The organism is Bacillus spongiae (assembly GCF_037120725.1).
Classification (GTDB): Bacteria; Bacillota; Bacilli; order Bacillales; family Bacillaceae_K; genus Bacillus_CI; species Bacillus_CI spongiae.
Genome location: NZ_JBBAXC010000014.1, coordinates 1 through 57,671, shown reverse-complemented (window position 1 = coordinate 57,671; position 57,671 = coordinate 1). Strand labels below are relative to the sequence as shown.

57 protein-coding genes and 1 rRNA gene (1 of these 58 running past the window's edge) are annotated in these 57,671 nt (G+C 36.7%); 45 read left to right on the top strand and 13 right to left on the bottom strand.

Translation table 11 applies throughout. The features are described from left to right. The 12 genes from WAK64_RS16145 to WAK64_RS16090 all read left to right on the top strand — a co-directional run. On the top strand, positions 1–225 hold the 3' portion of the coding sequence (locus tag WAK64_RS16145; RefSeq protein WP_336588026.1) for a sensor histidine kinase. It extends 1,239 nt beyond the left edge of the window; only the last 225 of its 1,464 coding nucleotides appear in the window; its start codon lies off the left edge, out of view; the stop codon is at positions 223–225. Continuing rightward, positions 206–1,744: a response regulator gene (locus WAK64_RS16140; RefSeq protein ID WP_336588025.1), complete on the top strand. Its 1,539-nt coding sequence runs from the start codon at positions 206–208 to the stop codon at positions 1,742–1,744. Before WAK64_RS16145 ends, WAK64_RS16140 begins: the two co-directional genes overlap by 20 nt. Positions 1,745–1,779: 35 nt before the next feature. Further along, positions 1,780–2,853 (top strand): D-xylose ABC transporter substrate-binding protein, encoded by a 1,074-nt coding sequence (gene xylF / locus WAK64_RS16135; protein ID WP_336588024.1) that lies wholly within the window; start codon positions 1,780–1,782, stop codon positions 2,851–2,853. 240 nt (positions 2,854–3,093) lie between these two features. Continuing rightward, a complete protein-coding gene (locus WAK64_RS16130) occupies positions 3,094–4,200 on the top strand; it encodes a sugar ABC transporter substrate-binding protein (protein WP_336588023.1) in 1,107 nt (368 codons plus the stop codon). Between the two features lie 97 nt (positions 4,201–4,297). After that, the gene (locus tag WAK64_RS16125) at positions 4,298–5,818 is read left to right on the top strand and encodes a sugar ABC transporter ATP-binding protein (protein WP_336588022.1); all 1,521 of its coding nucleotides are present in this window, start codon (positions 4,298–4,300) and stop codon (positions 5,816–5,818) included. A gap of 69 nt (positions 5,819–5,887) precedes the next feature. After that, the gene (locus WAK64_RS16120) at positions 5,888–7,006 is read left to right on the top strand and encodes a sugar ABC transporter permease (RefSeq protein WP_419465962.1); all 1,119 of its coding nucleotides are present in this window, start codon (positions 5,888–5,890) and stop codon (positions 7,004–7,006) included. Positions 7,007–7,579: 573 nt separating this feature from the next. Continuing rightward, the gene (locus WAK64_RS16115) at positions 7,580–8,068 is read left to right on the top strand and encodes a hypothetical protein (RefSeq protein ID WP_336588020.1); all 489 of its coding nucleotides are present in this window, start codon (positions 7,580–7,582) and stop codon (positions 8,066–8,068) included. Between the two features lie 146 nt (positions 8,069–8,214). Further along, entirely contained in the window at positions 8,215–8,622 is a 408-nt protein-coding gene (locus WAK64_RS16110) for a hypothetical protein (protein ID WP_336588019.1), read from the top strand. 369 nt (positions 8,623–8,991) lie between these two features. Further along, entirely contained in the window at positions 8,992–9,279 is a 288-nt protein-coding gene (locus WAK64_RS16105) for a hypothetical protein (protein ID WP_336588018.1), read from the top strand. 153 nt (positions 9,280–9,432) lie between these two features. Continuing rightward, a complete protein-coding gene (locus tag WAK64_RS16100) occupies positions 9,433–9,615 on the top strand; it encodes a hypothetical protein (protein WP_336588017.1) in 183 nt (60 codons plus the stop codon). Positions 9,616–9,761: 146 nt separating this feature from the next. After that, positions 9,762–10,409, top strand: a complete 648-nt coding sequence (locus WAK64_RS16095; protein WP_336588016.1) for a pentapeptide repeat-containing protein — start codon at positions 9,762–9,764, stop codon at positions 10,407–10,409. A gap of 260 nt (positions 10,410–10,669) precedes the next feature. After that, the gene (locus WAK64_RS16090; protein ID WP_336588100.1) at positions 10,670–11,785 is read left to right on the top strand and encodes a serine hydrolase domain-containing protein; all 1,116 of its coding nucleotides are present in this window, start codon (positions 10,670–10,672) and stop codon (positions 11,783–11,785) included. Between the two features lie 646 nt (positions 11,786–12,431). On the opposite strand, the gene yfkAB is transcribed toward WAK64_RS16090, so the two are convergent. After that, positions 12,432–13,550 (bottom strand): radical SAM/CxCxxxxC motif protein YfkAB, encoded by a 1,119-nt coding sequence (gene yfkAB, locus WAK64_RS16085; RefSeq protein ID WP_336588015.1) that lies wholly within the window; start codon positions 13,548–13,550, stop codon positions 12,432–12,434. Between the two features lie 113 nt (positions 13,551–13,663). Here yfkAB and WAK64_RS16080 point away from each other — a divergent pair, with 113 nt between their 5' ends. The 9 genes from WAK64_RS16080 (at position 13,664) to WAK64_RS16040 (ending at position 25,039) form a co-directional block, all read left to right on the top strand. Next, the gene (locus tag WAK64_RS16080; RefSeq protein WP_336588014.1) at positions 13,664–13,849 is read left to right on the top strand and encodes an SE1561 family protein; all 186 of its coding nucleotides are present in this window, start codon (positions 13,664–13,666) and stop codon (positions 13,847–13,849) included. Positions 13,850–14,248: 399 nt separating this feature from the next. Next, on the top strand, positions 14,249–15,790 hold the full coding sequence (locus WAK64_RS16075; RefSeq protein WP_336588013.1) for a fumarate hydratase: 1,542 nt from the start codon (positions 14,249–14,251) through the stop codon (positions 15,788–15,790). A 267-nt stretch (positions 15,791–16,057) separates the two neighbouring features. After that, positions 16,058–16,849 (top strand): delta-lactam-biosynthetic de-N-acetylase, encoded by a 792-nt coding sequence (gene pdaA / locus WAK64_RS16070; RefSeq protein ID WP_336588012.1) that lies wholly within the window; start codon positions 16,058–16,060, stop codon positions 16,847–16,849. 543 nt (positions 16,850–17,392) lie between these two features. Continuing rightward, on the top strand, positions 17,393–18,790 hold the full coding sequence (gene rlmD, locus WAK64_RS16065) for a 23S rRNA (uracil(1939)-C(5))-methyltransferase RlmD (protein ID WP_336588011.1): 1,398 nt from the start codon (positions 17,393–17,395) through the stop codon (positions 18,788–18,790). A gap of 233 nt (positions 18,791–19,023) precedes the next feature. Beyond that, a complete protein-coding gene (locus WAK64_RS16060) occupies positions 19,024–19,734 on the top strand; it encodes a hypothetical protein (RefSeq protein WP_336588010.1) in 711 nt (236 codons plus the stop codon). A 2-nt stretch (positions 19,735–19,736) separates the two neighbouring features. Continuing rightward, a complete protein-coding gene (locus WAK64_RS16055; RefSeq protein WP_336588009.1) occupies positions 19,737–20,495 on the top strand; it encodes a hypothetical protein in 759 nt (252 codons plus the stop codon). A 204-nt stretch (positions 20,496–20,699) separates the two neighbouring features. Beyond that, positions 20,700–22,580: a molecular chaperone HtpG gene (htpG, locus tag WAK64_RS16050; protein WP_336588008.1), complete on the top strand. Its 1,881-nt coding sequence runs from the start codon at positions 20,700–20,702 to the stop codon at positions 22,578–22,580. 525 nt (positions 22,581–23,105) lie between these two features. Further along, complete coding sequence (locus tag WAK64_RS16045) at positions 23,106–23,603, top strand: S4 domain-containing protein (RefSeq protein ID WP_336588007.1); 498 nt, start codon at positions 23,106–23,108, stop codon at positions 23,601–23,603. A gap of 407 nt (positions 23,604–24,010) precedes the next feature. Further along, a complete protein-coding gene (locus WAK64_RS16040; protein WP_336588006.1) occupies positions 24,011–25,039 on the top strand; it encodes a serine hydrolase domain-containing protein in 1,029 nt (342 codons plus the stop codon). Positions 25,040–25,652: 613 nt separating this feature from the next. On the opposite strand, the gene WAK64_RS16035 is transcribed toward WAK64_RS16040, so the two are convergent. From WAK64_RS16035 to WAK64_RS16025, 3 genes are all read right to left on the bottom strand, one after another. Then, positions 25,653–25,832: a YfhD family protein gene (locus WAK64_RS16035; protein WP_336588005.1), complete on the bottom strand. Its 180-nt coding sequence runs from the start codon at positions 25,830–25,832 to the stop codon at positions 25,653–25,655. An 80-nt stretch (positions 25,833–25,912) separates the two neighbouring features. Further along, positions 25,913–26,038 carry a YfhE family protein gene (locus tag WAK64_RS16030; RefSeq protein WP_336588099.1) on the bottom strand — a complete coding sequence of 42 codons (126 nt, stop codon included), beginning with the start codon at positions 26,036–26,038 and terminating at the stop codon, positions 25,913–25,915. 62 nt (positions 26,039–26,100) lie between these two features. Next, entirely contained in the window at positions 26,101–27,000 is a 900-nt protein-coding gene (locus tag WAK64_RS16025; protein ID WP_336588004.1) for a TIGR01777 family oxidoreductase, read from the bottom strand. A 95-nt stretch (positions 27,001–27,095) separates the two neighbouring features. Between WAK64_RS16025 and recX the strand changes: the two genes are divergently transcribed. Next, positions 27,096–27,896: a recombination regulator RecX gene (gene recX, locus WAK64_RS16020; protein WP_336588003.1), complete on the top strand. Its 801-nt coding sequence runs from the start codon at positions 27,096–27,098 to the stop codon at positions 27,894–27,896. Position 27,897: 1 nt separating this feature from the next. Here the strand turns inward: recX and WAK64_RS16015 are convergent, their stop codons facing one another. Next, complete coding sequence (locus WAK64_RS16015) at positions 27,898–28,566, bottom strand: SDR family NAD(P)-dependent oxidoreductase (RefSeq protein ID WP_336588002.1); 669 nt, start codon at positions 28,564–28,566, stop codon at positions 27,898–27,900. A gap of 115 nt (positions 28,567–28,681) precedes the next feature. Here WAK64_RS16015 and WAK64_RS16010 point away from each other — a divergent pair, with 115 nt between their 5' ends. Next, the gene (locus tag WAK64_RS16010) at positions 28,682–29,011 is read left to right on the top strand and encodes a YfhH family protein (RefSeq protein WP_336588001.1); all 330 of its coding nucleotides are present in this window, start codon (positions 28,682–28,684) and stop codon (positions 29,009–29,011) included. Between the two features lie 405 nt (positions 29,012–29,416). On the opposite strand, the gene WAK64_RS16005 is transcribed toward WAK64_RS16010, so the two are convergent. Together WAK64_RS16005 and WAK64_RS16000 are read right to left on the bottom strand one after the other, a co-directional pair. Then, on the bottom strand, positions 29,417–29,575 hold the full coding sequence (locus WAK64_RS16005) for a YpzG family protein (protein ID WP_336588000.1): 159 nt from the start codon (positions 29,573–29,575) through the stop codon (positions 29,417–29,419). 14 nt (positions 29,576–29,589) lie between these two features. Continuing rightward, the gene (locus tag WAK64_RS16000; protein WP_336587999.1) at positions 29,590–29,760 is read right to left on the bottom strand and encodes a small, acid-soluble spore protein K; all 171 of its coding nucleotides are present in this window, start codon (positions 29,758–29,760) and stop codon (positions 29,590–29,592) included. A gap of 135 nt (positions 29,761–29,895) precedes the next feature. Here WAK64_RS16000 and WAK64_RS15995 point away from each other — a divergent pair, with 135 nt between their 5' ends. After that, positions 29,896–30,165 (top strand): YfhJ family protein, encoded by a 270-nt coding sequence (locus tag WAK64_RS15995; protein ID WP_336587998.1) that lies wholly within the window; start codon positions 29,896–29,898, stop codon positions 30,163–30,165. A gap of 27 nt (positions 30,166–30,192) precedes the next feature. On the opposite strand, the gene WAK64_RS15990 is transcribed toward WAK64_RS15995, so the two are convergent. After that, complete coding sequence (locus tag WAK64_RS15990) at positions 30,193–31,167, bottom strand: metal-dependent hydrolase (protein WP_336587997.1); 975 nt, start codon at positions 31,165–31,167, stop codon at positions 30,193–30,195. 70 nt (positions 31,168–31,237) lie between these two features. On the opposite strand from WAK64_RS15990, the gene WAK64_RS15985 reads away from it, so the two are divergent. Further along, positions 31,238–31,543 carry a hypothetical protein gene (locus tag WAK64_RS15985; protein ID WP_336587996.1) on the top strand — a complete coding sequence of 102 codons (306 nt, stop codon included), beginning with the start codon at positions 31,238–31,240 and terminating at the stop codon, positions 31,541–31,543. A gap of 44 nt (positions 31,544–31,587) precedes the next feature. After that, the gene (gene mutY, locus WAK64_RS15980) at positions 31,588–32,691 is read left to right on the top strand and encodes an A/G-specific adenine glycosylase (RefSeq protein WP_336587995.1); all 1,104 of its coding nucleotides are present in this window, start codon (positions 31,588–31,590) and stop codon (positions 32,689–32,691) included. 198 nt (positions 32,692–32,889) lie between these two features. On the opposite strand, the gene WAK64_RS15975 is transcribed toward mutY, so the two are convergent. After that, positions 32,890–33,114, bottom strand: a complete 225-nt coding sequence (locus WAK64_RS15975) for a hypothetical protein (RefSeq protein WP_336587994.1) — start codon at positions 33,112–33,114, stop codon at positions 32,890–32,892. 131 nt (positions 33,115–33,245) lie between these two features. Here WAK64_RS15975 and fabL point away from each other — a divergent pair, with 131 nt between their 5' ends. The 10 genes from fabL (at position 33,246) to nikC (ending at position 43,208) form a co-directional block, all read left to right on the top strand. Continuing rightward, on the top strand, positions 33,246–33,992 hold the full coding sequence (gene fabL, locus WAK64_RS15970; protein WP_336587993.1) for an enoyl-[acyl-carrier-protein] reductase FabL: 747 nt from the start codon (positions 33,246–33,248) through the stop codon (positions 33,990–33,992). A gap of 81 nt (positions 33,993–34,073) precedes the next feature. Then, a complete protein-coding gene (locus WAK64_RS15965; RefSeq protein WP_336587992.1) occupies positions 34,074–34,292 on the top strand; it encodes a gamma-type small acid-soluble spore protein in 219 nt (72 codons plus the stop codon). A gap of 146 nt (positions 34,293–34,438) precedes the next feature. Next, positions 34,439–34,690 (top strand): YgaB family protein, encoded by a 252-nt coding sequence (locus WAK64_RS15960; protein ID WP_336587991.1) that lies wholly within the window; start codon positions 34,439–34,441, stop codon positions 34,688–34,690. 118 nt (positions 34,691–34,808) lie between these two features. Further along, complete coding sequence (ntdP, locus tag WAK64_RS15955; protein ID WP_336587990.1) at positions 34,809–35,339, top strand: nucleoside tri-diphosphate phosphatase; 531 nt, start codon at positions 34,809–34,811, stop codon at positions 35,337–35,339. A gap of 113 nt (positions 35,340–35,452) precedes the next feature. After that, positions 35,453–37,201, top strand: a complete 1,749-nt coding sequence (locus WAK64_RS15950; RefSeq protein WP_336587989.1) for an ABC transporter ATP-binding protein — start codon at positions 35,453–35,455, stop codon at positions 37,199–37,201. A 371-nt stretch (positions 37,202–37,572) separates the two neighbouring features. After that, entirely contained in the window at positions 37,573–38,595 is a 1,023-nt protein-coding gene (locus WAK64_RS15945) for an ABC transporter ATP-binding protein (RefSeq protein WP_336587988.1), read from the top strand. Further along, positions 38,570–39,553: an ABC transporter ATP-binding protein gene (locus WAK64_RS15940; protein WP_336587987.1), complete on the top strand. Its 984-nt coding sequence runs from the start codon at positions 38,570–38,572 to the stop codon at positions 39,551–39,553. Before WAK64_RS15945 ends, WAK64_RS15940 begins: the two co-directional genes overlap by 26 nt. A gap of 60 nt (positions 39,554–39,613) precedes the next feature. Continuing rightward, on the top strand, positions 39,614–41,194 hold the full coding sequence (locus tag WAK64_RS15935; protein ID WP_336588098.1) for an ABC transporter substrate-binding protein: 1,581 nt from the start codon (positions 39,614–39,616) through the stop codon (positions 41,192–41,194). A 101-nt stretch (positions 41,195–41,295) separates the two neighbouring features. Continuing rightward, positions 41,296–42,300, top strand: coding sequence for an ABC transporter permease (locus WAK64_RS15930; protein WP_336587986.1), 1,005 nt, complete (start codon positions 41,296–41,298; stop codon positions 42,298–42,300). A gap of 14 nt (positions 42,301–42,314) precedes the next feature. Next, positions 42,315–43,208 carry a nickel transporter permease gene (nikC, locus tag WAK64_RS15925; protein WP_336587985.1) on the top strand — a complete coding sequence of 298 codons (894 nt, stop codon included), beginning with the start codon at positions 42,315–42,317 and terminating at the stop codon, positions 43,206–43,208. Positions 43,209–43,487: 279 nt separating this feature from the next. Here the strand turns inward: nikC and WAK64_RS15920 are convergent, their stop codons facing one another. The 3 genes from WAK64_RS15920 to WAK64_RS15910 all read right to left on the bottom strand — a co-directional run bounded on the left by WAK64_RS15920 (position 43,488) and on the right by WAK64_RS15910 (position 50,886). Then, positions 43,488–44,555: an FUSC family protein gene (locus tag WAK64_RS15920; protein ID WP_336587984.1), complete on the bottom strand. Its 1,068-nt coding sequence runs from the start codon at positions 44,553–44,555 to the stop codon at positions 43,488–43,490. A gap of 310 nt (positions 44,556–44,865) precedes the next feature. Beyond that, a complete protein-coding gene (locus tag WAK64_RS15915) occupies positions 44,866–49,353 on the bottom strand; it encodes a glutamate synthase-related protein (RefSeq protein WP_336587983.1) in 4,488 nt (1,495 codons plus the stop codon). A 237-nt stretch (positions 49,354–49,590) separates the two neighbouring features. Further along, the gene (locus WAK64_RS15910; protein WP_336587982.1) at positions 49,591–50,886 is read right to left on the bottom strand and encodes a glutamate-1-semialdehyde 2,1-aminomutase; all 1,296 of its coding nucleotides are present in this window, start codon (positions 50,884–50,886) and stop codon (positions 49,591–49,593) included. Positions 50,887–51,133: 247 nt separating this feature from the next. Between WAK64_RS15910 and WAK64_RS15905 the strand changes: the two genes are divergently transcribed. The 7 genes from WAK64_RS15905 to perR all read left to right on the top strand — a co-directional run bounded on the left by WAK64_RS15905 (position 51,134) and on the right by perR (position 55,901). Continuing rightward, entirely contained in the window at positions 51,134–52,150 is a 1,017-nt protein-coding gene (locus tag WAK64_RS15905; RefSeq protein WP_336587981.1) for an ABC transporter ATP-binding protein, read from the top strand. Further along, positions 52,147–52,356 (top strand): hypothetical protein, encoded by a 210-nt coding sequence (locus WAK64_RS15900; RefSeq protein ID WP_336587980.1) that lies wholly within the window; start codon positions 52,147–52,149, stop codon positions 52,354–52,356. The genes WAK64_RS15905 and WAK64_RS15900 overlap by 4 nt, the downstream gene beginning before the upstream one ends. Next, positions 52,340–53,131, top strand: coding sequence for an ABC transporter permease (locus tag WAK64_RS15895; protein ID WP_336587979.1), 792 nt, complete (start codon positions 52,340–52,342; stop codon positions 53,129–53,131). The genes WAK64_RS15900 and WAK64_RS15895 overlap by 17 nt, the downstream gene beginning before the upstream one ends. An 8-nt stretch (positions 53,132–53,139) precedes the next feature. Further along, positions 53,140–53,925: an ABC transporter permease gene (locus tag WAK64_RS15890; protein WP_336587978.1), complete on the top strand. Its 786-nt coding sequence runs from the start codon at positions 53,140–53,142 to the stop codon at positions 53,923–53,925. Positions 53,926–54,035: 110 nt separating this feature from the next. Then, complete coding sequence (locus WAK64_RS15885; RefSeq protein ID WP_336588097.1) at positions 54,036–54,434, top strand: ion channel; 399 nt, start codon at positions 54,036–54,038, stop codon at positions 54,432–54,434. 72 nt (positions 54,435–54,506) lie between these two features. Beyond that, on the top strand, positions 54,507–54,980 hold the full coding sequence (gene bcp, locus WAK64_RS15880; protein ID WP_336587977.1) for a thioredoxin-dependent thiol peroxidase: 474 nt from the start codon (positions 54,507–54,509) through the stop codon (positions 54,978–54,980). A gap of 480 nt (positions 54,981–55,460) precedes the next feature. After that, positions 55,461–55,901, top strand: coding sequence for a peroxide-responsive transcriptional repressor PerR (gene perR / locus WAK64_RS15875; RefSeq protein ID WP_336587976.1), 441 nt, complete (start codon positions 55,461–55,463; stop codon positions 55,899–55,901). A gap of 25 nt (positions 55,902–55,926) precedes the next feature. On the opposite strand, the gene WAK64_RS15870 is transcribed toward perR, so the two are convergent. Continuing rightward, a complete protein-coding gene (locus WAK64_RS15870) occupies positions 55,927–56,271 on the bottom strand; it encodes a YgzB family protein (protein ID WP_419465959.1) in 345 nt (114 codons plus the stop codon). A gap of 153 nt (positions 56,272–56,424) precedes the next feature. On the opposite strand from WAK64_RS15870, the gene WAK64_RS15865 reads away from it, so the two are divergent. Continuing rightward, on the top strand, positions 56,425–57,291 hold the full coding sequence (locus tag WAK64_RS15865; RefSeq protein WP_336587974.1) for a nucleotidyltransferase-like protein: 867 nt from the start codon (positions 56,425–56,427) through the stop codon (positions 57,289–57,291). 302 nt (positions 57,292–57,593) lie between these two features. Continuing rightward, positions 57,594–57,671: ribosomal RNA gene (locus WAK64_RS15860) — 16S ribosomal RNA — on the top strand; the annotation flags it as partial.

Sequence of the window (57,671 nt, the reverse complement as noted above, 5' to 3'; positions counted from 1 at the left end):
ATGTCTGACGAAAAAATTCAGCAAATACTTGCTGGAAAGAGTAACGATGAAGAAGGTTATTCAACAGGAATTGGAATGAGCAATGTCGTCAACCGTTTACGGCTTTTCTATGGAAAAGGTGATGTTTTGGATGTTGAGAGTGCTATTGGAAAAGGCACGAAGGTAGTACTTAAAATTCCAATAAAAGGGAGGGGTGAGAGGGATAATGAAAGTTTTAATCGTTGATGATGAGGAAATCGAGCGCATTGGGTTAAGTACCATACTAACGAGGAACTTTCCTAATATTGAGGTAAAGCAGTCTAGAAATGCACAGGTAGCTATTGATATGATTGAAACGTTTTTGCCGGATTTAATCTTAATGGATATTAAGATGCCAGGGATGAACGGATTAGATGCAATCAAATTAATCCATTCAAAATTTCCACAAATCAAATTTATCATGATCACCGCTTATGCAAAGTTCGATTATGCACAAACGGCCTTAAAGCTGGGAGTAAAAGATTATTTACTTAAACCAAGTAAGACGAGTGAGATTATCAAGACAGTTGGTGAAGCACTGAAGCAGATTGAAGAAGAACGAGTGTTGCTTGCCACTAGTACTCAACAATATAATGTTTTGAAAAAAGCATTACCAATTGTTGAAGCAGATGTAGTGACGCAGCTGTTATTCGATCATGTACATAATAAGCAAACGGAGGAATTAATCGATCTATTTGACATGAAGATGGGCAAACGAAACTTTGTTATGAGCCTAATCCTTCCGAAAGGTTCTGAACGTTTCTACTCAACCATTAGAGAAAGGATAAGGGAATTAGAATGCGGTTATGTAGGTGCTCTCTATGGACGACAGCTACCTATTATTGTCTTCAGGGATGGTAAGAAAACGTTTCGATCCCAGGTCGTCTCACTTGCTAGAGGTATTCTTACAATCCCTAACCGAGAGGATCGTAAAGGGTGGTTTATTGGAATTGGAAATGTTTATGAATCCGTCGATCAACTACGTCAATCCTATCAAGAATCATTAATCGCGACTAAGGATACGGATCTCCATGTGAACTTTCGTTTTTATTCTGATTCACCACCAATGAGTACCGGAGTCAATGGCCGAAACTTTAAGGAATTGGAGAAGCGATTCTTTGAGCAAATTCGGAATGGACAATGGGAGGAAGTCTCTAAAAATGTGATGGCACTTATACGACGTTTGGAAACGGAAGGAAGAGATCTTTTACAATCCCAGCAACGAGTGTTAGAACTATTATGGATCGCCTCCAGGGTATTAAATGAATTAGGGGTTGAACATGAATCTCCGCTCTACTCATCCGAAGTGCTTAATTATCGACAGCTTCAATATGAAACCGATCTCTTACTTCAGCGATTATGGGATTCATATGTCAATCATTACAATCAATTAGAGGATGATACAATTCAACAAATCAAGCAGTATATCATTGAAAACTCACATCTAGCAGTTTCACTCGAAAGCATTGCAGAAAAAGTGAGCCTAAGCCCTATCTATATAAGTAAACTATTTAAAGAACAGCTCGGAGTAAACTATATTACTTTTTTAACTGAGTGCCGTATTGAAAAAGCGAAGAAGCTTATGATGGATATGGATAAAAGTTTAAAAGAAATTACGTTTGAAGTAGGCTATCAGGATCCGAATTATTTTAGTAAAGTATTTAAGAAACTTTGTGGTGTCTCCCCAACAGAATACCGTCGATCACTTATGGGAATAAACCGATGAAGAGATACGCTAACTGGAAAAGGGAAATGAATCTCATGAAACGCTTCATATCTAAAGGGATTCTGCTCCTCCTCATCATTTTAATAACGGCATGTGAGCATGATGAAGGGAAGAGAGGATTGGAAGCGGTTGTTGAGGAACAAGCTGCAACCAACGTTTTTATAAGAAATAAGGTGAAAATTGGCTTCTCTATGGATACATTGCTGGAAGAGCGGTGGATTAAGGATAGGGATCTCTTCAAACAGGAAGTGGAAGCTCTCGGTGCAGAAGTTGAAATCGTCACTTCCAACGGAGATGATGCATTGCAAATTTCACAAGCTGAAGCATTAATTAACAAAGGAATCGATCTGCTTGTCATCGTTCCTCATAACGCAGAATCGACTGCTATTATAGTCAAGAAGGCTCATTCTGCAGGCGTTAAAGTGTTATCCTATGACCGTCTTGTAAAAAATGCTGATATTGATATGTATGTATCTTACGATAATGAACAGGTGGGAAGACTTCAAGCTGAAGCCATAACCGCTTTAGTTCCAAAGGGAAAATATGTGTATATTGGAGGAGCTGAAACCGATCATAATGCTTATTTAGCAAAAAAAGGTGTATTCGAAGTGCTTCAGCCGTATATTGACAGCGGAGATATTACGATTGTATATGATCAATGGACGAAGGACTGGTTACCAGAAAATGCTTATGCCAATATGAAAGAGGCTCTACTAGCCAATCAAAATGATGTTGATGCTGTGATTGCAGCAAATGATGCAACAGCTGGGGCCAGTATTTCTGCCCTTTTTGAGCATGGGCTCACGGGTCGTGTTCCAGTTGCTGGGCAGGATGCCGACCTTGCAGCAGTCCAGCGAATTGTTAACGGTACACAAGCGATGACCGTGTATAAGCCTATCAGGTCGTTAGCAGAGGAAGCGGCCAAGCTTGCTGTTAACCTTGCGCGTGGTGAGAAGATCGATGCGGAAAGGTTTGTTCATAACGGGAAAATCGAAGTGCCGTCAGTGCTACTGTCGCCAATTGATGTGTATGTAGAAAATATAGATGAAACCATTATAGGAGACGGGTTTCATACGAAGGAAGAAATCTATAAGTCTTTTTCAAACTAGTTCTTACTATGTTGAAAACCGCCAAGGTCATTGGCGGTTTTTTATGATACATAAGTGAAAGATCAAGAAGTGAATGAATAATCAGGAAATTTTCAATCGAAATGCGTAATAAGTCCTGCTTTATATTAAAAAAGTACAGATAAAATTAAAATAGTACCAAAAGTAAACGCTTTCACAAACTGAAGTCAGTGATATATTTAAGTTGTTATTAAACTAGTAAAAAATGAAAGGGGTTACACAATGAAAAAGAAATTGAAATTTATTCCTGTTTTACTTATCGTAATGTTACTTGTTCTTAGTGGTTGTGGCAGTAATACGTCTGGTGGAGGAGGAGATGTTAGTATAGGTATCGTTCTCCCTACAAAAGATGAGCCAAGATGGGTACAAGATCAGCAACGCTTTAAAGATGCGTTAAAAGATTCCGATTATACAACTGAAATTCTATTCAGTCAAGGTTCTTCTGCTAAGGAAAAAGAAAATGTTGAAACGTTACTTAACAAAGGAATTGATGTCTTAATTATTGCTCCCCAAGATGGTGCAGCAGCGGGGGCAGCAGTTGACGCGGCAAAAGATGAAGGAGTAACGGTTATTTCTTACGATCGTCTAATTACTGATACAGATGCAGTCGACTATTATGTAACGTTCGATAGCATTGCTGTAGGTGCAGCTCAAGGGCAATATTTGATTGACAATGCAGAAGGTACGAATATCCCGCTTTATCTGTATGCAGGAGCATCTTCAGATAATAATGCCTTCTTATTCTTTGAAGGAGCATGGAATGTTCTTCAACCTAAAATTGCAGATGGAACATTTGTCATTGCCAATTCTAGTGAAGCAGAGGCTTTAAAAGATAAAGCAGAGTTAACGCGTGATGAAATGGGTAAAATTCTTGGTCAGGTAACAACAAACTGGGATGCAAATGAAGCGAAAAACAAAGCTCAAACACATTTAACAGCTGCAAAGGGAGATATGAAGGGAAATGTAGCAATACTTGCTCCTAACGATGGAACTGCTCGTTCAATCGCTGATGTATTCGCAGCTGACCCTGAGGTTTCAGGCTACACGATTACTGGTCAAGACGCAGAAATAGCTTCTATTAAATATATCGTTGATGGAAAACAATCGATGACAGTTTTTAAAGATGTTCGTACGCTTGTGAAAGATGCGATGGGAATGGCAGTAGATGTTCTTGATGAAAAAACACCTGAAACAACGGGTACGTATGACAACGGAGCCATTAAAGTCGATGCAAAACAAACGGATGTCATTGTTGTAGACGAAGATAATGTACAGAGTGAACTGATCGATTCTGGTTATTACGAAGAGGACGATATCTCTGGTCAATAATATTTAACGGTCACTAAAAAGCGTAATAGTACAGAAATAGTGATGGACACGTCTATCACTATTTCTAATTGTAACAGTTTTAGGAAGGAGGTTAATCATGAGCGAAAATATACTAGAGATGAGATGCATCACGAAGGAATTTCCCGGGGTGAAGGCGCTCAGTGATGTGAATTTTAAAGTTGGAAAGGGAGAAATTCACTGTTTGATTGGTGAAAATGGAGCAGGTAAGTCGACGCTAATGAAAGTACTTAGTGGTGTGTATCCATATGGTCAATATAATGGAGACATTATTTTTGATGGAACGATCCAGAAATTTAACAAAATAAGCGATAGTGTAGCGACAGGTATCGCTATCATTTATCAAGAACTTGCTTTATTTCCTGACCTTTCCGTCTATGAAAATATTTTTATTGGTAATGAAATTAAGAGTGGAGGCATTTTAGACTGGAATGAAACAGTTGTATCGTCTAAGACAATGCTAGAAAAAGTTAATCTGAAAGTAAATCCTGAAACATTAATTAAGGATTTAGGCGTAGGAAAGCAACAGTTAGTTGAAATTGCAAAAGCGCTCAGTAAAGAAGTACGGTTGCTAATACTAGATGAACCAACAGCCGCATTAAATGAAGATGACAGTGAAAATTTACTAAATCTATTAAGAGAACTGAAACAGCAAGGCATTACGTGTATTATGATTTCCCATAAGCTCAAGGAGGTCATCTCAATTGCTGATAAAGCGACGGTACTTAGAGATGGAAAAACCATCTGTACGTTGGATGCTTCTAAAGGGGAAATCAACGAAAATATTATCATTAAAAATATGGTAGGCCGTGAGATAGAAAATATCTATCCGAAGAGAGAAAAGTCCGATTATGGTGATAAAACACTGGAGTTGCAACATTGGTCCGCCTACGATCCGAAGTTAGGTCGCCATGTTGCTAAGGATATTAATCTCCATGTCAAGGCAGGGGAAATCATCGGGATAGCAGGATTAATGGGGTCAGGTCGTACGGAACTTGCTCTTAGTATATTTGGAAACTCCAAGAATTATAAGCTACAAGGAGATTTACTTGTTGACGGTGTACCGACATCATTTAAGCACACGAGTGATGCTATTAAAGCTGGAATTGCCTATGTAACGGAGGATCGTAAGGGAGATGGGCTTTTTCTCTTACAAGATATTAAGCAGAATATATCAGCTGCCAACCTAAAAGGAATATCATCTAATGGATTGATAAACGAAAACGAAGAAATAAAAGTTTCGGAGAGCTATAAAGATTCGTTGGGGATTAAAGCATCTTCTATTCAACAACTTGTTGGAAAGTTAAGTGGTGGAAATCAACAGAAAGTTTCTCTAGGGAAGTGGTTATTTGTAGGTCCAAAGCTACTTATACTAGATGAACCAACGCGTGGAATTGATGTTGGAGCTAAATTTGAAATTTATACTGTTATGAATGAACTTGTGAAACAAGGAATGGCAATTATTATGATTTCATCAGAGCTAGGTGAGGTACTTGGAATGAGTGATCGTATTTATGTCATGGCAGAAGGTGAAATAAAAGGCGAAACGGAAGTGGAAGCAGCAAATCAAGAAACAATTATGCAGCTTGCTACGCAATAGGGGGTTAAAACATTGAGGTTGGTTCAGGAAGCAAAAGAATTAATTAAAGATAATATTCGTGACTATGGAATGTATATTGCGTTAATCGTTATCATGATCACGTTCACAATCCTAACAGACGGATTATTCATGTCTTCTCGTAATATTAGTAATTTACTAGACTCGGCTGGGTATATTGCTGTATTAGCTGTCGGTGTCATGTTAGTTATCGTTATTCGCCACATTGATTTGTCAATTGGATTTTTAGCTGGCTTCCTCGGGGCGATAGCGGCTATTCTTCTTATGAAAGTAGGCATGCCGGTCTATTTAGTTATTCCTATTATTCTTTTTCTGGGAATACTAGCTGGTTTAGGTACAGGTGTACTAGTGGCCAAGGTAGGAATTCCTTCATTTGTTGCAACTCTAGCGGGCTGGCTTATCTATAGAGGTGCAATCCTTTTGGTTACGGAAGAAACAGGAACAATTATTGTTCAAAACGATGCTTTTAACGCTATTGGTAATGGGTATATTCCATCTTTAATGGAAGTAGGCGGGTTGCATCTCCTTTCCCTTCTTCTCGGCGGAGTGGGTATCCTACTTTACATCTATAGTGCTATTTCAAATCGTAGAAATAAGATAAGATATCAATTTGAAGTGGTTTCAAAAGAAATCTTTATCTTACAATTACTTTTCGTTTCAGCTATTATCGCGTACATTACTTGGATCTTAGCAGGGTACAACGGATTTTCTTGGACAGTTGTTATCATGCTGTTGGTTGTTCTTATCTATCATTTCTTTACTAATAAGACTGTACTTGGACGACATATTTATGCAGTTGGAAGTAACCCAGAAGCTGCACACTTAAGCGGAATTAATGTTAATAAGATTACATTTCTGGTATTCGGGTCTATGGGATTACTCTCTGCCCTGTCAGGTATTTTGTTCACTGCACGCCTTCAATCCGCGACGACAACGGCAGGTACTCTGTTTGAGCTAGATGCCATTGCAGCAGCTTACGTTGGAGGAGTCTCAGCAGCAGGTGGAGTAGGTAAAGTAACAGGAGCCATAATAGGAGCGATTGTTATGGCATCATTAACAAACGGAATGAACCTACTAGGTGTCGGAATTGCCCCTCAATACATTATCCGTGGCGGTGTTCTAGCAATAGCTGTAATCTTTGACGTTATGACAAGAAAGCAAAGAGCTTAACCTTGCCAAAAAGAGACGATGATTGGACGGTGTAAAAAAAGAAAGGGGTTATCCAATTGGATAGCCTCTTTTGAACGTGTAAAAAATGTTTATAAAACGAAAACAAAGAGGAGTAGCAATTAGTTATGTTCTTTGGAGCCATTAAACGATATAGCTTCGAAGTAAGTCTAGATAATTGAAATGCCTCCATGTGTATAGCGGCAGAATTTCTGCCGTTTTATTTATTTCTTAGTATTTTGTTTAATTATTTCGGCTTTTGCAAAGTAAAAGCTGTATTATTGTCCTTGTTGTTACTGAGCTATTACTAGAGAGTCAAAATATCGCTAAAATAATAATTAGGTGCTTTACTACTTCTGAATAATTTGTGAATTTCACTGTTTACTTGATCAGTTATAACATTCTTTTTTTATCATTTTTTTATTAAGTTGCTCGCGACTAATGAGGCACCACTTAAAAATAAACTCACTCCTTTGAAGGAATTAACTGTTTTTCATAAGAAATGATAATATATAAAACTATTTATGTTTAAAAAATTCAAATAATATAATTAGGAATAAAATAAGAGGTGAAAACATGTACAGTGAGGTCACAGCAGAAAGAATTCAAATAAAAGAAGAGTTGACAAAAGAAGAGGTAAATGAACTTGTTAATAATAAAGACTTAAAGGTAATTCAATTTTCAGAAGAAGTAGAGAAAAGCACATTTCATCTATTAAATGATATATTATTCGCCAGAAGAAGTGATGTAGTTCTACGAGTGTATGGATTTTACAGCAAAGAATGTGATTTAAGTTTTCTTTCAAAACTTCCTAATGTTACACGTTTTTATGCTGATTGTCTTCAGAATGTTAGAAATTTAGATGCCATTTTAAATTTAAAGAAACTAGTTGAATTAAACTTAGATATATTTAAATTAGATACACTGGAAATATTGTCTAAAGTTCCAGGTTCATTAGAGGTAATAATGTTAGGTCAAACTAAATCGAAAAAACCTGATTTAGCAGTTTTAGAGAGGTTTACCAATTTAAAAAAACTATATATTGAAGGGCATAAAAAAATATAGAGGTTTTAAGTAAATTAACAAAATTAGAAGATGTTACATTAAGGTCAATTACAACTAAAAATTTAGATTTTCTAGTTCCTCTAAAAAATATGTGGTCACTAGATATAAAATTAGGCGGAATTAACAATTTTTCAGCAATTAAGGGAATGAATAATATTAAGTACCTAGAATTGTGGCAAATTAGGGGATTAAGTGATATCTCGTTTATTTCTACCTTAGTAGGTCTTGAGAACCTTTTTCTTCAGTCACTGCCAAATATAGAAGTACTACCTAACTTTACAAATCTAAAAAAGTTAAGAAAAATTGCTTTAGAAAATATGAAGGGTCTAAAAGATATTTCTAGTTTAGAATATGCTCCGTCTTTAATCGAATTTTCACATTGGTCTGCAATGAATATGCAAGTAAAAGATTATATTCCTCTTTTGAAAAACCCATCTTTAAAAAGAGCCGCTGTTGGTTTTGGGAGTAATAAAAGGAATAATCAATTTGAAGAAATTGCAAAGGAATATCATATAGACAGTGAAATTCTCTGGTACAACTTTCCTTATGAATAATAAGGCTTGGAATTCTCTAAGCTCGTTACTTCATTTGTTATAAAAATGTTTATTTGAAATGAAGAAGTATGATGGATAGTGCTGAAGAATTATTGAATCAGTATATAACATTGTCAGAGGAAGTTATTAATTAATTCAGATGGTATTTCAGATATAGAGCACTATTTTGAGCATGGTGAACATTAGAGTGAATTTTTGGCTATAGCTCAAAACAAGTAATATCCTAACCACTACTCCTCTAGATTAAACGAAAATCGTAATTTGTGTTTCATATAATGATAATACAGAAATAAAGTTTGTGTTAAAACAAAAAAAATATATATTATATAATCAAGAAAGGTATAAAAAAGAATAAAGGTGGTGTTGTTTATGCCAATCCCAAAATTAAAAATGAAGAAGATATGGCTAGATGTTGATTTTTTCGAGGTTAACGTAGAGCTAATAGGGAATGATTGTAAAATAAATCTCGATATATATTTAGATAACGAATATTTAGATGAACTTCGAGAAGGCATCATTAATTTTGCTAACCAGCTAGGAAAACATGAATTTACATGGATAACAGGGCATGAAACGGAGAACACTACACACTTTCTATCTTTGAGGTTTTTCCTTGCAGAAAGCAGAGGGGTATTGTCGGGATTGAAGTTAAAGTAGACAATAAGATGAAACCACCATATAACATGCGCTCTAATTTTTACTTACTTACTGAAATAAATCAAATTGATGATTTTGCTAGATAGCTCGAAAGGTTCATAAAAGAAGAGACTGTAGAAATAGAGAGTATTATTTAAGGAGAGGCGTTTTTTCATGTTAGATTACATATCGATAAATGAAAAATCCCCAATTCTAAATCAAGTATCAAATAATTTTAAACCTGGAGCTATTCTTTTTCACCTATATCGAACAGCATTATTGATGTCTATCTTATTAGGGGTATTACTTTTCTTTAATGGCATTTTGTATAACAAAAAAGGAAGAGAAAAACAATAGAATAGACCAAGAGTTTAAAAGAATGAATACGGACTCCTTTTGTATACTAACCAAGTAACATTAAATTTATTGTGTACGAAAGGAGTTTTTGAATTAAGTAAGAGAAAAATAATATCTAATGGTTTATTGAAAGGTGACGTTGATTTATGCAAAAAAGGCTTAAAGTGGAACATCCGTATATTCCACGAGACTTAAAGCAGGCAAATTTTCAAGATATATTTTATGAAGAAGATCCATATTTAGCGAACAGTATTATTACTAATACATCCATTGAAAATGAGAAAATTGATAAATTAGTTCTGTCCAAAGTCATTTTTAAAAACATTAGTCTACTGGGTGCTTCTTTTAGAGGAATTGATATGACTGATGTTGTGTTTGAAAACTGTGATCTTTCAAATAGTGATTTTAGTGAAGGTATTATACATAGAGTCACGTTTAAAGATTGTAAATTCATAGGGTTTAATTTTTCAGGAGCCACTCTAGGGAACGTTACTTTTGAAAATTGCTTTGCTAAGATGAGTGACTTTATAGATGCACGTATGAAACAAGTTATATTTGAAAAGACGATTCTCCAAAGTGCTAACTATTCTGATTGTACATTTTGTAAGGTAAAGTTTGACCAATGTGATATTGATGATGTTAATTTCTCTCAAACCAAACTTAAAGGAATTGATATTAGTACATGTACTTTTGATCGTATTACGGTGGATATGGGAAGTTTAACAGGGTGCATAGTTTCTTCAAATCAAGCAATTAAATTTGCCACACTTCTGGGGTTAAAAGTTAAAGATTAATGTTTACGAAATAGTAGGCTCGTATAACTGATGAAGGTATGTATGAAAAATACTCATCACTATTGGGCAATTCATATCATCCCAAAAGCATAGATACATTGTAAGATCCTAACTTAGATGTAGAAACATTATTTCCAAGTATTTTTATGGTTAATTTATTTCAAAGTTATTCTCTCTATTTAAAAAAATAATTTAATGATTTAGTATGGGGTTAGTAATATTTTTCGGAAAATTCAGGAGAATAGGAAGGTAATGATGTGATGGAGAATATAAATAAAAAGGTTGAACAATTTGAAATGTATATGGATTCTATCCAAAAGGAAAAAAATTTCATTGGAACAACGGTGGCTATTACATATGGGAATGAGCTTATCTATGCTAAGGGCTTTGGAAATGCTAGGGTAGAGACGAAACAAAAACTTACGCCAAATACAATTATGAGCATTCAAAGCATCACAAAAAGTTTTGCAGCAGCATCAATTATGTATCTAGTGGAGAGAGGTCTATTAAAATTAGATAGCCCACTTGTAGATTATTTACCTTATTTTCAAACGTCTAATAAAACAGAAAGTGATAATATCACAGTACGACAGCTTCTCTCTCATACCGCTGGTCTTCCTGGAGATCTTGCTATGGCGAATCTTATCTCTCCAAATAGGAAAGAAGTATTAGGTTTTACGGAATGGCAAGAAGAAGTAGGAATTACGGATGAAGAAATAGAACAAATAAACTCTCTCGAAGATATCACTAGACATTTTAAACACGTCGACCTAGCCTACGTGCCTGGTGACCGATGGATGTACTGTACAGATGCATATGCCATTGTTGGTGATTTATTTGAAAAAGTGAGTGGAGAAACTTGGAGTGAACATATACAACAAAATTTATTTAACAATTTAGAAATGACTAGGTCCACACTAGATCCAGAAATAGCTAAAGGAGACTTGGATAGTAGTCGCTATTACATAGAGAACGAACAAACAGCGTTCCCAACAAATCCTATTGCTGCCCCTATAGGGTTTATCTACTCTTCAGCCATTGATATGGCAAAATATTTAGCTGCAAGTATGGGAGAGAAAGAAGGTTCTTTTTTAAGCATCGATAGTTTAAAAGAAATGCAAAAACCTTTTCCGAATGTTGAAGTAACACTTCCATTTAACGACGTTACTGATAATGGATATGGACTAGGATGGGGTTCATGTCAATATAAAGGGCTTACTTTAATTGAACATGGAGGAGGCTATACAGGAGTTAGGACTTGGGTTTCGATGGTTCCTAATGAAAAAGTGGGAATCGTGGTATTATCCAATTATCAAGAATCTAACGCAAGAGAAATCGCGATGAGAGGGATCGATATATTTTTAGATTTATTATAATGTGAAATATAAGTGTGGAATAATCAATGGTAGAAAGTATTACCAAATTTTTCGTAAAAAATCATATATACCATTATGTTAGAAGAAGCCATTTTGATCACTTTTTTCAAAATGGCTTCTTTCTATTTAGGCCTACAGGACGTAGGTCATGAAGGTGTTGTGACAGGGCGTCGCGAATCTAGCCTTCGTTCCTTAATGTCCTCAAGTTTATACGTGGCTATACGGGCTGTTACGCTTAGGCCTACAGGAAGTAGGTCATGAAGGCGTTGTGACAGGACGTCACGCACTTAGCCTTCGTTCCTTAATGATGTCTAGCTCCACAGCCCAACGACTAGTAAACTTGTCCTCTCCTCCTTACGATAAGTCAACATCGATTCGCTTGCGCTTATCGTGTTTCCTATATCTCATATGGAGAGGAGCAAGTTTATACGTCGCTGAACGGGCTGTTCCGCTTAGGCCTACAGGACGTCACGCACTTAGCCTTCGTTCCTTAATGATGTCTAGCTCCACAGCCCAACGACTAGTAAACTTGTTCTCTCCTCCTTACGATAAGTCAACATCGATTCGCTTGCGCTTATCGTGTTTCCTATATCTCATACGGAGCGCCTCAAGTTTATACGTCGCTGAACGGGCTGTTCCGCTTTTCTTATATCATCGTTCTTTTTTTGGTGAAGTCTTCGTTTGGATAGTACATGTTTTTTACGAGGACGTTCGGACCTAGACATTTTACGCTTGGGCAATGGCAGTTTAATTCTTTCGCTAGCTTTGTTTCCATCCATTTATTGTATACGTCAGGGAAGGAATCTTGCTTAATGTTTCCGAGAGGTGGCGTGTCACCAAAGTCGGTTACAATAATATCTCCTGTAAAGATGTTGACATTCAGTCGAGATCTTCCGTCTGGGTCATTACGGACGGTTACGTTTTTACTTTGATATAGGCGTTTCAATAATGTTTGATCTGCCTCATTTGAGCTACATGCATAAAATGGAAGCGTTCCGAAAAGCATCCATATATCTTCATTTCGAAAATCTAACAAATGGTGAATGGCATCTCTTGTTTTCTGGAGTGACAATGTTTCTAAAGAAGAAGCAAAATCACTTGGGTACATTGGGTGGATTTCATGACGTTGACATAGCATTTCTTCCGTAATTTGTTTATGAATATGCTCAATATGAGGAAGAGTTCGCTTGTTTAACATCGTTTCAGCAGACACGGTTACACCTTCTTTGACGAGTGCACGACTGTTGGCAATCATACGGTCAAATAGTTTTGTACGCTGTTCTCGTGTTGGCTTTCGTTCCATCATTGCGAATCCACCATCAACAAAGTCATCAATCGTGCCCCAATTATGTGAAATATGTAATACATCTAAGTAGGGAGCGATTTGTAAATACCGGTCTAACTCAAGGGTTAAGTTGGAGTTCATTTGTGTTCGAATCCCACGTTCATGGGCATACTTCAATAGAGGAAGTACATAATTTTGTACAGATTTTTTTGAGAGCATTGGCTCTCCACCTGTAATACTTATCGAACGTAAGTGTGGAATATCATCTAAACGTTTTGTAAGTAAAGAGAGTGGCAGTGCTTCCGGGTCTTTAGGAGTCAGTGTATATCCTACAGCACAATGCTCACAGCGCATATTACAAAGGGTCGTTGTCGTAAATTCAACATTAGAGAGTGTAAGCTTTCCAAACTCTTGAACATCTAAATAAGCCTCCCATGGATCTGTTTGTGGGGTTATGGCTGGTTTAAGTATAGTGGTCATAATCGTTTCTCCTTTTAATCACATATGTTCCCCATTATTGAAAACTCTTGGTTGCTTGTCAACTGAATCATTATTGTATACCATATTAAACAGAAGGAAAGGAGCGATTTACTTTGGGTAATAAAACACCTAATCAAGACTCACAGCTAGATTATTTAAAAACACGATTAAATATATTTGTAGAAGTACTAGATACTATTGATCCTGAAAGCGCTGAGCTTGATGATATAGATCGATTGATTGAAATAATCGATGAAATGGAAGATAAGTGTAACCAATTAAAGCAGGATAATGAATAGTAGCTTGTTTTCTTTGAGTTATTAAAAGCTTATTTGGCACAGAAAAGACGTCGTTTTTATTTATGGGAATGAGATATGCCTAAAGCTTAAGATACAAAATTCTTGGTAGGAAAAACTCTGTTTGGCAATGACAATGTTGCTAACAGGGTTTTTTGTTGTTTTACACATAGTCTTATGTGGCTATAAGATAAAACAGCATCAAACAGATGTGAACTTGTATACAATTTATATATAGTTAAATTGACGTTTATCATGTGCATTGGGATAAAAAAATATTTTATCTGAAATCGGTTACAAAACGAGGCTTTAAACGACACAATGAACAGAGTATAATGATAGGGGAATATTGTGAAAGTTTCTTTTAAATAGAAAGCACAATTGAGAGGGGAAGGATTAAGGATGAATCTTGAGCAGTTACAAAAAAGTATGTATGAATTAATCGTCGAAACTTCAACAAATCTTCCAAAGGATGTGCGCCGCGCAATTAAAATCGCGAAGGAACAAGAAAGTGCTGGCACACGCTCTGCAATGAGTTTAGCGACGATTTCAAATAATATCACGATGGCAGACGAAAATGTATCTCCAATATGTCAAGATACGGGTCTACCAACCTTTAAAATAAAAGTTCCAGTTGGTGTGAATCAACTTGAGATAAAAGAAGTAATCCATCAAGCCATGGTCCAAGCTACGAAGGATGGAAAGCTGCGTCCGAATTCTGTCGATTCGCTAACAGGTAGCAATAGTGGGGACAACCTTGGGCTAGGTACACCTGTTACTAAATTTGAACAATGGGAAAAAGAATATATTGATGCTCGCCTTATATTAAAAGGCGGTGGATGTGAGAATAAAAACATTCAATATAGCCTACCTTGTGAGCTTGAAGGCTTAGGTCGTGCTGGACGTGATTTAGACGGTATTCGAAAGTGCATTATGCATTCTGTGTACCAAGCACAAGGGCAAGGGTGTTCAGCTGGCTTTATTGGAGTAGGAATTGGTGGCGATCGATCCTCTGGTTATGACTTAGCTAAAGAGCAGCTTTTCCGTTCAGTTGATGATACTAACCCAGTGGCCGAATTACAGCAATTAGAAGAGTATGTCATGGGACATGCGAATGAATTAGGAATTGGGACGATGGGTTTTGGTGGAGAAACAACCTTATTAGGTTGTAAAGTTGGTGTGATGAACCGTATTCCGGCGAGCTTCTTTGTATCAGTCGCTTATAATTGCTGGGCATTTAGAAGGCTTGGCGTGAAGATTGATCCTAAACGAGGGGAAATTCAAGAGTGGCTCTATCAGGAAGGGGAATTGGTTAACCTTCAAGAGAAAGTAGAAAAAGAAACGGCGGCTACAAAGGAAGAAAGCTCTGTAGTGACGTTAGAAGCTCCAATAACAGAAGAAAAAATTCGTCAACTAAAAGTGGGAGACGTTGTTCGAATCAATGGAATGATGTACACAGGTCGAGATGCGATCCATAAGCATTTGTCAGATCATGAGGCACCTATTGATTTAAATGGACAAATCATCTATCATTGCGGACCAGTAATGCTGAAGGATGAAGAAGGAAAATGGCATGTAAAAGCGGCTGGACCAACGACGTCTATTCGTGAAGAACCTTATCAAGGCGATATTATGAAAAAGTTCGGTATTCGTGCAGTGATTGGAAAAGGTGGCATGGGTCCGAAAACGCTAGAAGCTTTAAATGAACACGGTGGAGTTTACCTGAATGCTATCGGAGGAGCGGCTCAGTATTATGCTGACTGTATTAAAGAGGTAAAAGGTGTCGACTTAATGGAATTTGGTATTCCAGAAGCAATGTGGCATTTACAAGTTGAAGGCTTTACAGCTGTTGTCACAATGGATTCTCATGGAAATAGTTTACACAAAGACATTGATCAATCGTCACTAGAAAAATTAGCTAACTTTGCAGAACGTGTTTTTTAGTTAACAGTCTTACTTAAACGACAAGAGTGAGCTTCTACATTGTAGCAGCTCACTCTTTTTTCACCTAATTTCGGATGACAGTTCAGGAACTTCCTTATAATAAGGGAGTTCTTTTTTATAGGAATCCTTTTGTTCGGTAGACGTTTTTTTGACCTACTAGATAAGAATTGTTTTATATAAAAGAAATAACTGGAAGCTTTTAACTAGCATGTTTCTCTATTGGTAACAAAACTTAATTATATAGTCCATATAGAAGGAAGGAAAAACATGAAAAGAATATTATCTGGTTTATTAGTCGTCCTTTTCTTTATTCAATATAGCGTTCCAGCTCATGCATCCAACACCCAGCTTCATTGGGGGTTTAAAAAAGCAAAGAATGAACAACCGCCGGAAGAAGAAGAGTATGAAGAGCTTCTTGAGGAATATGATGCCTTTTACAAAGGGCCAGCTGATAAAAAAATAGTTTACTTAACGTTTGATAATGGATATGAAAATGGCTACACAGACCAAATATTAGATGTTTTAAAAAAAGAAAACGTACCAGCCACCTTTTTTGTAACAGGTCACTATTTAGAAACGGCTCCAGAACTTGTGAAACGAATGGTAAAAGAAGGGCATATTGTTGGAAACCACTCTTGGTATCATTCAGATTTTAGTAGTATTTCTGATGATAAAATAAGAAAAGAGTTGAGGATGGTTAAAGAAAAAACGGCTAAATTAACGGGGCAAAAAAATATGATTTATCTGCGCCCTCCAAGAGGTATATTTAATGAACGAACATTAAAGGTGGCGAAAGAAGAGGGGTATGTGCATGTTTTTTGGTCTTTAGCCTTTATCGATTGGCATACGAATCGGCAAAGGGGATGGAAATACGCCTATGACAATATTATGAGACAGGTTCATCCAGGTGCGGTGATTTTACTTCATACCGTGTCGAAAGATAATGCGGGTGCATTAGAGAAAGCGATTCAAGGTATAAAGAAAAAAGGATACGAATTCAAAAGTCTTGATCATTATATGATTACGGTTGAACACAGAAGTCCATTATCAATAGAGTGATAAAAGTTGGCAAATTGCCAACTTTTTCTGTCAAATAAAATAATTATTTTAGTACGTAGGGTACAAGGTAGAGTATTTTACTCGATGCCCATGGTATAATACGAGCAACATGGTGATTGTAAAGCGTTTTGTTTAAATCGTACAAGGGGAATAGGTTTAAATACTTTTAGTGCACTATACCTTGACTACAGAATTTGATTTCAAGAATAACTGAAATAATTTTTGTAAAACACAGTCTCTACTGTGTTAGAATTTAATTTTTACAGCTCTTGTAAGAATGGATAATGAACCAGAATCATATCGTTTTGTTTTACATTCAATGGAACGGTTTGTCCTACCTTCACCGCAAAAGGTCCATTTTAATTCATGAAAGATAGTGCTTGAAAGGTAAAGGCAAAAGGCTAGAATATCAACCTTCTGGAAATTGAATATGGGGATTCAAGCATGATAACCTCTTGTTTGATAACAAACCATTGAGGAATTATTTTAGAATAGAAGCTCTTTTTAAAATATTGAGAAGTATAGAAATTGGAAGTGAGAAAAGTGAAACAACAAACAAAGAGTAATATTGCCATTAAAAAAGGACAGGAATTTCCCTTAACGATAAAACGTTTAGGGATAAATGGAGAAGGAGTAGGCTATTTTAAAAAGCAAGTCGTTTTTGTTCCTGGGGCTCTTCCTGGAGAGGAAGTGGTCGTAAAGGCGATGGATATTAAAAATAAATTTGCACAAGGAAAAATAGTAAAACTACGAAAGAAATCACCTCACCGTACGACACCTCCTTGTCCAGTGTATTTTCAATGTGGTGGGTGTCAGCTACAACATTTAGCCTATGAGCAGCAGCTAGTTGAAAAACGTGATATCGTGGTACAAGCGTTAGAGCGTCATACGAAATTTCATCTAAATACATTGGATATCCGTCCAACAATGGGGATGGAGCATCCATGGCATTATCGAAATAAAAGTCAATTTCAAGTGGGAGTGAAGCAGGGAAAAGTTATTGCAGGACTTTATAGTTTAAATTCCCATAAGTTAATAGATATCCCAGAATGCATCGTTCAACATCCTCATGCGAATAAAGTCGTGAATGTTGTGAAACAAGTTTTAGCTGATTTCAACGTCCCAATCTACCAAGAAAAAGGGAGAAAAGGGATTGTCAAAACAATTGTCACACGAGTTGGCATTCAATCGGGTGAAATTCAAGTGGTTCTCGTAACCGCCAAAAAAGAACTCCCGAGGAAAGATGTAATCGCATCGGAAATTCAAAAAAGAATGCCGCAAGTTGTATCAGTTATGCAAAACATCCATCCGAAATCCTCTTCTCTGATATTTGGAAAGGAAACAATTCGTTTAACTGGTAAGGAAGTGATTGAAGAACAGCTTGCTGATTTTACATATGAATTATCTGCTCGTGCTTTCTTTCAGCTAAACCCAGAGCAAACGGTCAAATTATACAATGAAACAAAGAAGGCTACGGCTCTCACTGGAAAAGAGAAGCTCGTTGACGCGTATTGTGGAGTTGGTACGATAGGATTATGGCTTGCCGATGGTGCAGCAGAGATTCGTGGAATGGATGTCGTACGAGAGGGAATTGAGGATGCAAAGAAAAATGCGAAAAAATTCGGTGTAGAAAACGCTATTTACAAAGTGGGGACGGCTGAAGAGTGGTTACCATGCTGGAAAAAGGAAGGGTGGAGACCAGATGTAGTTGTGGTAGACCCACCTCGAACAGGGTGTGACGATAAGTTTCTCTCAACCGTTCTTACAGTAAAGCCGAAAACAATGGTCTATGTTTCCTGTAACCCTTCTACTTTAGCTCGTGACCTAAAAGTATTAAGTTCAAAATATACGATAGAATACATTCAACCTGTTGATATGTTTCCTCAAACGGCACATGTGGAGTCTGTGACGAGATTAGTATTAAAGGGAAATAAACAGTGAGAATTTCCCGAACATAGAATGTAATCATCTATGAAAGTGTAGCGATAGCGTCCTAAGACTCTATCGCTACATTTCTGTTCGATTGGATTAATATTTGTAATTTTTTAATCATTCTATTATTTAATTAAAAAATTTTAAAGTGTATATTTAAATCTTAGGCAAGGCTAAGCCCAAAAATGAAATTAGCTTAGAAGCCCTAACTATAAAGAAGGTAAAAATAGGAGATGGTGAAAATGGAAGTGAATTTTGACTTTACATTTAATTTAATAGCAGCATTAGGATTCATTTTATCATGGTGTGTCATTGTATTTTTTTCATATCTAATTTATAAGAGACAAACTGAAAAACCTAAAGTATGGAAGATTATTATTGTTATATGTGTAGGGCTTTTCTCTTTTACCATCAATTTTAATCTCATGGGAAATATATTGAAGCTATCTATTTTGCCTCTTGGTGTATGGCTCATGTATTTAGTTCTTAAAAGAAGGAATGGAAAATGGCAGAAATACCGAGCGTTTGCTTGGTTAGGATTTTTCGCAAATTATCTTTTCTTGGTAACAACATTAATAGAAGGGCCGGTCCATCAGGCTGTATATCCAAAAAGTGAACCGACAACCTATATTGCAAATGTAGGGAATGCGTCTATTATTAATACTCACCTATCAGCAAATGAACGTAGTCTAATTAAAGAAAGTTTATCTAATGAAATCAATTCAATGAGACAAGAGGAGATTTACAGTGATGTGTGGTATGAAGAGACCTTTATAAATACTGAACCTAAGGAACGATTTCCCTATCAGCTAGTTGGAACGAAATCTAAATGGGGAAGTGGGTTAGATTCCATGATTTATATTGAGAAAGATGGGAAAGGGTTATTAATATCAACATCGCAGAAACAACTGTACTTTCGCTCTGAAAATTCAATATTAGAGGAGGTGGAATAAAGATGAAGAAGAGAAAGGCATGGGTTTTTATTGGAATCGGTATAGTTTCAATTTTTTTAGTTAGTTTATATTTGTTGAATTATTCAAAGCCTACTTCGTTTCCAACACATGAACAACTAGTTGCGGAGATTAATAGCACCTTTCCAGAAGCAGACGCAAGTGATATTCAAGACACGATTTCTGTTGATGAACGTCATGGATTAGTTCCTTTTATTTCTACCACCGACGACTATGGACTAAGCTATTGGATATGGGAGAAAAATAAATGGAAGGTTGACACGATTGATACAAATGGAGTACCTACGGTATGGAAGGTTGATAGAAACAATCCTTCGTCATATCGTATCGTATGGAATGTTCACCCTGAGGATCAAGTAAGTTCTTTTCAATTTTATTTAAAAAATGATAGAAATTATTTATCCTTAGGAGGGATAGAAACCTATACTCCAGGTGTACTGTTAAAGAAAAAAGTGTCTCTCAATAAAAATTCTTATGGTTTGATGAAGTTCCCTGAAGAGTGGGTAACCTTCATGAATACATCGAGAAAAGTAGAATCAGCAAAACAACCTAATATGTTTTTTAACGACTTTTCTCCAAATCAAGGTATTAGTTATCATTGGATTTCCTATGACCAGGACGGTAATGAAACTTTTCTTGACCGTTCAATGAACGGAATCGGGAGTTATTCGAATGGCAAAATAGAAATGGAATTTATATTGAACGTAAATAAAGGGCATATTGAGGACCCATCGTTACATTGACAAAAAAATATAGTTGGTTTAAGGACGAAAGGACAATTTTTTTTCATCAGCAGTCAATAACAATAAAGCTGGTATGTGGTTAACCGCTGTTTATGATGAGTAGAGTTGACACAATTTAGGCGATATGGTATTTAAATAGTATTAGCACTCTTTGAATTAGAGTGCTAAAACGTTTGTCCTACATATTTGGAGGGAGAGATTTATATGGCAAAGAAACAATTTAAAGCGGAATCAAAGCGCCTTTTAGAAATGATGATTAATTCCATCTATTCTCAAAAGGAGATTTTTTTACGAGAATTAATTTCGAATTCAAGTGATGCCATTGATAAAATTTACTATAAAGCATTAACAGACGATTCGTTAAGCTTTGACAAGGATAGTTATTTTATTAAAATTAGTGCTAATAAAGAGAATGGTACGCTTAAAATTTCCGATACAGGGATTGGAATGACGAAGGAGGAGCTAGAGAACAACCTCGGGACCATTGCAAAAAGTGGCTCCTTGTCTTTCAAAAAAGAAACGGAATTAAAGGATGGACATGATATTATTGGTCAATTTGGTGTCGGCTTTTATTCAGCGTTTATGGTTGCGGATGTTGTAACAGTAATTAGCCGAGCATTAGGAAATGACAAGGGCTATAAATGGGAATCAACAGGTACGGAAGGGTATACAATTGAAGAAGTAGATGGTGCGCCAATTGGAACAGAAATCACCCTTAAGCTTAAAGAAAATACGGAAGATGAGCAATTTGATGAGTATTTAGAAGAGAATCGCCTAAAAGGTATTATCAAAAAATACTCTGATTTTATTCGCTACCCAATTAAAATGGATGTTACGAAAAGTAAGCCAAAAGCTGACGATGAAAATGAGCTTGAGCAATATCAGGAAGAAGATACCATCAACAGTATGGTACCTATCTGGAAAAAGAATAAAAATGAGCTTACTACGGAAGATTATGAGCAATTCTATACGGAAAAACACTACGGTTTTGATAAGCCTTTAAAGCATATTCATATTAGTGTAGACGGTGCTGTTCGCTATAATGCCATTCTTTATATTCCTGAGAAGATTCCATTTGATTATTACTCCAAAGAGTATGAAAAAGGGCTAGAGCTATATTCAAATGGTGTCCTCATTATGGATAAGTGTGCTGATTTGCTCCCTGACTTTTATAGCTTTGTAAAAGGAATGGTGGATTCGGAAGACTTATCATTAAATATTTCTCGTGAAATTTTACAGCAAGATCGCCAATTACAATTTATTGCAAAAAACATTAAAAATAAAATCACCAATCAGTTAAAAACTCTTTTGAAAAATGAGCGTGAACAGTACGATCAGTTCTATAAGGAATTTGGTCGTCAACTAAAATATGGGGTATATAGTGACTTTGGTGCTAATAAAGACCTTTTACAAGACCTTTTAATGTTTTATTCCTCCAAGGAGAAAAAGCTTGTAACATTAGATGAGTATGTTTCGAGAATGCCTGAAGATCAAAAGTATATTTATTTTGCTTCAGGAGAGTCGTACGAAAGAATTGAGAAAATGCCTCAAACTGAGCTAGTGGCTGATTCTGGCTATGAGATTTTATATTTCAATGAGGATATTGATGAATTTGCGATTCGTATGCTAACGAACTATAAAGAGAAAGAATTTAAGTCGGTAGCTAGCGGAGATTTAGGTATTGATACAGATGATAAGAAAAATGATTCTGATGAAAATGAGAACGAATATAAAGAAATTTTTACTTTTATGAAAAATGTACTAACAGACCAAGTAAAAGATGTAAAAGTATCCAAGAGGCTAAAGAATCACCCTGTCTGTCTATCGACAGAGGGAGAAGTGTCAATCGAAATGGAAAAAATCTTGAATGCAATGCCAGATAATCAAAATGTAAAAGCGGATAAAATTCTTGAGATTAACGTGAACCATGAAGTATTCACATCATTAAAAAATGCTTACGAAAAAGATCAAGAAACATTGAAGCTATATACAAATCTTTTATATAACCAAGCATTACTAATTGAAGGATTACCGATACAGGATCCGGTAGAGTTTACAAATAATATTTGTAAAGTAATGGTGTAATATAAAGGGAAATATGTAGACAATCAACGGCCATTTTTCGATCGTTTATCGGAAAATGGCCGTTGATTTTTTTACTTTAGAGATTTTGCCTATCTTTATGGTTACTTATGGATATGTATTTGGCCGGTAGGAATTCTACTAACTTCGTTTCATTTTTATCGGAGTAATGAGTGTACAGGAAGGTTTAGGCTATTGCTAATGAGGAAAAAAGCTTGGAAATGATTACTAGTAATGGTAAGATAAAATTAAGTCTACATGGAGAAAGGGTTAGGTTCTGTTTATGCCAACATCTACTTTGTAATGGATCAACAAACTGGATAGTGCTTCTTTGAAATACAGTGGTATTTCTCTTAGGAGTAGTCTGTCTTTTTATCCCATTACAAAGGAACGGAACGAATAAATGTAGTTTGATTGTTCTAAGTTCTCTCACCGTTGGGGAGGCTTTTTTTATTTTTTTTACAATATCATACTATAAATTTTCCCTTGTAGATGTTTCGTTTCTTTATCTTATACGAGGTGAAGAAATTGAGTTTAAAGCAGATAAATTGGAGTTTAATAAATATTAATGATGTTATAAAAGAAATTCGTCATTGTTCCACCTGTGGTAAAGATTCAACTTTTACAGACACATTAATTAGACGTCATAATGCTAATGGAAAAAATATTTACCGATACGCAATCTTTAAGTGCGAGAGAAATCATACTTGGAATAAAAAACTTGAAACTTATAAGAGTTTTACCGATCATGTGAGGTTGTATGAGAGTTACGAAAATAGTACTGATGACACTCCAATTTGTTTAAAATCACTTATTAATTCACAGGTTGATCGTATTGAAATTACGATTGATCAAGTAATTGGTGATTTTCGAATTGATAAAGTACTATCAGAAAGATTCATGGATATTAGCAGGAACAATATTGTAAGAAACATAAAAGATGGTTGGATTCTACTGAATGGAAAAAATGTAAAACCGAGTTCAAGATTACGTTGTGGAGACCGAATTTTAGTAAATATTATTTAAAAGCGATAATATAAGCGTCGGATTAACCCTAAAGTTCACCAATTTCACTTTTTGGTATCTAAAATTAACTAACAGCAATTCTCTATAAAGAGTATGCATATCACGTTTTGCTTTCTGGTGAATCTTTCACAAAATGGCGCCCTTCCTTGGAAAAGGCGTCATTTTTATACATTATGAAAAGTAGACGGATAAGACCATTGATCATAGAGTAATGGTTATTGGAGCAAGCCATGCAGATGGTTCCAATCGGAATTGTTTCCAATTGCATTCATTTGATTGTTCGAACATGCATTTTAGATACTGAAAGAAAGACTGTCCAGGTAGTAATTATTAGCTTGTATAATAGTATATTTGTTACGGAAATACAATAACGACTAATTGATTTGGAAGAAGGGCGGAAAACATAAGTGAGCAGAACCATAACGAAAGATGTTTTTAAAGAGATAACAGCATACTCCGAGAAAACAAGAAAAGAAATGCATGCATCTGGTGGAGCGTTAGTTATTATAAAGGATAATGAGATTGTACATGAGTGGTATGCAGGTACCCACCACTTTGAAAAGGGTGCAAAGAATATTGATTGTTCTTCACAATTTAATGTCTATTCGACTAGAGTAACTTATGTAGGCTTAGCAGTAGCAATAGCTGTTTATGACGGATATTTAACTCTTGATGATAAAATTTCTAAGTATTTAACTGAACTTGATAAAGAAATCTTAGGAGAAACGACTATTAGGCATCTTTTAACAAGATGCACTGGATTAAAAATCCAAAATAAAGAAGTCAAACGAATATTTGATGTAGGAACCAATATTGAAGGGAAGCGCCCTGATTTGTTGGCAAAAATACTTAAAAAAGCTACTGGAAAAACTGTCAATCAAATTCTTACTGATCAAGTATTCCAACCTCTAGGCTGGAAAAGTACAGAATGGGCAACAGAAGGTAAAAGTACTTTAGTATGTGATATCCATTCTCCAAATAGCTTTCCTTCATTAAGAATTGGCTCTAATGATGGAGACGAAAGAAATTTGTATGTAAGTGCAAGAGAGCTGGCTTTTTGGGGGAATTTACATTTAAATAAAGGGTATATTGGTGGGAAACAGATCATTCCTAGAGAGGTTTTTGAGCTTGCTACAACGATTCAAAGCCCTATATCAGTCCCAAGTACATTGCCGAAATTTGGTTTTTTCTGGTGGGTGAAGGATCCAAACGTTTCTTGTGATTATGATGAACTGGGTACAGATTTACCTGAAGGAAGTTATCAAATATTAGGTGCATCAGGTTGTTCTTGCCTTGTTATTCCAAAATTAAATGCTGTTGCTGTAAGAATGTACAATAGTTTATATACATATGAGAATGAGCATCTGGACCACATACAAGATATACATAATTTTGGTAACCTAGCTGTTTCTAGTTTAACTATGCTTTCTGAATAAACTAGAGTGACACCTATAGGTGCTGTAATTAAAAAAGATGCAGAAAAGAATCCATTTTTGAGTAGTCTTTATAAAAATGGATTCTTTTCATTTACAGATTTTCTACGTGCTTCGCCAAATGCTTGTCGCTGCTGGGCGACCTGACTCTGCTTAGGCCTACAGGATGTAGGTCATGAAGGCGTTGTGACAGGACGTCACGAACTTAGCCTTCGTTCCTTAATGTTGTCTAGCTCCGTCGGCTTGTGGCTCGGGGTCAACTGCCACCCCACTCCGGAAATCAGGATTTCCTGCGTGTTGCGTCAGTTGCCTGTCGCCCCAGAGCGAGCCTCCTCCGCTTTTCTTGTCGTCTAGCTCCACAGCCCAGCGCCTAGTAAACTTGTCCTCTCCTCCTTACGATAAGTCAACATCAAATTTCTTCGAAATTCGTGTTTCCTTTATCTCGTGCGGAGCGGTACAAGTTTATACGTTGCTGAACGGGCTGTTCCGCTTTTCTTATTGTCTAGCTCCGTCAGCTTGTGGCTCGGGGTCAACTGCCATCCCACTCCGAAGGTCAGGACCTTCTGCGTGTTGCGTCAGTTGCCTGTCGCCCCAGAGCGAGCCTCCTCCGCTTTTCTTATTTCTTTCTTTTCGTTTGTATTCTTTGGTTTGCTGCATTTGCTCTTGCTTGGGCCTCTAGTGAAGCTTCTTCACCAGAAAATTCTTCATCATATGTTTGTGTTTTTAAATTTTGTGGTACTTGGGGCAATGAATTTTTGTTCTTATCACGTGTTTTATGTTTATGTGCACGTCCCATTTGAACGCCTCCTATCAGAAAATAAAATCAGAAAGCTTTTGCTTTCTGATTTTATTATTTTCAACTATTGAATTGTTATCCTATAAAGGTTTTTTAGGTGCATAACCACCTGCACGGTCCGCCATTTTAAATTCGCGAGAATAGGTTACCTCTTGAGCACTTGAAAGTGTAGATTTGGTTTTGTCCCTCTTCTTTTTCTTATCCATCATCAAACTTCCTTTCGTATGTATTCCTCCCTATTTTTTCCTTAAATAACAGGAATCATACCTTACTGAAGTAGGTCTTTTAGTGCAGGTTTAAGAGTGGGATACGAAAAGTCAAATCCATTTTTTAATAACACCTCTGGTATTACTTTTTGTCCATCTAAAACAAGTGTACTCATTTCACCGAGTACAGCTTTCATTACTGGGGATGGTACAGGTAACCAATGTGGACGTTGAATAACTTGTCCTAAAATATGGCCAAATTCATCCATTTGCAGAGGATTTGGAGCCACAATATTAACAGGACCCTTTATGGAATGATTTAAAATAAAAATAATTGCTTTACAGACGTCTTCGATATGAATCCATGACAGCCATTGTCTTCCTGAACCGACAGGACCTCCAATGAAAAACTTATATGGTAGTGCCATTCGGGGGAGAGCTCCCCCATCTTGACCCAAGATGATGCCAAATCGTGCATAAGCAACTCTTAAAGGTAATTGCTCCGCCTTACTCGCTTCTGTTTCCCATTCGACAACGGTATTGGCGAGAAAATCAGTTCCCGTTTCTGTAGAGGATTCTGTATAGTTCATTTCATTGGAAGCATTATAATAACCGATTGCACTGGCATTGATGAAAACAGAAGGGGGGATCGGGAGGGCTTCCATGATGCGGAGAACTTCCCGTGTTGTTTCCCGTCTTGATTGTATAATCTTTTCTTTTTGTTTTTTTGTCCAACGCCCATTATTAATCGGTTCACCTGCTAAATTAATAAATGCATCGATACCGACTAATAAGTCTTCTGGCTTACTACCCTCTGTTAACCATTCTATGTACTTTACTTTTTCATCGTAATGTTCATAGGGGTGCCGTGTTAGTACATAAACTTCATGTTCGTGCTTTAATAGTGCTTTCACTAAATGTTTTCCAATAAAGCCAGTACCGCCAGTAATCGCAATCTTCATTTGACTACTCGACCTCCTTTTTTTTCATTAACTTAACGTATAACTTGCCATCATCTTTCTCTTAATATGTTAAAGTAAAGAAGAGGTGTAGAAAAGTGCGAACGATAACAAAAATAACGACTCAACAAAAAAATCAAGACCGATACAATATTTTTATCAATGGAAAATACGCATTTAGTGTTGATGAAAATGTTCTTATTTCCTTTAATTTAAAAAAAGGGTTGGAAATTGACGAACTTCTGTTAAATGAAATCCAATTTGAAGACGATATTCAGAAAGCATTTCATATAAGCCTAGTATATTTAAGTCATCGGATGCGGACAGAAAAAGAAGTAGTGGATCATTTAAGTAAAAAAGAAATTGAAGAAGAGGTTATTTCTGAGACTATACATAAGCTGAAACATTATGCCTACCTTAACGATCAAGAGTTTGCAACGGCATTTGTTAATACACAAATTGCGACAACAGATAAGGGGCCAAAGCGTGTTAGCCAGGAGCTGTCTGAAAAGGGAGTGTCTCCTTCAATTATAGCAGAGGTCATGTCCCTTTTTACAAAAGAAGCAGAGCTTGATAAGGCCATTGTTATTGCAGAAAAAACAATGAAAAAAAATAGTAAACTGTCTCCATTACAAAAAAAACAAAAAATTGATCAAACATTATTACGAAAAGGCTATGCACCTGAGATTAGTAAAGCTGTCCACAACCAAATTAAAGTGGAAGCTGATGAGGATGAGAATTGGGATGCCTTATATTATCAAGGGGTAAAGGCACATAAGCGATATAGTACAAAGTATGAAGGGTATGAATATGTTCAAAGAATGAAAGCAGCCCTTTATCGAAAGGGCTTTTCATTAGAGGATATTGATCGCCTATTAGAACAATTAAAAAACGATTAACTTATTTTTTCGACTCTATAATAATTTCTAATTCTGACTCTGCTCGCTCTACAATTAATTGTGCTACTTCTCGTGGAGAACGAAGGCGTGAGCGATCAGCAATATGGTCGCTTCCTTCCCAAAATGGTGTATCCATCCCTCCCATATATGCATTGACAATTGAGATGTTTGTACTAGCGAGTTCTTTTTGCATGCTTTCCGCAAAGCCTCTTAATGCAAATTTACTCGCAACGTACAATGACTCATTGACTTTGCCACGTAGTCCGGCAGTGGAAATGATATTCACTATTTTCCCCTGGTCATATTGAGTAATAAACTCCTTTGTGAGTGAGATTGGTGCAAAAACGTTTGTTGTGACCATTTCTTCCAATTCAGCAGATGTTGATGTAGAAAGTGGGCCAAAATAACCAACACCAGCGTTATTGATAAGGATATCGACTGTGTCTGTATCGGATACAGCTGCAAATATACTAGAAGCAGCATCTCTGTCAGATAAATCAGCCGTAATAATTTGGACTTGTCCACCTGAACTCTCTATTTTATTTTGCAGCGTAGCTAATTTAGAATGGGAACGACCATGGGCATAAATTTTATATCCTTTTTCACTATATAGGAGAGCAAATTCTTTACCTAGACCAGAACTTGCACCCGTTATTAAAACAGACTTCATTATTAGCACTCCCTTGTTGTTAGTTCTAGCTGAATCTATCTTCAGAACTAATGATTTTACGATATAATAATTGTATCATTTTTATTATCCCACTTCATCTTGAGGAGGAATTTTCGTGGAACAAGAGAAAAGGTATAGCCAAATGTCAGAAAATGAATTAAGACAGGAAATAGCTTCGTTAAAAGAGAAAGCTAGAAAGGCGGAGCAATTAGGCATGATTAATGAATTTGCCGTATTAGAGAGGAAAGCCAACATGGCTGAATCATATTTAATTGATCCAGCGGATTTTAAAAAAGGAGAAATATATGAAATAAAGGGTTCCCCTGGGGAATATTTTAAAATTGATTATTTAAATGGAGTATTTGCCTGGGGATTCCGCTTGTCAGGCTCTAACGTAGAAGAGGCACTTCCAATATCGTTGCTAAAAGATGCGAAAGTGGTTTAAATTAAGTGAAAAGAAGAAGCAAGCGAGGATTTATGGCTTCTTTTTTGGAAGGAAAGGAATTTCCTTGTCGTAAATATTCAATAAATTAATTCGCAAAAAAAGAGCATGGACCATCAATGCTCTTTTTTGCCTTTTCATATGCATTAATCTTTGATTCCACAATGAGTGGTCTGTTTCATCAAAGATTAATGCCCTGCAAAAACTAAACGTCCTATTCATTGAGTAGCCATTTGCAGAATGATTCCAAGCCTATCCTTTTCTTTCGTCGCAGTTCAAAACATGGAGATTCAGATTGTCACTTTCTTATTATTTAAATGGTAAAACTCCCTCAAATATAACAATCAAAACGACAGACCAAAAAGCGCTGCTTGGTCTGCCATTTGATTATAAACGTTGAGAATCCTTCTATGATCGTTTACGTGTTTGGTTTTCTAAGATGATTAAATCCTGGGTCTGAGTTGTTTGTCCATTGGCTTGTGAATGAGCATGTTTTTGGTTATACCAGCCTTTATTAAAAGGACTTGAATACTTATTATTAAAAAAGTTATTTTTCATATTTCCCATGTTACATTCCCCCTTTATTGTTCTGATGAATCACTGTCACGGTTACCGGAAGCCCGCATGCGTTCTTGAGGGTGAGTATTTGTCGTACCATCTGCTCTTTTAGAAGCGTACTCTGCTTTAGCTCTTGGCTCACCATTAAACTTGTTCTTACTCTGATTTGGGAATCCAGTTCCTTTATTTCGCATTGTACAACCTCCTAACCATTATCGTACTAAAGCAAAGGAAGTTCTAAGCTCTAATACGTATTCTTAGTATGAAAAAAACGTCAGAAGCTTATGAATGTAAATCGTGTTAAAATAATGGGAATGGAGGGAGTATACATGAATGAGATTTTTCAACGATTGACCGATGCATTACTACACAAAAACCCTAAATTATCAGCGTCCCGAGCAAGAACATGGGTGGAACTTTTATGGGAGGATTTTGAAACAACCTATGCCAAAGCTGGAAGGGAATATAAGGGAACGGATATGGCTGAAAAGGTTGTGCTTCAAATGATTCAATCTTATGGAGATAAACTTCACGTTATTGCTGGGAAAAATCCTAAATATAGTCAAATGTTATCGGATGAAGATAATGGCGTCCATTGACTAGAAGCGGTGATAAAATATCACCGCTTACTCTATTGTTAGCTTCTTTTGAAGCTTATCTTCGCTAAAAATCCAGCCGGTATAAGAGTTCAAAATGTCTAAATTCTGATCTAAATGAACCACTGCGACAAAGGGATAATGCCCGTTACTACGATAGCGTAAGTCAATTAAACGTACTTCATATTTTTCATCATCGTACTCAATTTCCCAACGGAAGACTGGAGAGAATGAAAGGAAAGCTGAAATGTTTTTGTCCTTTTTCGCAGCCTGTATAATGTCATTTTCAGGAAGTGGAATTCTTTTGTATTCATCTAAAATAGTGACAGAGCGACGATAGGCTCTAGCAACAAAATAGCGATCCTTTGTTATAATAGCTACCCGCCATTGAAAAAAATGGATAGTAGGCGATATAATAATTCTCTCAGCCTTTGGAACCGTTTTTCTCACAGCAATTTTGACAAAATATTGAGCAATAAAGCGAAGAATATAATAGATGACGATGATTCCATATATGGTAATAAAGGTCCAGCCTGGATCAAAGCCAATTCCCCACAGTACTAAACCAATAACATGAAATCCGAAGATATAAAGATCAAATGTGTTTATTACTCCTAATGCGACCCATTTCGATGAGATTGGACGAATTGCTTGTGTACCATATGCATTAAAAATGTCGACAAATACATGAAGGAATACGGCAATAAATGTCCAAATCCATAAGTGAAATAAATTTGCCGTAGGAAAAAAAGGGTACAGAACGGAGACTATAGCGATAGGCCACAATAACACAGCTGGTATACTATGGGTGATGCCTCGATGATTTCGTAAATATGTTGCATTATTGCTTAATTTTAACACTGTATCAATGTCGGGAGCCTGCGAACCAACTAACGCAGCGATAAATACGGCTTGAGAAGTTGCCGTGTTTTCTGCTACAACAGGATCTAATGTAGAAATTCCCGCAATTGCAAAGCCCATTACTACATGTGTACCAGTATCCATGCAACCATCTCCTTTCAAATCGTTCACAGTTACTTGTCAAAAATGATAGGTGAAAAAGGAGGAATTTTCAATGAGTAATACTTATCAAATGGTCATTCAATATGAAGTGAAAGATAGCGAAAGAAACATTTATGAGCATGAGATTAAGTATATTTTGAATAACCTTTCTCAATATGGAGCTGACAATATTCAATGGCAAATGCTTGATGATAATATTTACATGGAAACCTTTACGATTCCATCAGAAGCGTATTATAATGCGATAAAAAAACTTAGAACAGCACCACGTCATTTATTATTTGGCAAACTAGATCCATGTATTAATGGTGGTGTAAAAAAAATTCAATGTTACGGGCTAAAAACAGCCTATAGTTAATCTATTCCCAAAATCAAGGATCGTTAACATCTTGGAGGTAAAGCATGCGGCAAAATGACGAACTACAACTAGATAAGTTCGATACTAAAACATTTCAGAAAGAATTACTTGGTTGGTTTGAAGCAGAACAACGAGATTTACCTTGGAGAAAAGACCAAGACCCTTACAAAGTATGGGTTTCAGAAATTATGCTTCAGCAAACAAGAGTAGATACTGTAATCCCTTATTTTCATCGATTTATTGAAAAATTTCCAACGATAAAAGACCTTGCTGAAGCGGAGGAAGATAGTGTATTAAAAGCATGGGAAGGCCTTGGATATTATTCACGAGCACGTAACCTGCAGACAGCTGTGAAGGAAGTGCATGAAAAATATGACGGGGTAGTGCCTAATACTCTAAATGAGATTTCAAAGCTAAAAGGTGTAGGACCTTATACAGCAGGTGCCATTTTAAGTATTGCATACGATGTGCCAGAGCCAGCTGTTGATGGGAATGTAATGAGAGTCATGTCAAGAATTTTGACCATATGGGATGATATCGCAAAGCCTTCTTCACGAAAAGTATTTGAAAAGGCGATAAGAGCGTTAATTTCTCATGAAAATCCTTCTTACTTTAACCAGGCAGTTATGGAATTAGGAGCACTAATTTGTACACCAACCTCACCTTCTTGTTTGCTTTGTCCAGTCCGAGAGCATTGCCAAGCCTTTGCGGAAGGAGTACAAACAGAGCTACCCGTTAAAACAAAGAAGAAAAGTACTAAAAAAGTGAAGCTTGGGGCTGTGATTTTAAAGGATAAGGAGGGAAACGTGCTTCTTCATAAGCGTCCAAGTGAAGGGTTGTTAGCAAATCTTTGGGAATTTCCTAATTGTGAAATAAGCTCTTTAAGGTATGGGAAAAAACAAGTCGAAGCTTATATAAAAGAAGAATATAATATTGATGCTACGATTGAAAATGGAATATTGACGAAAATTGATCATGTCTTTTCACATTTAACGTGGAATGTGGAAGTATACATAGGGGAAGTTCATCATTTTGCCCAGCAAGAAGATTTACGGGCTATTTCTGCACAGCAATTGGAAGAAGAATATGCACTCCCTGTATCACATCAAAAAATGTGGAAGTATTATAATGAAGGAAAACAGTCATAATAAGTGGCTGTTTTTTTGAGTGGCACTAATGTTGTTCATTGCAAATGTAGGGAAAATGAATCAAAAAAATCAGGTTACATGCTGGTCAAAAAACGTGAAAAAATTAACAAGCACAATCTCACTTTATGGAAAGATAGAAGTTTTTTTGATAGAGTAAGGACGGACTGCAAGGCATCCGTCCCTAAACAACTTCACTCATTATTCGTAGTGAACTCTTGTTCCATGGGTCCAATCCGCTTCTTTACGATGAAAATCACTGCGGGATTCCATTTCTTCTACGATTTGACGATGAATTGTTTGACCTTCGGTGTTTAAATAAGGCACAATTTGTTGAAAGGCATGGTGAAAAAAAGCCAGTTCGCTTTTTCTCCACTCATTCTTAGGTAACATGGAAAGCTCTGTCATATCACGTCCAACGTACATAGTAAGACCTCCATTTCGAATAATTTTATGTCTTTTATAGACATGAATGTAGTGGGGTGGATAAGCTTCATTTTATTTTTTGATAGTATGAAAATTTTATTCGAACATATTTAAAGAAGGGATGAAGAATAATGAATAAAGTGGCCTTAGTAACAGGAAGTAGTAGAGGATTAGGAAGAGCAATAGCCCTCGAGCTTGCAAGAAAAGGGTATGATATCGTCATAAATTATGCAAGAAGTAAAAGTGCTGCTCAAGAAGTAGCGAAGGAAATTGAGGAAATTGGGAGAAAGTCACTCCTAGTAAAAGCTAATGTGGGTGATGTAGATAAGATAAAAAAGATGTTTCTTGAAATTGACGAGACATTTGGTAGATTAGACATATTAGTCAGTAATGCAGCTTCTGGTGTGTTGCGCCCGGTCATGGAGATAGAGCCATCACATTGGGATTGGACGATGAATATTAACAGCAAAGCTTTGCTATTCTGTGCGCAAGAAGCTGCAAAAAGAATGGAGAAAAGTGGTGGAGGTAAAATCATCAGCATTTCTTCTTTAGGCTCAATTAGATATTTGGATAATTATACGACTGTTGGTGTTTCAAAAGCCGCTGTTGAGGCTCTAACACGTTACTTAGCCGTAGAGCTTGCTCCAAAAAATATTGTTGTCAATGCTGTTTCTGGTGGGGCCATTGATACGGATGCATTAAAGCATTTTCCAAACAGAGAAGAATTGTTAGCGGATGCTAGAAAACATACACCAGCTGGCCGAATGGTGGAGATTGAAGACCTTGTTCACTCGGTAATGTTTTTATTATCAGAGGAGGCTTCCATGATTAGAGGCCAGACAATCATAGTGGATGGTGGACGTTCAATGTTGATGTAAAATATTCTTTTTATTTCTTTTTTTTTTTCGGATAGTTCTATCCCTTCATGGTTACATTATTATTCGTGGAGGTGATAACACATGGCAAAGAACAACAAACAAACACAATCTGGTACAAATGTTCAGCACGTACAACAACAGAATGCGCAATCTGGTCAGCAAGCTCAACATCCATATGGAACTGAGTTTGCATCAGAAACGAACGCTCAACAAGTCAAACAACAAAACCAACAAGCAGAAGCAAGAAAATCGCAAGCTTCTGGTCATCAGCAATACCAGCAAAACCAGCAACAGCCATAGCCCCTAAAAACCTAGGCATTAGCCTAGGTTTTTTATTTATAAAAAAGTTAAAAACCTCATATCGACAAAAGAAGTCAAAGGAATTTGAATAGATAGAGAGAAAATTAAGAGGGAGAAATCGTTTTAAAAGGTGGAGGAGACGGAGAGTGGATACTTTTAATCAATTGGTTGGCGAGCAGTTAAAGACGATGGAAAAGCTTCTGTTTCTGCAAGCAGAAATTGAAAGGTGTCAACAAATGGAGAGTGGCCTAATAGAACGAAATGAAACGGAAAAGGTTGAAAAGGTAAAGGAAGAGGTTAAAAAGTTGAAAAAAGAATTAAAGGAAGTTCAAGAAGAATTTACAAGACAGACAAATGAAGTAATTCATACTTATAGCCAGACTAAGGTAACCAATTAGAATGAGAGCCATCGTAAAAAAACGGTGGTTCTTTTGTTTTAAAATTTTTTTTTAAGCGTTATAATAAGATAATAGACTTAAATGATGAGGAAAATGTTTAGAAAGTAGGGGAAATTCAATGGCTGTTCCCACTGAAGGCAAAGCAGTACAAATACATAGCTATAAACATGACGGGAAGATCCATCGAATCTGGGAAGAATCAACCGTGTTAAAAGGAACTCGGAATGTTATTATCGGCGGTAATGATCGTACTATGGTAACAGAATCTGATGGAAGAACTTGGATTACTAGAGAGCCGGCTATCTGCTTTTTTCATTCTGAACTCTGGTTTAATATTATTTGTATGATAAGAGAAGATGGCATTTATTATTATTGTAATTTGAGTTCCCCTTTTGTGTATGATCATGAAGCGATAAAATATATAGATTACGACTTGGATATTAAAGTATATCCTGATATGACCTTTACGCTACTTGATGAAGATGAGTATGAAGCACATAGTAAGCAAATGGGCTACCCAGATGTAATAGATAAAATATTGCAACAGAATGTTGACAAGCTCGTCAGGTGGATTCGTCAAAGAAAAGGACCGTTTGCACCAGATTTTGTTGATAATTGGTATGAACGTTATTTAACACATCGTCGCTAATCTATATCAGCAAAAACCTGTTGAAAGTCTTCAGCAGGTTTTTTGATGTGAATCGATGGCTAAATAAAGTGGCTTCTAGTAAAATAGGTCAAGGAAGAAAGGAGGAGTTCTAGGTGACGGTGATAAAGCGATATTTGAAATTTGTCAAGCCGTATAGGCTCCAAATTATCGGTACATTAATTATTGGTCTTATTAAATTCATTATTCCTTTAATCATTCCACTTTTAATCGAATACGTTATAGATGATGTAATTGGAAGTACAGAAATGTCACAAGATGAAAAAGTATCTCAATTATTTTGGGTAATGGGAGCTATGGTGGTTGTCTTTTTGGTAATACGTCCACCAGTAGAGTATTATCGACAATATTACGCCCAGTGGACAGCAAGCAAAATTCTATACGATATTCGTGATCATTTATTTACTCATATTCAAAAGTTAAGCTTCAAATATTATTCGAATACAAGAGTAGGGGAAGTAATTTCAAGGGTCATAAATGATGTTGAGCAAACGAAGAATTTTGTGATAACCGGTCTTATGAATCTGTGGTTAGACGCAGCAACAATTGTGATTGCTGTTTTGATTATGTTAAGTAAAGACGTTTCTTTAACGATTGTTTCATTGTTTGTCTTTCCTTTTTACGCTCTTTCAGTACGTTATTTCTTCGGAAATTTACGGGGCTTAACGAGGGAAAGGTCACAAGCACTTGCGGAAGTACAAAGCTATCTTCATGAAAGAGTGCAAGGGATGCCTGTTATTAAAAGCTTTGCGCTAGAGGATTATGAACAAAAACAATTTCAACAACAAAACAGCAATTTTTTAAAAAAAGCACTTGCGCATACGAGTTGGAATGCAAAAGCTTTTGCTGTCGTAAATACCATTACAGATATTGCTCCACTCTTTGTCATTGGTTATGCAGGATACCAAGTTATTCAAGGAGATTTAACGGTTGGAACAATGGCAGCCTTTATAGCCTATGTTGAAAGGTTGTATAACCCTTTAAGGAGATTAGTTAATTCTTCTACTACCTTAACGCAATCCATTGCTTCAATGGACCGTGTCTTCGAGTTTATGGATGAACAATATGATATTGATGACAGGCCGGGGGCAGTTGAGTGTAAACATACAAAAGGTGAAATTACGTTTCAATCTGTGAGTTTCGCGTATGACCAAGATGAGGAAATGGTTTTAAAAAATATTGACCTCAATATTCGTTCTGGTGAGACCATTGCTTTTGTAGGAATGAGCGGTGGTGGAAAATCATCCTTAATTAGTTTAATTCCGCGTTTTTATGATGTGTCTAAGGGAAGCTTATTATTAGATGGACAAGACATACGCAAGTTCGAAGTTCGTTCCTTACGAGATAAAATCGGTATGGTGTTACAAGATAACATATTATTTAGTGAGTCCGTTCGTACGAATATCTTATTAGGCAATCCGTTTGCCACAGAAGAAGAAGTAGTGGCAGCGGCAAAAGCAGCAAATGCACACGACTTCATACAAAAACTACCACAAGGGTATGACACAAAAGTTGGTGAGAGGGGTGTTAAGCTTTCAGGAGGCCAAAAACAGCGAATCGCCATTGCTAGAGTCTTCTTGAAAAATCCCCCTATTTTAATTCTAGATGAAGCTACATCTGCCCTTGATTTAGAAAGCGAGCATTTAATTCAGGAGGCATTGGAAACACTAGCCAAAAAACGAACAACTTTAATTGTTGCTCACAGGCTGTCTACGATTACACATGCAGATCGCATTATCTTAATGGAAAACGGAGAAATAGCCGAAGTGGGTAAACATGACGAACTAATGAAAAAGGAAGGGAAGTACTTTAAACTTTTTCAAGTACAACAATTAGATATGTAATAAGAAAAAGCGGCTAATAGGTGAAAACAATTTCCCATTGAACTTTAAAAGGTATAATTCTTGAACTTTTTCAGGAGTTATATCTTTTTTATTTAGTAATACAATGGAATATGTGGTTTCTTCAACAATTCATCTTTTACACTTCCTCCCATTTTACTCTCTTTGATTATAATGGAATTATTTTTTGTATCACTGTTGATAATTCCCAATGTTAAGAGTGAAGATGGGCTAAATATTATGTAATATAATTAACAGATTTGAAATTATATTAGGAAAATTCTATCAAATAGCTTGAAAAGTACTAAATTAGCTGTATAATTAAATAGTAATTTCAGAAAACTTAAAACATTACAACTATAGGAGGCTTGCCAATGGCTAACGATGCTCCTTTGCTAAAGGTAGAAGAACTAAGAACAACATTTTATACAGATGATGGTGAAATTCCAGCGGTTGACTCAATCTCATTCGATATACATAAAGGGGAAATTCTTGGGGTAGTGGGAGAGTCAGGATGCGGGAAGAGTGTAACCTCACTTTCTGTAATGGGACTAGTTCCAAGTCCACCTGGAAAAATTGACGGCGGTAAGATTTTATTTAAGGAGGAAGATCTTGTCCAAGTTTCTGAGAGTCGAATGCGTGATTTAAGAGGAAATGAAATTGCGATGATTTTTCAGGAACCTATGACGTCTTTGAACCCTGTGTTCACAATTGGCAATCAATTAATAGAAGCCATTCGTATACATAAAAAGTGGAGCAAGGGGAAAGCGAAGCAGCGGGCTGTTGAAATTTTGAAACAGGTAGGATTACCTCGTGCTGAAGAACTGTTAAGTGAATATCCTCATCAACTGTCAGGGGGAATGAGGCAAAGGGTCATGATCGCTATGGCAATGGCTTGTGAACCGGAGCTATTAATTGCAGATGAACCTACAACGGCACTAGATGTAACAATTCAAGCACAGATTTTAGCACTCATGAAAAAGTTAAATGAAGATACAAATACCGCAGTCATGCTGATTACGCATGATTTAGGAGTTGTAGCAGAGGTATGCGAAAGAATTATCGTTATGTATTCGGGGAAAGTGGTAGAACAGGGAACAGTTAAAGAAATCTTCCAAAACCCCCAACACCCCTATACAAAAGGATTAATTCAATCTGTGCCTGATATGCGATATAAAAAAGACAAGCTCTATTCCATTCCTGGGAATGTTCCAAAGCCAGGGTCCATCAAGAGTGGCTGTCGATTTGCTCCGCGATGTGAAGTTGCCTTAGAACGTTGTACGACAGAAACTCCTGAATTATATAAAACAGGGAATGAACATTGTACACGTTGCTTCTTATATGATGGTACAACAAAGGAGGGAACAAAAGATGGCAGAGGCACTGTTACAAGTTGAAGACTTGAGAAAGAGTTTCCCAGTGAAAGGTGGCCTTTTTGGGAGAACAGTGAAGGAAGTAAAAGCTGTAGATGGCATTTCCTTTACTGTAAATAAAGGAGAAACTTTGGGGATAGTTGGAGAAAGCGGCTGTGGTAAATCGACTACTGGTCGAATGCTTATGCGCTTAATTGAACCTACAAATGGAAGAGTTCTATTTGAAAATAAAGAGGTTACAAGTCTATCAAACAATGAACTACGAAAAGTGCGGCGAGATATGCAAATGGTATTCCAAGACCCGTTTGCCTCTCTTAACCCAAGGCATAGTGTTGAGAAAATTTTAGAAGAGCCTCTCATCGTTCATGGAATGGGAGATAAGAGAGAGAGAAAAAAACGCGTGTACGAGCTATTAGAAATCGTTGGCTTGAGTTCTTATCATGCAAAACGCTATCCACATCAATTTAGTGGTGGTCAGCGCCAGCGGATAGGGATTGCACGTGCCTTAATGACAAAACCAAAACTGATAATTGCAGATGAACCTGTATCTGCTTTGGATGTTTCGATTCAATCTCAAGTACTTAATTTAATGGAAGATTTACAGAAAGAATTTGGTTTAACGTATATTTTTATTGCTCATGACCTAGGAGTCGTGCGTCATATTAGTGATCGTGTTGCTGTGATGTACTTAGGAAAGGTAGTGGAGCTTGCTGATAGTGACAAGCTTTATGAAAGACCTCAACATCCATACACACAGGCACTTTTGTCAGCTGTACCAATTCCTGATCCGAACTACAAAAAGGATTCAATCATTTTAACAGGGGATATTCCAAGTCCTTCGAATCCTCCAGCTGGTTGTGCCTTTCATACGAGGTGCCCACATAAAAAAGAAATATGTGCATTAAAGCAACCGACACTAACAAAACAGGAAAATGGTCATTATGTTGCGTGCCATCTGTTTCCAGAAACAGATGGTGTGTAACATAAAAATATAAAAGACAAATTAGGAGGGATTTTTTTGAGGAAGAAAACTTGGTCAATTATGTTGTTGCTCTTGCTGACTGTTTCTACAGTATTGGTAGGATGTGGAGAGGAATCTTCTGGTGAAGGTAACGAAAACGATGACAAAATGAAGCAATTAATCTTTGGTCGTGGTGGCGATTCAGTAAAGCTTGATCCTATCGCTGTAACGGATGGGGAATCATTAAAGGTTACGAAAAATATATTTGAAACATTAGTAGACTTTGGCAAAGAAGACACGGAAATTAAACCATTACTTGCGACAGAATGGGAAGCATCTTCCGATGGTCTTATGTATACCTTTAAGCTTCGCGAAGGGGTAAAGTTCCAAGATGGAACCGACTTTAATGCAGAAGCTGTTGTGTATAACTTTGAGCGCTGGGCGAATGGAAACAAGGAAGAATTCTATTACTACGGTTCAATGTTTGGTGGATTCAAGGGAGATGAAGGTCATGTGATTGAGTCCGTAACAGCAACGGATGAGCTCACAGTAGAATTTAAACTAAAGCGTCCTCAAGCTCCATTTGTTAAAAATTTAGCAATGAGCCCATTTGGGATCGCAAGTCCAACAGCAATAGAAGAGCTAGGTGATAAATTTGCTGATGGACCGAAAGGAGCTGGAACGGGACCTTTCCAATTTGTTGAGTGGAAACGAAATGATAAAGTGGTCATTGAGAAGTTTGATGACTATTGGAATGAAGGGTATCCAAAAGTAGATCAAGTGGTGTTTAAATCTATTCCTGATAATACAGCTCGCTATAATGCTTTAAAAGCGGGAGAAATTGATTTAGCGGATGGTATTAATCCAACTGACGGGGAGTCCGTTGAAGCTGATGATAGTCTTCAATTATTTAAGCGTCCATCTATGAATGTTGGTTACTTAGGATTAACGAGCACACGTCCTCCATTTGATAACAAATTAGTTCGTCAAGCGATGAACTATGCGATTGATAAGCAAGCGTTAATTGATGCTTTCTACAGTGGGCAAGCTTTGACAGCGAAAAACCCAATACCTCCTGTTATTGCAGGTTACAATGACGCTATCGAGGAATATGAATATAATCCGGAAAAAGCAAAAGAACTTTTAGCAGAGGCTGGATTAGCAGATGGATTTGAAATGGAACTATGGGCAATGCCAGTTCCTCGTCCATACATGCCAGATGGTGAAAAAGCAGCGGAAGCCATTCAAGCAAATCTTGCTGATGTAGGTATTAAAGCAGAAATTGTATCGTATGAGTGGGCAACATACTTAGAGAAGGCTCGTAATGGGGAAGCGGACGCATTCTTATTAGGCTGGACAGGAGATAACGGAGATCCGGATAACTTCTTATATGTTCTCCTAGATGAAGATAATATTGGAAGCAATAACTATTCTTATTTCAAGAATGATGAAACACATAAACTACTCATTGAAGCTCAATCGGAGTTAGATGAAGCTAAACGTATCGAGCTATATAAAGAGGCTCAAGAAATCATTCATGAGGAAGCTCCTTGGGTACCGCTTGTTCACTCTACACCAATCTTGGCTGGTACAAAGGATTTAAAAGGGTTCTATCCACATCCAACTGGATCGGATAAGCTACATGAAGTTGAATTCGAATAAGAAGGGAAATGGGGAGAGTCTGTTAGTCTCTCCCTTTCCTACATAATAAATCTCGTAATGGGGTAATCAAGCATCCTAGTAGAAAAAAGAGGTGAATCATTATGCTCCAATACACGATTCGGAGATTATTACAGCTTATCCCTGTATTAGTAGGTATTACGATTATTGTTTTCCTAATTATCCATGCGATTCCAGGTGACCCTGCTCAAGTAATTTTAGGGCAACAGGCAACAAAGGAAGCAATAGAAGCATTGCGGTCAAGCTTAGGCTTGGACAACCCACTGTATGTTCAATATTTTGATTATGTAAAAGGATTATTGCAAGGAAATTTAGGAGAGTCAATTCGGACAAGTACACCCGTAGCTGTTGAGATTTGGCCCTATTTAGCAGCGACGATAGAGCTTTCTTTTTTTGCCATGTTTATTGCTATCGTCATTGGAGTGAATGCAGGAATTATATCCGCATGGTTTCAAAAATCTTGGTTTGATTATACTGCCATGATTTTAGCATTAGTGGGTGTATCAATGCCGATATTTTGGTTAGGTTTAATGGAGCAATGGGTTTTTGCGATTCAATTAGATATGCTTCCAACGACAGGTAGGGATAATATTCGTAACCCTGTTGAATCCATCACACATTTATATGTAGTGGATACGATTATACAAGGTCGATTTGATCAGCTTTGGGAAGTGATCAAACATCTAGTCTTACCAGGGGTAGCATTAGCAACGATACCAATGGCCATTATTGCAAGGATGACTCGTTCCAGCATGCTAGAAGTGATGCGATCTGATTATATTCGCACAGCAAGAGCGAAAGGTGTCAATATGTTTTGGGTTGTCTACAAGCATTCCCTCAAAAATGCAGTCATTCCTGTCTTAACAGTAATTGGTTTACAAATGGGTTTGCTTTTGGGTGGAGCGATTTTAACAGAAACGATTTTTGGGTGGCCAGGGATTGGTCGTTACATTGTTGATGCCATTGCTTTTCGTGATTATCCAGTAATTCAGTCTGGTATCCTCGTCATCGCTACCATCTTTGTGCTAATTAATCTTGTAGTGGATTTACTGTATGCTGCAGTTGATCCTCGAATTAAGTACAACTAAGGGGAGGCAAAGAGATGGCACAAATTGCAACAAATTCAGAATCAGTCGTGCTTGAAAAGGAGGAAACAATTTCTCCTTGGAAAGAAGCGTGGAGAACTTTCAAGAAGAACAGATTAGCAGTAGTAGGATTTTTCATTGTGTTATTTTTTATCCTTTTAGCTGTGTTTGCCCCGTGGATTGCACCTGAGGGGATTAATGAGCAAAAGCTTGGTGATCGATTACAATCTCCATCTGCAGCTCATTGGTTTGGGACAGATGATTTTGGTCGTGATATTTTATCGAGAATTATTCACGGTGCTCGAATTTCACTTTGGGTAGGATTTTTAGCGGTTATTATGTCAGCGGTTATTGGGAGTATACTTGGTATTATTGCTGGATATTATGGAAAATGGGTTGATATAATCATATCCCGTATTTTCGATATAATGCTTGCTTTTCCAAGTATATTGCTTGCGATTGCTGTTGTAGCAGCTTTAGGGCCGTCCTTACGTAATGCTTTAATCGCCATTGCCATTATAAATATTCCAAACTTTGGACGTCTCATTCGCTCGAAAGTGTTGAGTGTGAAACAAGAAGAATATGTAATGGCTGCAAAAGCTATTGGAATGAAGGACAGGAGAATTTTATTTTCTCACATATTACCGAATAGTATGGCCCCTATTATTGTTCAAGGAACTCTTGCAATTGGGACAGCAATTATTGAAGCGGCAGCACTTGGGTTTTTAGGATTAGGTGCAAAAGCACCAAGTCCGGAGTGGGGGAAGATGCTAGCTGATTCGAAGGAATATTTAATTTTAGCACCTTGGACTATGATTTTTCCTGGACTTGTGATTATGTTAACGGTTCTAGGGTTTAACTTAATGGGAGATGGTCTTAGAGACGCCCTTGACCCAAGAATGAAAAGCTAGCAATATTTAAGTTGAAATGAGCTAAATAGTCAGATAAGGCTTGAGTTCGACAGAGTGTCGGATTTAAGTCTTTTTATTTACCTTCTGCCATTTTGGGGTATGTTGGGTGGAATAAACAAGCTAGAATCGAAGGAAACGCCTTCATTACCATGTTATCATTCACTTTAATAATCCATGCATAATATTATTTCTAGTCTGCCTCGTGAATTTAGCCAACATCAAAAACGGCACCTATTTGATAGAATGTATCAAATCAGGTGCCGTTTACTTTACCCATTCCTATTCATCTTCTTTAATATCTAGTTCGTTTACTTCAGTATGGAAAGACTGAAAGCTTGTTATTAGTTTATCTAAATGGATAAGATGCTCTTCATATTCCATAATGGAAGTTAAAATATGGAGAATATGAAAATGATGAACTTGTTGGCTTTGAAGCGCTGCTAATTCTTTTGATAAAACGTTGGTAAAAGACGAATGATCTAAGCAAACGGCTTCTGAATTAATATCGTGCCGCATTTTCCCTATAAATTTAAGCAATAATTGTTCATGGTAGTTATGAAGACGGTCAAGTTGTTCTTGTAAAAAAAGAGCCATTTCCTCAGGAAGCTGATTTACTTCATTTTCAAAACGGTGAAGTCGTTTAAGTGTATCAAAGCTCCTTCTCGTTGTTGCAATCATCTGTCTAAAAACAACGAGCTTACGGTTTTTAGCTACTTCATTTGATTTAAAATAATTTCTCTCTTCTTTATAGTTTAAATATAAGGAATCTAGTTTGATCAATTTTTCCTTTATTTTTTCAATGTCCTTTTTTAGTAGGCTATGTTCAGAAGCGTGCCTTGTAGTAAGCCTTGTCCATTTTAATATTTCTTCTGTAATGCTATCAATTTGACTATATACTTTCGTTTCATATTTTGGCGGAATAAAGAGCAAATTGATCACAAAGGAAGAAAATACTCCAACCATAATGGTGGAAAGTCGAATGAAGGAAAAGGTGATAAAGCTATCACCGCTTCCTTCCATAATGATAATAAGTGTTACGAGAGCGAGCCCAATTGTATTTCCTAATTGTAGCTTTAAGATGATTAGAATGGTAACAATCGCCGCTAAGCCAATAATGACAATATGATTGCTAAAAAGTATAACAAAACTAACCGCTATTATTGCGCCAATGAGGTTTCCTTGTATTTGTTCAATAATAGTTAAATAAGAACGATAAATAGTAGGTTGTACTGCAAAAACAGCAGCAATTCCAGCGAAAACAGGGGATGGAAGTTCAAGAGCTTCTGCCACAAATAGTGCTAATACGATGGCAATTCCCGTTTTCATTATTCGAGCACCAAGCTTCATAATGAGACGAATTCCTTTCTTATTTAAAAACTAGTTGCTATTAGTTTAGTTTGTTGATAAACAAATTAGACTATACAACCATTTATCTGAATATGCAAGTAATAGATGGTGGAAACAGAATGGTCAACAAAGTGTCCAAATAATCTTTTAAAATGAAATCCTTGACTTATAAATGATTATTATCAATGTTTAGGCAGTTAATTTCAACTAGAAACATTTAATAAGGAAGAAAAAAAGAGGCTTAATGAAAGCCTCTTTCAAAATAGAATTTTAAAAACGTAAAGATGTAGGTTGTTTCTTATATGGAATATTACTCTGTTGATACTGATGGGTCTGCTTGTTCTTTTACAGGATTGACTTGAAGAAAATGTTCTTCCGGTGCTTCTAGAAGCGTCCTTATCGTATTGGCCTCTTCATGATTCTCCTCTTCTAGTAATGAAAGATACATAGTTAAGAGCTCAGTAAGGTCTTCTTTAGCACGCTCATCGATTGGGTTTAAACTAACCTTTGCTCCTTTTGCTAGCCTTCTCTGTAAAGCTTCTTTCGTTAATCCCATCTCAGGTTGGTGTCGTAAATAAACGACTCCCCCAGTCATTCCTGCACAGATCCATGGCCCTGGATCACCTAAAACTAACCCGCGACCATTTGTCATGTACTCAAATGCAAACCCTTTAATATTCGCATACGTGCTAATATTGCCTGCCTCGTGCTTTGGAATATTTTGCTGAATAAGACCACCAATAATCATATCAGCTCCAGATAAGCGTATGCCTGCTCGGGCATCTGCATTACCTTGTGCAACAAGTAATCCTTTTTGAGCACCGTAACCAAACCCTTTACCGACAGAACCGTTATAGAATTCGTCGAGTTGTCCTCTGTTCTTTAAAATGATAATATTTCCACCTAAAGCTGATTTACCAATTCCATCTTGTCCTCCACCAGCTACAGAAATCGTCATTCCTTCTGTTGAATAGGCCCCTAACCCGTTACCAGGGACAGAGCCGTTGTGGTAGCGTAAATGGATGGGCTCAAGTGTTTGATGTGCTCCGCTAAATTGGGCACGAACACGATGGCAAGAAACACGGCTTCCGAGTACTCTGTGCTTAGAATCAACAGGAGAGAATGGATGAGTTGTAGTTAGTTGAGCTGCTTCATTCTCAAGATATTCTCCTCCTACTGCCGCTACAGATGTAGCAAGCACAGCTTCTTTTAAAGGTAACTGCGTATGTTGAAGCTGAGGTAAATCAAGAACGTTTAGTAGGGTAGTAAGATTCATTAAGTTTTGTCCCTTTGTCTGTTCAAGAAGATCAGAACGACCAACAAGATCCTGTAATCGGTCAGCACCTAAGGAAGCAGTTAATTGTTTAAGTTCTTCTCCAAAAGCCGTAAATAGGTTTATTAAGCCTAACTCAGCCATATCCGATTTACGGGGAACAAATCGACGTAGTCCATGTTCTTTTGCCTGAGCTTCTGATTCGATTTGAGTTGCAATCCCAACATGACAAGTATCTAAATGACAGCCTCGACAGGTCGTACAACCAATTGCAATCATGGATAAAGTACCAAAACCAATACGATTGGCACCGAGGAGCATCACTTTTATAACGTCCTGCGCACTTTTAATACCGCCATCTGCCCATATTTCAACGGTATCACGTAAGCCAGCTTCCAGTAGGGCATTATGAGCTGCTTTTACACCAATCTCAACAGGAAGTCCAACGTGTTGTAAGGCATGAATTCTAGCTGCACCTGTACCTCCATCAAACCCGCTAAGTGTAATAATGTCTGCTCCAGCTTTCGCAATTCCAACAGCTATAGTTCCAATATTAGGAACGACAGGAACTTTGACAATAACTTTTGCTTCATCATTAGCTGTTTTTAACTCATGAATCATCTGAGCTAGATCTTCGATTGAATAAATATCATGGTTGTTGGAAGGGGAGATTAAGTCAGAGCCTATCGTTGCATTTCTGGCTTCAGCAATTTTTGCTGTAACCTTTGAGCCAGGTAGGTGTCCTCCTTCTCCAGGCTTGGCTCCTTGTCCAATCTTTATTTCTAATAGATTGGAAGAATTTAAGAGCTCGGCATTCACTCCAAAACGTCCAGAAGCAATTTGCTGTCCACGTGTTTTTGGGTATTTGCCTAGCATTTCTTTCATTTCTCCACCTTCGCCATTTAAGCTCACCATATTTAATTTATCAGCAGCCTCAGCGTAAGCCTTAAAGGCAATTTCATTTTGGGAGCCAAATGACATAGAAGCAATTACGAATGGTAAACTATGGTCACCTACAGAGATGTCGACATCTTCTGTTTTTGTTTCTGTTTCCGCCTTCTTTATAGACGTTAAGTGGCGAATCGTTGTTGGGTTCTTCTCTTCAATCTGTGTAAGTTTTGTCCGATATCCTGTATAGTCCCCCGTTTTAGCGACATCACCAATTGATTTCCAAATACGCGGGAAAACATTAAAGCTCTTTGAAATTCGGAGGGTTTCATTCTTGAAATCAATAGATCGTTGAATAGCGTCTTCTTTCATTGATTGAAAATTGAATGAGAGATGTTCTCCTCCAAAAAAGTTCACAATATTTAACATTTCTGCAACGCTTGAAGTGAGTCCGATGGATGAAAATAATCTTCCGTATCCACGTAACTCATGAATTCCAATTGTTGAAATAACCTTTTCTAACCCTTTATTTAATGCATTATACAAATTTAATAGTGGTTCTACTTTTTTATCTTCTGTAATTGTAAAAAACATATAATAAGGGTTTATAGCATCTGCCCCTAAGCCGAATGCTGTGATTACATCATGCAATGAACGAATAGCTGCAGACCTTACAATAATCGAACACTCTCTTCGTAATCCTGCAGAAGTAAGCTCTTGGTCGATAACGGCAAGTACTATATGAGGATCAAGCCATAAGTGGCCATCTTGATGGCTTTTAGCATCATCTAAGATTAATAGAGACTTGTTTTTCTCTACTGAGGTTATCGCTTCGATACTAATCCTCTTGAGTGCCTCTTCAATGGATTCCTCTGGGCTGAAAGTAGTAGAGAGAATATAACTTTCATCTTGTTTAGTAAAAGCTGATAGGATTTGATCATAGGATAATTGTTGAGTATGATCACTGCATTCAGCTGCGAGTTGTCCTTCTAGTAAAATAGGAGAAGGAAGTTCAATGAATAAAGAAGGGCTATGCTTTTTATTATAAGATGGACGTTTTCCAATCATTGTCCTTGTAGAGAAGTGTTCTGTTTCTCTATCACGATCAATGGCAGGGTTTGTCACAACTGCAACGCTCTCTTTTATAAAGTCAGGTATGTTTTTTCGAGTAGGGTTAATCGACGCGAGTGGTGAATCATGTCCTAATGAGCGGATTGGTTCAATTCCTTTGTCTGCCATTTGTTCCACCATTTGAATATGCTCTCGTTCCCAACCAAAAGCTTGATATTGCCCATTATGAATTTTTGCAACAGATGGTATCGTCACTTTAAGAGGTAGTTTGTTCGGTTTTAGTCTATCAGCGTAATCCTCAAATTGAAGGGATGCTGAAAATCGTTTATAAACCTCCTCTTGGAAATCATGTTGAAAATATACTTGAATTTCATCTTCATTCCATTTTAATCCAACTTTTTCACCAGGAGCTAATGGTTTAGGGTCTGTTGTAAATTCGACTGAATTTACAACACCAGGCTCGGAAGAAAAAATAAAAGAATGATTTGTTTCAAGCATCCAAAGTGGACGCAAACCTAGGGAGTCCACACTAAACACAGCTTCGTCTTGAAAGCGAGACACAATACCGGCAGGGCCTTGAGCAAAATGTCCCCATGCTTCTCGTAAATAGGCGTATAAATCTTGAAGATGTTTAGGGTATTGAATGATTTCATTAACAATAGGAGGAAAAATCATTTCCATTGCTTGAAATAATGTAAAATCATCTCTAGAAATTAATGTTTCAATGGTTCGACTGACATCTTGAGAATCACTTCCATCTTTTACAAGTGGAACGTCAATCATCATAGCTTCATCTCGAAACTTTGAAATCGTATTAATCTCTCCATTATGGCCTAATACACTGAAGGGTTGTACTCGGAAAAAGTTTGATAATGTATTTGTCGAATATCGATTGTGTCCCAGTGTCATCGTTGATGCCATTAGGGGGTTAGATAAATCATGATAATAATCTAGGAGCGTTTCTCCTGATCCCATTACTTTATAAACAGTATGATCAGGACTTAAGGATGCCACGTGCATGTTTTCGTTTTCCTCAAGTTGAACGGTTAGATTAAAGAGCTGTAGATAAAGTTGGTGATGTTTTAATGATTCTGGGGCTAAGAAAGCAACCTGTAAGAAAATAGGATTTTCTTGTTGGGCTATCGGTCCTAGTTTTTCAACATTCACATTTTGCGTGCTTTCGTATAGAACCGTAAAGTTATTTTCTTGGAATAGTGTAAGCAGATTGAATAGGTTGTCATTTGCTAGTGCATTTCGGGTTAGAAAGAAATGGCCTACAATAAATCGAGGAGATTCTACATGGTCAGCAGACAAACCTTTTGACATGAGCTTTTCTTTCCAAAGTTCGCGAGGGATATCTGTATGAATTCCCGCGCCGTCTCCTTCACCATTAATAAACCCTGCACGATGATCGAGCGTAATTAACGCATCAATACAACGTTGAACATTCTTATTGGTAGGTATTTTGTTTTTTTCAATACATGCGACAATTCCGCATGCATCATGTGCTCCTTTGTGAAAATCTTGAAACGTACTTTGATCCCATTTTTTGCTTTTTATATCCAAAGATTGACACCTCCGAAAAGGATTATTAGTATAAAACAATAACAATAAAAACTATTTATAATTTTCAGAACAGTGATTCTATCATAGCATAACAATGGTTGGAATTCAATTTTATATACATGTTTTTGGATAAAAATTAAAGAGGGGAGTTAGGAAGTAAAAGTTGAAAACGCTTACAATTTATTGGTGAAACCAAGCAAAAACAATACCGTTATTGAAGTTGCTTGGTTTGTATGATTATACGTTAGAAAGCTTTCGGAAGGCGATATCAACAGCCTTTAATGTTTGCTGCACGTCATCTCCTGTATGAGCAATGGTTAAGAACCAAGCTTCATATTTAGAGGGCGCTAGATTAATCCCTTGATTCAACATTAGTTTAAAAAAAGTAGCAAACATTTCCCCATCGGTTGCTTCGGCTTGTTCATAGTTACGTACTTTTTCTTTTGTAAAATAAATAGTTAATGCCCCTTTTAGACGATTAATGGAGATAGGGGTATTATATTTTTTAGCGGAAGCTAATATCCCATCTTCCAGTATTTTTCCTAGACGATCGAGCTCATCATATAGTCCTTCTTGTTGGAGGACTTCTAAACAGGCTATTCCTGCCATCATAGAGGCAGGATTACCCGCCATTGTTCCTGCTTGATAAGCAGGTCCTAGCGGAGCTACCTTTTCCATAATATCTATGCGGCCACCATATGCCCCGATTGGAAGTCCTCCACCGATAATCTTTCCGAGTGCAGTTAAGTCAGGTTTAACACCTAAGTAATCTTGCGCACCACCGTACATGAATCGGAAAGCGGTAATGACTTCATCATAGATTACTAAGGCACCTGCTTTATGGGTAAGTTCGTTTACTTTTTCTAAGAATCCATTCTCTGGTTCTACAATTCCAAAGTTTCCAACAATCGGTTCCACGAGTACAGCAGCGATTTGGTCTCCCCATTTTTCTAAAGCTTCTTTAAACGGTTCCACTTCATTAAAAGGAACAGTGATCACTTCATTGGCAATGCTCTTCGGTACACCTGCAGAATCAGGAGTTCCAAGTGTAGATGGTCCAGAACCAGCTGCGACTAACACTAAATCTGAGTGACCATGGTAACAGCCGGCAAACTTGATGATTTTATCTCTTCCCGTATACGCTCTTGCAACACGGATGGTGGTCATAACGGCTTCAGTTCCAGAATTTACAAAGCGAACTTTTTCAAGGGATGGAATGGCCTTTCTTAGTAGCTTTGCAAATTTCACTTCATGAGGTGTTGGTGTTCCATATAGCACCCCATTTTTTGCTGCCTCCGTAATGGCTTCCGTAATATGAGGGTGAGCATGTCCTGTAATAATGGGGCCATATGCCGCCAAGTAATCAATGTATTTGTTACCATCAACATCCCAAAAATAAGCCCCATTAGCTTTTTCCATTGCAATAGGTGATCCTCCACCTACAGCTTTATAAGATCGTGAGGGACTGTTTACGCCTCCCACAATATTTTCCGTTGCTTCTTTATGTAAGCTTTCAGATTTTGAAAATTTCATGAAATCCTCCTAAATTTATTTTTGTCAGATTAATGCAATACATAGCATTCGTGTAGTCAGCGTTTCCGCTGTTATTGCTTTTTGTTCTTCTATCCATCTGAGGATAGATTTGTTGAATGGTTATATTTTAGTCTTCTGTCAACTTTAAGGCAAATGAAAGACGAAGACTTGGATAAGCAACCTGAGCTTTAATAAGGAGGAGATGTGGTAAACTATTTCTTGCACTCATAAGAAGGGGGAGCCATAAATGGAAAATGCAATATATATAGATTCTTTATCCAAGGAATTTAAATTATACGCCAGTCGACCAGGATTAAAGGGAGCCTTTCGAGATCTATTCACAAGAAACTATCATACAAAAGTAGCGGTAGATTCAATTGGTTTTTCGGTTAAACAAGGTGAGATGGTTGGATATATTGGAGAAAATGGAGCTGGAAAATCTACTACAATTAAAATGCTGACAGGGATTTTAACACCTACCTCTGGAAAGATTATTGTAAACGGAATGAACCCACATAAAGACCGAGAGAAGTTTGTGAATACAATTGGTGTTGTATTCGGACAACGCTCCCAACTTTGGTGGGACATTGCTGTACAAGAATCATTTCAGTTATTAAAAAAAGTATACAAAGTTTCAGATAAAGAATACGAGGAACATATGGGTCACGTTATTGAAACGTTAGATATTGGACCATTACTTAATAAACCTGTTCGAAAACTATCATTAGGTCAACGAATGAGGTGTGAACTTGCTGCTGCACTTGTACACAATCCTCCGCTTTTATTTTTAGATGAACCAACAATTGGGTTAGATGTGTTAGTAAAGTTGAAAATTAGAAATTTCTTAAAAGAAATCAATGAAAAATTTAATACAACCATTCTATTAACAACCCATGATTTGTCTGATATTGAAGCATTATGCCAGCGCGTAATTATGTTAGATGAAGGTAGAGTAATCTATGATGGAGCACTTCAACAATTAAAAGAAAGCTCTGATGACAAAAAGGAACTACAATTCCATTTTCTTGAGGATATAAATGTTCCTGAGCTTGAGCAACTGACAATAGACATTGGAGTGGTATGGAGAAAAGGCGGCACAATGAAAGAATTTATTGCTTTAGTGCCGGCTAAAGATGAAAAAATTGCTGAATTAATTGGACGGATTGTAACAGCCTATAAAGTTCGAGACATGAAAGTGAGGGAAACTACGACAGAAGAAATTATTCGTAATATATATGAGAAAGGGAATGTGGTACAAGTATGAACGTAGCACAACAAAAGGAGAAAAATAGTTTATGTTTATTCGATAAGAAATATTTAAAAGTGATGAAAATAATAAATGGTATTTTTGTTTTTAAGGGTATTCTATTATTTTCTACTCTTACCCTATGGAATATAGGATTAGTAGATTTGTTAAACAATTGCGGTAAGAAAGAGAGCGAGGGGGATGGGTATGGCGAAGTATATTGAGATGATGCGAATTCGTTTCTTAATGATGCTGGCCTATCGAACAAATTATTATAGTGGAATCTTAATTTACGCAATCAATATTGGAGCCTATTATTTTCTCTGGCAAGCTATATATGGGGGTAAAGAGAATATTCAAGGTTTAAGTGTCTCGCAAATGACGACATATGTTGCCGTCGCCTGGATGGCTAGAGCGTTTTATTTTAATAATATTGATCGAGAAATTGCAACAGAAATTAAAGAAGGGAAAGTGGCAGTAGAGTTAATAAGGCCCTACAGTTATTTAGGTATGAAGACGATGCAAGGGTTTGGGGAAGGAGTTTTCCGACTGCTGTTTTTCTCTATTCCAGGAATGGTGCTCGTTACCTTCATTTTTTCTTTATCCCTATCAACGAATCTATTAACTTGGTGTTTATTCGTTTTTTCACTGTTTTTTAGCTTTTTGATTAATACCCAAATTAACCTCTTAACAGGGATGACAACTTTCTTTTTATTTAATAATGATGGTTTGATTAGAGCTAAGCGTGTGGTCATAGATCTATTTTCAGGGTTACTGCTACCAATTAGTTTTTTTCCAATGTGGGCACAATCAGTAATGCAATACTTGCCATTTCAAGGCATAAGCTATATTCCTAGTATGATTTTTACAAATAGTTTTTCTAGTGAGGAGTTGATTTTCGCACTTATGCTTCAGGTTGGATGGGTACTCGTGCTGGTATTCCCAATCGGGGTATTGTGGAATAGAGCGAAAAAGCAACTAATTATCCAAGGGGGCTGACAAAAAGGGTGTTTTATCTATCTATGTTTTTTCAATATGTTGCCCAATATATGAAAACGAGAATGCAGTACCGGACAGATTTAATAATCGAAATAACCTCTGACCTTTTATTTCAAGCTGTAAATTTAGTTTTTATTTTAGTAGTGTTCGGACATACGCATTATTTAAGTGGCTGGAACCGAGAGGAGATTATTTTTATTTATGGCTTTTTTCTCGTTCCATATGCTATTTTTTCATCGTTTTTTAATATTTGGGATTTTAATGACCGGTATATCGTCAAAGGTGAGATGGATCGAATATTAACAAGGCCCATTCATAGCCTTTTTCAAGTGATATTAGAAAGAATGGAATTGGAATCATTATTTGGTATTGTGACAGGATTAGGTGTAATGCTCTATGCTGGACGGAAGCTAGGCCTTGAACTTTCTTGGTATGACCCAATCATGTTTATAATATTTGTTCTAGGTGGAGCGTTAGTATATGCTGGGATATTTATTGCGCTGGCTAGTATTGGTTTTTGGTCAGACGCCAAAACATCCATTATGCCCATGATGTATAATATCGGGAATTATGGACGTTATCCGGTTGATATTTATCATTCGGTTATTCGTTTTGTATTAACTTGGATTTTGCCGTTTGCCTTCGTTGGTGTCTATCCTTCTTCATTCTTTTTAGGGAAAGAGGAATGGTATCATTATGCATTTATGACACCAGTGGTGGGGATTTTATTCTTTTTACTTTCGATTTTTCTTTGGAATTTAGGTGTTAAACAATATAGGGGGGCCGGTAATTAAAACTCATGAATAAGAGGTAGTCTGTATTTATCGCCTATTAATGGGCATGTTTTCTCATTTTTTGCGTACAATGTTGTGACGAGCTGGATTTGAAGGGGAGGAGCTTTGTGATGTATGTCATCGCTATAATTGTTATTATGCTAATGTTTGGAAGTCTTCGTACTTTATTCACTCCCACAGAAACGAGAAGGCATCATATTTCGCTTCATTACTTCTTATTCCTTTGTATAGTGTATATCATTTTTATGACAGGCTTTGCTTTACTTTATTTAATCTTTGAAATGAAGGGAATAAACGTACTATTAGAAAATGGGCAACATCTAGAAGGTGATTATCAACATCATTTTTTTACAACCCTATACTTTAGCGGTGTTACTCTATTTTCTTTAGGTTACGGCGATATCTCACCAATCGGTATAGGGAGAGGAATTGCTCTAATAGAATCTTTATTAGGATTTACTGTCCCAGCGGCATTTGTTGTTAAGACTGTCCTTACGGTTGATCATTAATCCACTTATTATTTGTTTTTCCCACCATAATCCGTTACGCTAAATGGGAAATGAATCAATGGAGGGATTGTGATGGCTATTGAAGTTGGAATGGCTGCACCTACGTTTGAACTAGAAGCAAACACAGGTGAGCTCATCTCCTTGTCAGATTATAAAGGAAAGAAAAATATTGTACTTTATTTTTACCCAAAGGATATGACACCGGGGTGTACAACGGAAGCATGTGACTTCCGTGATAGACATGAGGAATTTACAAATTTAGAGACGGTTATTTTAGGGGTAAGTCCTGATCCACTTCAACGTCACCAAAAATTTGTAGACAAGTATGGTTTACCTTTCGTCCTTTTAGCAGATGAAGACCATAAAGTTGCAGAGCAATATGAGGTATGGAAGTTGAAAAAGAACTTTGGTAAAGAATATATGGGAATCGAACGATCTACCTTCATCATTGGTAAAGATGGAAATATTGTAAAGGAATGGCGAAAGGTGAGAGTGAAGGATCATGTTCAAGAGGCTTTAACGTATATAAAAGAAAATTTATCGTAAAATAATGAGCTTGGAAAAGGGATATAAAAAGCCTATTTTATTTAGAAAAGGCTCATGTCCACTCAAATTGTGAAAAAATACATACGTTAAAGTAGGGCATACCTCCTCAATAAAGAAAGAACTTTGATCAGACCAGCGAATGCTGGTCTCTTTTTTATCAATTGATCATACCCTTATTGTAGAGTTAGACGATAAAGCGATGTGTATCCAGCTTTTCTTTACATTGAAAGATTAGGATTCGAATTTTGAAGATAATACAAAGTCAGAAGATATCGTAAGCTCCGGCAGAGGTGCATTTTTATTAATGTTGCTGAAATATAATCGCAGATGCAGCATTTCTTTTAATGTGAGTAAAAAATTAACTTTAGGAAAAGGATGATATGTTTAGAAAGATTGACAAATCCGTTCATATATTAGTACACTAATTGTAAATATTATAAAGTAATAATGATAATTTATATTGAGAAGAGGTGCATGACAATGTCTCATTCGCAGTTAAGCGAAGCGATTACTACATTAAAAGGCACTGGGGTTCGAATCACTCCACAGCGTCATGCGATACTTGAATACTTGATCGAATCCATGTCGCACCCTACAGCGGATGAAATATATAAGGCGTTGGAAGGGAAATTTCCGAATATGAGTGTTGCGACGGTTTATAACAATTTACGAGTATTTCGTGAAGTTGGTTTGGTTAAAGAGTTAACGTACGGTGATTCTTCAAGCAGGTTTGATTTCATTACAACGGAACATTACCATGCGATTTGTGAAAAATGTGGGAAAATCGTGGATTTTCACTATCCTGGTTTAAATGAGGTTGAGGATTTAGCCTCTCATGTCACGGAGTTTAATGTAAGTCATCATCGTTTGGAAATATATGGAATTTGCAAAGGGTGCCAAGAGGTAAATCATACACAATAAAAAGTAGCTGACATATAATTGTCAGCTACTTTTTTTTATTATATTTTTCATCAAATTCTTTTCCTTCAAGGGAAGGATCTAATGTTAGTGGTTCGTTACAATACATGCACATATCTACACGACCTAATACTTTTGTTGTTTTATTACAACTTGGACAAACGACTTGAACAGCTTTAGTGGACAGCATCCCTATCCAAAAATATACGACAGTGCTCGCGATAATCGCTAAAAATCCAATAATAATGAACAGTGTCATCACGATGGGAGTTTGACGAAAAAAGATGCCGACATACATAATCAAAATTCCTATAAAAATAAGACTAAGTGCAAATGTGCGTATTTTATTTATTTTATTTGAGTACTTTGCCATTACGTTCCCTCCTAAAAGACTACTATACCACATTATCGTGCTATGTTAATATGAAATACACACTTGTCGATTTTTGTCTTGTTGAGCAGCAGGAATTTTCTTGTTGTTGTCGAAATTATTAATACCCAAACAAGTAATTGAAGGAGTTTTAATATGGAACACATTTTGAGACCGATATATCAGGAGCGGGCTAGTCAGCAAAATACTTTAGGTGTAATACTAATTGAAAAGCGACATGATACAAGTTCAGTGACAGATACGTTTGATGCTGTGTTATTAATTATTGTTAAAGATGGAGAGGAAGCTATTTTTACAAAGCATTATATTTATGAAGAACAAAAAGCAGCGATGCATGTTGTGACGGAAGATCAGTTGAATGAATGGTTACTATTAGGGTCAAACCGAAAAATAGTAGATTGGCTATTTAATGGAAAGGTTCTATTTGACCGGAATGAATATATTGAGAAATTAAAAATGGAATTAAGAGATTTCCCTTTTTATGGAAGAAAAATTAAGATGGGGATGGAATTTGCTAAGTTAATCAGAAGATATTTAGATGGCAAAGCGTTTTTTGAGGCAAAGCAATATTTAGATGCCTATAATCATATTGTTCATTCATTACATCATCTGGCTCGCTTGGCTGTCATTGAAAATGGATTTCATCCTGAAATTACAGTTTGGCAACAGGTAAAACAAATCGAACCAGAAATATTCAAATTATATAGTGAGCTTGTTACAAGTGATGAACCGATTAAAAAGCGACTTGAATTACTATTTATTGCAAGTGAGTTTATGATACATTCGAGAACGTCTAGTTGTGCGACACATATTTTAGATACAATGAAAGAAAAAGAACAGTGGACGATTCAAGAACTTCAAGAGCACCCTCATTTAAAGCATTATTCAGTCGATCTAGGTGTACTAATAGAATACTTAATCGATAAAAAAATCATTGAGATTTATAAAACGGATACAAAAGGACTATACGTCTATCATCGGCATTATAAAGTTTCCCTTTAATAATATATTTAAAAATATATAAAAATAATAAAAATGTGTTGACGGTTGTATAGTAAGGTGATATATTAATAAACGTCGCTGCTGAACGAGCCTGTGACTTGGTTGGTAGCGACTGAATATCACCTCAGTCGTCAAAAACTTTTCTAAAAAAGTTATTGACACAGAAATGCTACGGTGGTATGATAATAAAGTCGCTAAAACGACATCGATTGAACTTTGAAAACTGAAAAGACGAAACGTCAACGTTAATTCTAAATGTAAGAACTTAGTTCTTACACAAAACATGAGCAAGTCAAACTACTTTTATGGAGAGTTTGATCCTGGCTCAGGACGAACGCTGGCGGCGTGCCTAATACATGCAAGTCGAGCGGACTGATGGG

Bases quoted from the DNA above. Each gene is read 5' to 3' on its own strand.
- fabL (WP_336587993.1), top strand. From the start codon at position 33,246: ATGAATAAAGTGGCCTTAGTAACAGGAAGTAGTAGAGGATTAGGAAGA.
- WAK64_RS15920 (WP_336587984.1), bottom strand. From the start codon at position 44,555: ATGAAGCTTGGTGCTCGAATAATGAAAACGGGAATTGCCATCGTATTA.
- xylF (WP_336588024.1), top strand. From the start codon at position 1,780: ATGAAACGCTTCATATCTAAAGGGATTCTGCTCCTCCTCATCATTTTA.
- yfkAB (WP_336588015.1), bottom strand. From the start codon at position 13,550: ATGACCACTATACTTAAACCAGCCATAACCCCACAAACAGATCCATGG.
- WAK64_RS16120 (WP_419465962.1), top strand. From the start codon at position 5,888: ATGTATATTGCGTTAATCGTTATCATGATCACGTTCACAATCCTAACA.
- WAK64_RS15940 (WP_336587987.1), top strand. From the start codon at position 38,570: ATGGCAGAGGCACTGTTACAAGTTGAAGACTTGAGAAAGAGTTTCCCA.
- WAK64_RS16130 (WP_336588023.1), top strand. From the start codon at position 3,094: ATGAAAAAGAAATTGAAATTTATTCCTGTTTTACTTATCGTAATGTTA.
- WAK64_RS16035 (WP_336588005.1), bottom strand. From the start codon at position 25,832: ATGGGACGTGCACATAAACATAAAACACGTGATAAGAACAAAAATTCA.
- WAK64_RS16005 (WP_336588000.1), bottom strand. From the start codon at position 29,575: ATGGGAAATATGAAAAATAACTTTTTTAATAATAAGTATTCAAGTCCT.
- WAK64_RS15865 (WP_336587974.1), top strand. From the start codon at position 56,425: ATGGAACACATTTTGAGACCGATATATCAGGAGCGGGCTAGTCAGCAA.
- htpG (WP_336588008.1), top strand. From the start codon at position 20,700: ATGGCAAAGAAACAATTTAAAGCGGAATCAAAGCGCCTTTTAGAAATG.
- WAK64_RS15935 (WP_336588098.1), top strand. From the start codon at position 39,614: ATGTTGTTGCTCTTGCTGACTGTTTCTACAGTATTGGTAGGATGTGGA.
- WAK64_RS15870 (WP_419465959.1), bottom strand. From the start codon at position 56,271: ATGGCAAAGTACTCAAATAAAATAAATAAAATACGCACATTTGCACTT.
- WAK64_RS16100 (WP_336588017.1), top strand. From the start codon at position 9,433: ATGTTAGATTACATATCGATAAATGAAAAATCCCCAATTCTAAATCAA.
- nikC (WP_336587985.1), top strand. From the start codon at position 42,315: ATGGCACAAATTGCAACAAATTCAGAATCAGTCGTGCTTGAAAAGGAG.
- WAK64_RS16140 (WP_336588025.1), top strand. From the start codon at position 206: ATGAAAGTTTTAATCGTTGATGATGAGGAAATCGAGCGCATTGGGTTA.
- WAK64_RS15910 (WP_336587982.1), bottom strand. From the start codon at position 50,886: ATGAAATTTTCAAAATCTGAAAGCTTACATAAAGAAGCAACGGAAAAT.
- WAK64_RS16060 (WP_336588010.1), top strand. From the start codon at position 19,024: ATGGAAGTGAATTTTGACTTTACATTTAATTTAATAGCAGCATTAGGA.
- WAK64_RS16090 (WP_336588100.1), top strand. From the start codon at position 10,670: ATGGAGAATATAAATAAAAAGGTTGAACAATTTGAAATGTATATGGAT.
- WAK64_RS16110 (WP_336588019.1), top strand. From the start codon at position 8,215: ATGAATAATATTAAGTACCTAGAATTGTGGCAAATTAGGGGATTAAGT.
- WAK64_RS15975 (WP_336587994.1), bottom strand. From the start codon at position 33,114: ATGTACGTTGGACGTGATATGACAGAGCTTTCCATGTTACCTAAGAAT.
- WAK64_RS16115 (WP_336588020.1), top strand. From the start codon at position 7,580: ATGTACAGTGAGGTCACAGCAGAAAGAATTCAAATAAAAGAAGAGTTG.
- WAK64_RS15985 (WP_336587996.1), top strand. From the start codon at position 31,238: ATGAGTAATACTTATCAAATGGTCATTCAATATGAAGTGAAAGATAGC.
- mutY (WP_336587995.1), top strand. From the start codon at position 31,588: ATGCGGCAAAATGACGAACTACAACTAGATAAGTTCGATACTAAAACA.
- WAK64_RS16000 (WP_336587999.1), bottom strand. From the start codon at position 29,760: ATGCGAAATAAAGGAACTGGATTCCCAAATCAGAGTAAGAACAAGTTT.
- WAK64_RS15930 (WP_336587986.1), top strand. From the start codon at position 41,296: ATGCTCCAATACACGATTCGGAGATTATTACAGCTTATCCCTGTATTA.
- WAK64_RS15885 (WP_336588097.1), top strand. From the start codon at position 54,036: ATGTATGTCATCGCTATAATTGTTATTATGCTAATGTTTGGAAGTCTT.
- WAK64_RS15995 (WP_336587998.1), top strand. From the start codon at position 29,896: ATGAATGAGATTTTTCAACGATTGACCGATGCATTACTACACAAAAAC.
- WAK64_RS15895 (WP_336587979.1), top strand. From the start codon at position 52,340: ATGGCGAAGTATATTGAGATGATGCGAATTCGTTTCTTAATGATGCTG.
- WAK64_RS16105 (WP_336588018.1), top strand. From the start codon at position 8,992: ATGCCAATCCCAAAATTAAAAATGAAGAAGATATGGCTAGATGTTGAT.
- WAK64_RS16095 (WP_336588016.1), top strand. From the start codon at position 9,762: ATGCAAAAAAGGCTTAAAGTGGAACATCCGTATATTCCACGAGACTTA.
- WAK64_RS16125 (WP_336588022.1), top strand. From the start codon at position 4,298: ATGAGCGAAAATATACTAGAGATGAGATGCATCACGAAGGAATTTCCC.
- WAK64_RS15945 (WP_336587988.1), top strand. From the start codon at position 37,573: ATGGCTAACGATGCTCCTTTGCTAAAGGTAGAAGAACTAAGAACAACA.
- perR (WP_336587976.1), top strand. From the start codon at position 55,461: ATGTCTCATTCGCAGTTAAGCGAAGCGATTACTACATTAAAAGGCACT.
- WAK64_RS16075 (WP_336588013.1), top strand. From the start codon at position 14,249: ATGAATCTTGAGCAGTTACAAAAAAGTATGTATGAATTAATCGTCGAA.
- WAK64_RS15965 (WP_336587992.1), top strand. From the start codon at position 34,074: ATGGCAAAGAACAACAAACAAACACAATCTGGTACAAATGTTCAGCAC.
- WAK64_RS16030 (WP_336588099.1), bottom strand. From the start codon at position 26,038: ATGGATAAGAAAAAGAAGAGGGACAAAACCAAATCTACACTTTCAAGT.
- pdaA (WP_336588012.1), top strand. From the start codon at position 16,058: ATGAAAAGAATATTATCTGGTTTATTAGTCGTCCTTTTCTTTATTCAA.
- WAK64_RS15990 (WP_336587997.1), bottom strand. From the start codon at position 31,167: ATGGATACTGGTACACATGTAGTAATGGGCTTTGCAATTGCGGGAATT.
- ntdP (WP_336587990.1), top strand. From the start codon at position 34,809: ATGGCTGTTCCCACTGAAGGCAAAGCAGTACAAATACATAGCTATAAA.
- WAK64_RS15905 (WP_336587981.1), top strand. From the start codon at position 51,134: ATGGAAAATGCAATATATATAGATTCTTTATCCAAGGAATTTAAATTA.
- WAK64_RS15900 (WP_336587980.1), top strand. From the start codon at position 52,147: ATGAACGTAGCACAACAAAAGGAGAAAAATAGTTTATGTTTATTCGAT.
- WAK64_RS16055 (WP_336588009.1), top strand. From the start codon at position 19,737: ATGAAGAAGAGAAAGGCATGGGTTTTTATTGGAATCGGTATAGTTTCA.
- WAK64_RS16025 (WP_336588004.1), bottom strand. From the start codon at position 27,000: ATGAAGATTGCGATTACTGGCGGTACTGGCTTTATTGGAAAACATTTA.
- bcp (WP_336587977.1), top strand. From the start codon at position 54,507: ATGGCTATTGAAGTTGGAATGGCTGCACCTACGTTTGAACTAGAAGCA.
- WAK64_RS16015 (WP_336588002.1), bottom strand. From the start codon at position 28,566: ATGAAGTCTGTTTTAATAACGGGTGCAAGTTCTGGTCTAGGTAAAGAA.